Origin of the sequence: Hathewaya proteolytica DSM 3090 (genome assembly GCF_900142225.1) — a bacterium.
GTDB classification, from domain to species: Bacteria; Bacillota; Clostridia; order Clostridiales; family Clostridiaceae; genus Hathewaya; species Hathewaya proteolytica.
On record NZ_FRAD01000006.1, the window covers coordinates 57,672 to 115,342 of the forward strand.

Below are 57,671 nucleotides of genomic sequence, written 5' to 3' on the forward strand. Positions count from 1 at the left end.
ATAAGTATCTTTATTCTTGTAATAGTCTGGAATGCTATTTTCTATAAATTCTTTACTAATATGCATCCAGTAAATCTTTTGAGATTCTGCTTCAACTAATAATAGAAAACATGGTGCAACAGAAATAATGTCCACATACGCCAAAAAAGGAACAGGACAGTCAAATTTAAAATCATGGCTTTTCGGAAGTGATTTAACTTGCACATCAATGCGCCCTACAATGCCATTTTCATTTTGGACTTCTATATATCCATCTGTACTTGGCCATTTATCTAAAGATTCAAGATTAGCTATTACGCGCTTACCTGAATATTGTGCAAAAATGTATTGCGCCATTCCAATTGCTGCAGAATCCCTGAAATTATTATCGCAGTGTTTTGCGATTTTCTTTTTTAATTCGACAATATCTTTCATCATACTCCACCTAATTCCTAACAAAAACTATACTGCAAACATATCAAGCATTTTATAACTGTTGTCATTATTTTCAGCGATAAAGAGCTCCTATTAAAACTAGATAATAGCAAGCCTACACCATTTTCTGAACTTCATCTAATAATCAAAACCCGTCCCTCGCCCCAACTTCCTATTATGGCACTAGGCTACCGTTTAACGAACTGCGTGTTATTGCTATAATGCAAACATGGCCAAATCATTAAATTGGAATTTTACTCATCCTCGGAGCATATATTCTCAAACTCTTTCATAACTTCTTTTTCAATTTCGTTTAATATCTTCTCTATGTAATCTGATGCCATACTATAATCTTCTATAATTCTTTTCAGCATATAAGCTGGATGTTGCTTAAAATTAACATCAAAATCACTCATCGATGCCACATTTGGAGAATTTCTGTGTGTCATTTTATTTCGACAATCATTTGAATATCTATGATTTCCTTTCCACTTCTCTTGACATTCTGTATCATTACTTTGATTCAAGTAATTATCAATTTCCTTTGCTTGTTCCTTAAATGAATCACAATAGTTTAATTTAGGGTTAAATATTTTTTTATAAAACACATTATGCGCTTCAATCTCAATATTATAATAGAGACGATAAAATTGAGCTAACATATCCCATAAACTTGATGTTCTAAATAAAGCATTTTCTATAAAATAATAACTATACGTTTCTTCGATTGAGCTCTCTTGAAATAGGGTGAAATCTTCTTGTAATCTTTCTGAATAGGCGTATTCAATCGCTTTTGTAAAAGAGATTTTGATTTTATAATCTAGATCTCTTAATGTGCCATAAAGAGTTTTATATTGCATTAATTTACTAAAGGGAGCAGAAGCGGAATTCACACCAGAAACAATACCAAATAAATACTTTTCCACTCCAATTATTACCTTGAATCTATCTTTATCATATTGCACCCTATTAAATTTACCTAATAGATAATTAATTTCCTTATCCTTCACTTCTTCTGGCATATTAGTAACTCCTGTTCTTGTTTTATAAATTATAAAAAAGTATTTAACTTTTATTCTTTCAATAATAATTTCTTGTTTATAGAAATATTCTTTAGTTCTGCTCTAATAGTAACAACGCATTTATATCATATATTAATTATACGACAGCTTTACATCTTTTTAAAGAATAACTTTGTAAACAAGCAAATTTCAACTTCCAATTTTAAATGCTCTGCTCATGATCATCTCTCTTATGCCCCTGAGCAACTTTCTTTTCTTTTAACTTCCTCATAAGCTTACTATCTATTTTAAGTCCTGTTCCTGATGATTTAAATGGAATATTATCTTCAAATATTTTACTCATATGATGGAGCATCCTTGATGCTACAAGACAAATAGATGGATTATGAAACTTATCCATATTTTCGAGATAAAACTTTGCATATTCATTTCCTTGTTCAGCAGATAGGTTAAAACACTTTTTAGCCATTTCTTTGTCTTCTGTTACATACTTCCCCAGCAAGTATAATTTCCCCATCATATATTGTGCAAACTGGTTTCCATTGTCAGATGCTATCTCTAGAAACTTAACAGATCTTTTTATATCTTCTTTTTCAAGATTTTCTTCTCTAAGTATTAACTTAGCCTTAACATAATAAAGAAATGGATTTTCCAAGTTTAGATTTATATTATCTACGTCTTCATTAATTACATCCGTATCATATAAAAACAAATTATCTTCATCTATTTCTTCTGCTGCTATAATATCAACATCATCAAGTTCTTTAAAAGTAATAATCCTTTTGTTTAAGTTATCTGCTTCCCTAATTATCATGTTCTTTATAGACTTGAACTCTTTTTGCTCCGATAATGGTAGTGACTCAGGTAAATTATCCATGTAGCTATGAAGTACCTCATTACGCATTTCATACCATAACTTGTACGCTTTCCCAACTCTTTCATCCTTTGCAAGTTCATCTACAATCTCATCCACCATTCCTTTTAGCTGTGGCTGTAAATAACCATATTGTTTTTTTCCATTAGTGAATTTCAGACGATCGGAAAGATTTATTAACTTTTCTTCAATATTGCTATTCTGCATTGTGCCATTTTTCATCTCAGTAACTAGTTTGATTAATACTTCCCTTGATTCTTGTTTCAACTCATCTCGTCTTTTACTTTGCTCTATATAAATTTCCTCTAGTTCCTGACCAAAGATACTTTTTACAAATCCTGATTTCATTTTCTCTATACCTTTTTTAGTAAGGTATCCCTCTTTAGGATTTGTAGAGTAACAAATCATATGAACATGAGGATGATGCCCCTCATTATGAAAAGCTGCATACCACTGAAAGTTTTCAGGCTTTATTTTTAAAGATTCAGCTATCTCTATGGCATAGTAAGAAAGCATATTGTGCCAACTTTCAGCATTATCAAAACCAAGTCTTGTAGCATCCTCTCGTCTAAGTGATATAATCGGAGTCCATATGTTCCCTGTATGATTCGCTACCTCATCTGCAATCCTACTAAGTACAAGAGCATCATCTCCACCTGTAAATAAACCATGCTTTCCCATCTTTTCTACCCTTGGTCTGTTTGCAATATAATCCACATAATTTTTTCGTTTGCTGATTTTATCAACATTTTGCTTCATTGCAACCCCAATAAATTCTGATGCATTTTCTATTGTAGATTCCTTGATGTAATCTTCGTACTCAAATAGATTCTTTGTGTTTGGGAACTCCTTAATTATCTGAGCAATTAATTCTTCTTGCCTTAATGTAGAAGGAAGATTTTTATTTTCAACTTTTATCTTTTCTACTCCATCACGAGTAGCTATATAATTTACCAAGTTTTCAAGATGAGCTGATGTTCTTTTGCCTCCACCTTTTAGATAAGGGCATTTTAAAATAAGCCTTGGCATAAGTTATCACTCTCCAATTCCCTGTTGGAACTTTATCGCCTCCTCCATAGATACTTTACCTCTTGCCTTTTTCACTTGCTGTACGCACCTTCCACGAAGGTTACGAAGTTCCTCTTCACTAATTTCTAAACCTGCTGCAAGTATATTCATCATCATGCTCATCTCTACTGAAAGACGAAAAATGTTACTAGAATTTCTATTTTCTGTTTCTTTTAATGTTCCTTGCATAGCTGATATCAAAATCTTAGACAAATATCCTGTGGTATCCTCACTAACAAGGTATCCCATATAAAAGTTTAAAGCTTTATCTATAAACTCACTTCGGCTTTTACAATTGTCTCTTTCAAGTAGGTTATCCATTTTTTCTATTGTTTCAGGATAGAGCCATACTGCTGTCCGTTTCTTTACATTATTCTTTATTTCTGCCAATTTCATATCACCTCAAACATCTTATGTTTTGACTTGACCACCCAAGCGTTACACCTACAAATGCTTATCTTATGGGTTTTATTCTAATTACTGACCACCTAAATAGGCACAAACCGTATTTTTCGACCACCTGTTTTTATTCCTTTAACCCACGGCACTGCCGGGGGATGTGAATGGAAGGTGGAATCTTTTGACCACCTTCCTTTATCCTGCACCAAAATCAATAGGGGGGTTCACTTAACTTTCAAGCCCATATTCCCCAAAATCCAAGTATCACAAGGCTTAATCTGCTCTATTCATAAAATCTCTTCAAATTCGCCCACAAATCGTTTTATCTTCCCTTAAGGATAACTTGTGCCACTCTCGTCCATACAATCCCACACAGGGGCAAATATCGCCTCAAAAATGGTTTTATTCCTGTGGTGTAGATGTAGAAGTAGCTGCACCAGTATTTTTAGCTGGTTTTCTTGGTGTTTTAGCTCTACTTTCTTCTTCATTCTTTTCATCAATATATTCTCTGACATTGACTGGCACATATTTCTCGTAAAACTTTTGTAGCTGTTCTGCTAGTTCATCTTGGACATCAATCTCTTTCTTCTCCATATATTTCTTGATTGCTCTTAATTTTTCAGCCTCTAGGCTTACGCTAATCGTATCTTTTTTCATTCAAATATGCCTCCTTCATTTTATTCAATTTTAAATAAATCCAGTGCAAAAACAGAAAAGGAATAGCCACTACATACTCATGACCATTCCCTGATTTTCATCCTCTGTCTGCTCTTGAGACTCTTCAATTTCTTCTGCATTTATAGTTTCTGTTGGAACTTCTGCCTGTTCACTTTGCACTCTTTCAGTCCTTCTTCTGCCACGATTAGATGTAGCTCTTGGAGTAACTTCTGATGAACTTTCACTAATAGGTGCCGTTATTTCCGTCTGGTTTTCCTGCTCATTATCATTTCTCTCTAGATATCTTCTAGTAGCTGATGGAACATATTTCTCGTAGATACTACTAATATGTTTTTGTAATTCTCCTTCTACAGTCAGTTCCTTTTCGTTCATATAAAACCGTAATGCTTCTATCTTTTCTTTTTGAAAGGTTATCTGTAATGTTGCTTTTTCAGTTGATATACTCATCCTATAAATCCTCCTTTTCTGCCTACATTTTCATCTCCATACCTTGGGACTGTTCAAATTCCTCTATAAGTGATAGCTTATTATCCTTAGAACTATAGCGGTAAATTGCATCGGATAATACTTCATCAGGTTCTACTTGGCTCTCATTTACTTCTGAAACCATCCTTTGAATAAATTCTAAATCTATATTTTCTTCCACCATAATATCGGCTTCTTTTATTATGATTACTTCATGGAGAGAGGAGGGCAATACAATAAAATCTCCACCCAGCTTCTCTGCAATCGAAGACATTACCTCTTCATCAAACATATATGCTGCCCCTTGCATTCTTATATCATTACTTAGTACCCACATCACATTTTCTCCTGCCATTTCCTCAAATAGGTCTGCATCCTCTCCCATTAGCTCTGCGATAATATCATTCATATTTTCGAATTTAGGTGGCAATATCTTGGGCATATTCCTCACTGCTTGGTCATGAATTTCTCTTTGGTCAATACCAAAAAGCTTTAAGTGATCATTATTTAATAAAATACTTCCTGTACCTTCTTCTGATATGGATACATTCACCCGATACACAATTGCTAAATCTTCTCTTCTTTGATGAGGAATTTCTTGCAACAGCTTTTCATTTTTTTCTGCATTAATAACCATGTAATAAAGATTATCTTTTATGTTATTGTAGGTGAAGTCTTCTAAATTAAACTGTGGTGTCCTTTTTATTTCTCTTTGAAAAATCTCACCAATATTACTCATAGTCTCCTCGACTTTCATACCTTCCTGATGTAAGTTATAAAAGGAATTCAAGTAAATATTAGGACATATACTACTTTCCCCACGCAAAGTAAGTCCTGTTAATTCCTCCCCATTATTTTTTCTGACCACATTAATTTCTGGTGATACATCTTTATATTCCTCTGGTAAATAATCTTTAATTTCTCTTTTTACTGTTTCTACATATTCGTTAAATGTCATGTACATTCTCCTTTACTTTTGCTGTTCTCATTGAAACAAGCTGCTTTTTATAGTTATTTTCATTACTACGTGCTACTTGAAACTCATAATCTTGTTTTAAAAATCAAATCCTATAAACTCCATCCTTGGCTCAGCCTCTGGTTCTTCTCCTGTAAATTCTTGAATTTTACCAAATTCTTGTGTGTATCTTTCTATTTGCTCATCACTTAAGGATACAAATTCTCCATCTGTGCTATCACCTACAATAAAAAAAGGACCGGCAATAATGTCATTACCAACCCTCCGATTTAGTTCCATCCCATTTAATTTTCCTTCTTCATTACATACTAAAATACAATTATCATCTAAATAAATACATTCAAATAATCCTTCGACCTCTCCTTGAATACCTTCCAAGTCATTAAATATTTCTTTTTCATAAGGTAGTTTTTGTGGCTCAATCTTTAAGATACGAATTGTCTTTTCTATATTATCCATTCTCTCATCCTCCTACATATTCATGTTTTGACTTGGCTTTATTTCTTCTTCTAAATTACTACAATAGTCAAGATATATTGTCATATCAAAGCAGTCACCTAATACTTCAATTTCTGCGACTTCATCTCTGCTTGTTAGTTCATCTAAGAGTAAAGTTCCAATACCATTGTTTTCTTTTACAACTATTCCATAGGATTCTTCTATCTCATCAAAATATATAGCCCAACTACCATTTGAAGTATTTTCAGCAGATTCCTTAATTATTTGCTCTGCAACAATAGAAATTTGCTTATCTATATATGGCTTAATGTTTGGCATAAATGCAACATATCTTGGATAATCATATCCTTGACTATCAATTAAAATCCCATCTCCACTATCTATATTTAGTGCAAGCAGTCCATGGATTTGTCCTGTTGAATCTATATACATTTCTTCTTTTCTATCTGCAATAAAGGTTCTGTCATCTAATAGATTGTTGCTAAATTCCTCAAATTCATTTTCCTCCATTACTTCAATTCCATTAATCACACATACTTGTGCATCAAATGCTGAAATCTTTCGTTCAAATATTGCTTTTGTAGTTAGCATAAGCTCCTCCTTTTATTTTAAAATATGCGGCCTACCATATAGAACCTGTTTGTTTGAATCAAATATATCTCTGTATACCACCTGTCCTTTCGAGTATGCAGCATCTATTACTTTTCCATTTCCAGCATAGACTCCTACATGTGTAATGTTCATAAATCTGCCGTTTGGCTTGTGACTCCAAAAAACTAAATCTCCAGGAACTAAATCTTCTTTTGAAACAGTAAGATTATTATTCACACAAAATCTTCCTTGCTCCGCAGCAGTTGCTGGTATTATAATTCCAGTCTTTCTATAACTCCACATGGTCAAATAACTGCAATCCGTATAATTTCCTTGCCCTCTTTTTTCTTGTGAATAGGGATCTCCAAGCCTTGTCATAGCAAGCTTTACTATCTCTGATCCATTCTCTCCTTCTGGCAAATCATGATACAACTTTTCTAGTTCTTCTGGAGTAATGCTATGTGTCCAATCTCCCCATTCCCCAAAACCATCTCCTTCACTTGGTGCTGGAACTCCATACTGGATTCGGTAATAAATTTCATTGGCATTTGCCATATCCTCATAAGTAGTTGCCTTTCCCATAATCGTTTCAATATTTGTATAGACTTCTGGGAGAGTATCAATTGGTACTGCCACAATATATGTTTCTTCCACTTCATTTCCGTCTGCATCAATTATGATTCTTGTTCGTTCCTCATAAGTGACAAAGCAGTCAATATATTTAACTTGATCTACACCAGATGGCTGGTCAGAGGCGAAATACAGAGAATAAAAAATAGCCTTAACCCTTATAGAGTCCAGACTATCTCCATCTTCCATTTGACCATTTACTTCCTCTATTCTTTCATCAATCATTGTAAAGCTGTTACGCATATCTTCTATCTGACCTCGATATTCTTCAGGAATATTTTCTGATATAGCACCTCTATAAAAGGACAATTGGATGGCGGTGTTGTTGTGATTTGCTGTTCCTGAAAGTAATCCACAGATAATCACGATGATTAGAATAAATGGAGACAGGATTGCAGCAATAGTCCACCCTATACCTTTTCTCAGCCTTTCATCTGATAATGCTGATATAGCTGCCTTTGCAATAAGTCCTATGGTTGTAGGGTCTGCCATTTATTATCACCACCATTTCATCCCGAATAAATTTCCCTGTTCGCCCATATCTTTCATCTCATCCTCCATTTTACCTACAGTTTTATCTACTGCATTTTGTAAAACATCTATATCAAATCCTGCATCCATATAGCCATCTTCAATGGATATTTTGTAACGATCTGATGGTATTCCGAGTTCATGACCAGGTGTCATCACATAAACCATTGCTGAAACAGTCCTACCATTTAACACAATCTGCATATTTTCCTTTTCATAAAAATTAGGGTAGCCTTCATACCTATCTAGTGATTTCTCATCTTCTGGTTGGATTCCCCACAGCAAAACAGGAACATTACTGCCCTTACATGGTTCAATAGTTGCCACTGCACTATATCTCGAACCACGAAATACAAGCTCATAATCTTGAATTTCCGTTGCTCCAAGGACTCTTGCAGTAGGGCATCGATGTTTCATCTGCGATAGATTTAAATTACTCCCATAGGCGATATATAATATTTCTGGTACTGACTCATTTGATTTTTTATTTTTCATCCTGACCTCCTACTGATTCATAGACATAGTAAAAGCAGGAGTTTCTTCCCCCTGCTCATCTATTTCCATATCATTATTTTGTGTTTCTATTGTTTCTTCCCTTGAATCTAAAAGCTCAACTTCTCTCTTTTTTCTTAACCTTTCTTTCTGTGCTTCTGCTTGTTCAGGTGACTTCCATGCAATATTTCCTTCTAAATGATCAAGGAGATGTTTCCTTGCTGTTTTAAATTCATCTCCTATTAAACCAAGTCTTAATAGCCATACTCTGAATGTATATTTTTCATTTTCTGATACAGTTTTTATTGGACTTGCTGACCTTTGGTTGTAGGCTTGAGCTGTAATAGCCATACAAAATTGCAGATATGCTTTCATCTTCCCAGCATGAAGGGAACCATTAAAGGCACGAAACTCGATTGTTCCTTTTTGAAAGACAGAATGAAGATTCAGGCAATGGTATCTACTATCATGATAATGCTGATGACTGCCATCACTACCTTTGTACCATAACTTTTGAATTCCACTCTTTGTTTTTGGTTTCTGCTTATTTAACTTCTCTAAAAAATCCGTATCTATCTTTTTGCAATACCGTCTTTCCCTATCTGAATCCACCTGTAAGGCCTTGTATATCATATTTTCTTTTGCAGCTACAATATTTACAAGATTTCTTAATTGATAGGCTTCAAAAGGTGCCGCATTGATGTGAATATGGATTCCACAGGATTTATTACTAAATGCTCCAGCCTCTCTGAGCTTACGCACCATCTCCTGTATCTTTTCGATATCTTCATACTTACAAATGGGACTAACAAGTTCAACACTGTATTCTCTGTCAGCTATTTGCTTTCTATTTCCCACTTTTTTCTGACAGCTTATACTGCTATCACTTACAAATTTCCACTTTCTATTTTCATTATCTCTTACGCTATAAGTGTCATAACCACCACCTTCATGTTCAGCTATCCCACCAAGATATTCGGCAGCTACTTCAGCAGCTCTTCTTCTTGTTATGCCTGTCATCTCAATTTCGATTCCAAAGTTCTGTTCTCTTAAATCCACGGCCTCACCACCTTACCATTGCTTTTTTGCTTCGATGATGTCCTCAGCATTTTGAAATCCTGCATACCTAGAAGCAGTGACAATATATTCTGTAAGTCTTTCATTCCTCCAAGAGTCTATTAGCTGTCCTCGGCATATATCATAGAGTTCATTTATCTTTAATATAGTGCTTTCAATAATCCTAGATACTTGCGTAGATTCTTCACCAGATCGCTTTAACTTATCAATATATTCATTAAGAATATGGTCGAATTCTTCAATATGCCCTTCATCATAATGGTTATATGCTAGGAAGGGATTTTCATATTCTTCACCATTAATACAATACTTTATCTGCTCCAATAATCTTGGTCGATTCTTTGTTTCTGCCTTTAAATACTGTTCCATAAAACAAAGCAAGTCATTATCTCTGTTTGGAGTATATCTGATGCATACCCTCAAATCATCTATAATGCCTTGCTTTTGTTCTCTATAGGATTCAATTTTTTCTTGTTTCTTTACCCATTCTACACTTTCAGTAGTCACTACCTTCCACCTGCCTTTCCAAATAATTTTTCCTTATATGATGGAGCATGGACAGCTAAGTTATATCTTTCATTACCACATTTATATAAGCAGACCCCTCTCTGTGGAAATTTAATTAGATTATACTCTGATTCTTCAAGCTGTAAGGTATCCATATAAAATTGCTTATCAATATTTCCTGCATTAAATAAAAAAGCGTGTGCTGGGATAGAAAACAGCGGTTTCGTCAGCTCCTTAATGCCTTCAATATTGAAGTCCTCAAGGTTTTGGCTGCTAAGTATTACGGCTGATTCTTTCTTTCGCACTCGCTTCATAAAGTTACGGATATATTCTATTGCAGTAAGATTAGTAAGGAACAGATACAGCTCATCAATGCCAGCTGCAGTATTTCCTTCCGTTAATAGTTTATCTGACATAAAGGATAATACATTAAATAGTAATGCGTTCTTTACATTTTTACTAGCCTGTAATAATCCCTTTACACCAAATACAATAAATCGATTAGAAGTTATATTGGTATGCCCATTGAAGAATTTACTTTCTGCCCCTTGGCACATGGAATGGAGTCCAAGTAGGATTTCCTGTAATAATTCTGCTGTATAAAGTTGATATCTTTCCTTATCATATCCTTTATATTCTTCCTCTATTAATGTATAAAGGTCTGAAAGAATAGGATAATCAACAGATTCTAATCGGCTGAAACTTGTACTATCACTGATTCCCCATTTGGTGTAGAGTTTTCCTAACATAATTTCTATAACATCGATATGCCTATCATCAAAATCTTTATAGCACCTAAAGAAATCTTTTAAAAAGCTAATGTGTTGACTTAGCTTTGTCGCTTGTCTAAATGCAAGAGGAGCATCTTTGTCCTGTGGACTTCCTCCCTCATCCCAAGTCTTTGGTTCTAGTGGATTTATCATATATTCTCCACTCATTAAATCTACAAAGCATCCACCTATATTTTCTGCAAGTTCCACATACTCATGCTCTGGATCTAAACATATGACATTCTTTCCTGATTCTAAGATATTACATAATATCAGCTTTAACAAATAGCTTTTTCCTTGTCCTGAATTACCAAGAATAAGGATACAAGGATTTGTTTTATCATCATCTCGTTTATCAAAATCTACGAGAATATTAGAACCAAACTTATCTCTACCTAAATAAAATCCGTTGCTATCGGTCTTGCCTGAATAATTAAAGGGATATAGATTTGCAACTGAGGATGCTGGAAGTACTCTTTCGTATTGACTACCAAATACATTTCTTCCTGTTGGACCAACACAAAGAAAACCTTGCTGTTGCCTAAGCATAAGCCTATCTACATTTAGCTTAGAACGCACAAGCTCTGTTAATACATCGGTCTGTAGCAGTTTCAAGCTGTCATAATCACTTGCAGTAAGCTCAATATATACTGCACAGTGAAGGAGTGGTTCTCTGTTTCTATGCATGGTTGATACAAGGGTAACAACATCTTGTAAGTTGCTTTCTGCTGTTACAGTCTGTTGTAAATCATTTGTATTTGCTGTATTCATCCTGTTTTTATTGGCTGCATTATGAATAATTTTCTTTTCCTCATTGGGGGTTACTTGCCTTGTATAGATTCTAAGGGTTACCCCATCTTTTTCTCCAAGATGACGAAGGATTGCCTGTTCATTGGTGCTTGTAGGGTATTCTTTGAGTGCCCATACACATCTATAGGTGTTGCCACAGATAAAGTGGTCTGTGTTGAATTTGATTATGGATGGAGCTATCATGTCGATAAAAGTTTTGATTTTTTCATCTTCTGCACTAAGTAGTTTCTTTTTTACCATGATATTATCTTACCTCTCTTTCTTTTTCCTCATTAAAAAAAGCCTCACACGTTAATGCAAGGCAGTGATGATATATAAAATTTGTATGATTTATAGGTTTTTCTTAACAATAAAAAATTTGTGATTATCTTCTCTTCATAAATTGAAGTTTAACATTGGTTAAGTTTTTTCCATTTTCTAATCTTGGTTCTAAATGATTTAAACGGTGCTACCGTATTTATATGAACATATTTCCAAACTGGCCAATTAGCAGGGGTTGACGAAGCCCATTTTCTTCTGCCAGACTGAAAAAGTTCATCATAAGTTAAATTCTCTATTAGTTGTATAACTTCCTGTTCTGATGCTTTAAACAAATCACCTAATTCTTGTAGACTATATCCTTCATATTGTTTGTAAAAGCTCTCGTACAAGCCGCCAAGATTATTCCATTTATAGTCAGCATGTGGAGTTGCAACTGCTATTCCTTTTTGTTCTTGTTGCTCCCAATAAAGAATAAGGTTCATCCATCCCAATTGGTATGATATCATTTGTGCAGGCGTTCGATCTACTCCATCAATAAGTTTATTTGTATCTGTTTCTGGAATATCTGAAAATTCATCGATAAATAATTCTGCTCGTTTTGATATTTCTTCAATTAATTCTTGCTTGCTTTTATATTCTTGCATTATCTTACCTCTATTTATTTGATGTTTACCTAATTAATGATTCCGAAAAAATTATTTCTAAAACAGCATAGGGTATGTCCTGATTCAAATAAATCTGCAACATCCCTTTAGGCGTAATCTTATATTGCTCCAATTGTGGTTTATGCTCAATAATTGCAGCAGCCTCAATATTAATATGATCCTTGAAAGGAATAACCCTTATGAATTTATCTCCAACATAAAAACTAGGTAATTTTGCCCATAATTTTTCTTCTATCTTATAAGAGACGCTTTTAATTACAAGTTTCCTTACTTCAGAAAAAAGGGCTTGTATTTCTTTGCTGTATTTTTCAACATAACTTTGAATATCTTCATTCATATAGAATTACCTCCTTATTAAAACTCGTGTACCCAGGGCTCAAAGCCCCTGATACACTACATTTCTTGTTCGAGTACTATGAGTACTATTAATTAGATAGACGAGTTATCTATGAAATTTTTATTTGTACATATAATACCACATACAGCTCATTAAAAAAATAACTTTCTTGGTCTTATCACTCTCCAAGTACAATCCACCTCTCCCCATCATAATCCTCATACTTTTCCGTAGTCACATTCTGCTCATAGTAAACACCCAGAAGTCTTTTAATATCCGAATTATCAGCTCTTCTGGTAGTAAATCCTTGGTCTTTTAAACTCTTTTCAATCCTTGAAAGATAAGGAAATACATCCGATTCCTTTTCATTCTTAAGCCTAATAATAATTAGAAACTCACGAGCTGTAGCCATCTGCACCTGCATCCTATCAAGATTAGTACTGTCTTGCTGCAAAAGTTTACGGATAACAGGATTTTGCTCTGTATCCATTCTTCTTTTTAAATACTGCTTATTATCATCAAAGTTTTCTTTTGAATTAAGGCATAGCATTTCAATTTCAGCAATCCCCTTAAGTACTGTCATAAGTGCATAGATCCTTGCACTTACACTTGATTCAGATAGTACAGATATATTGGTTGGATGGATAATAAAATACACTAGCTCTCCATAAGGAGTCTTTAGACTATAATCTGTGATTTCATCAATACCAATCAGTTCTCTAGTAGATTGCTTTTGTCTTTCTTTTTGTTTCTGTTTTCTGCTCACTCCTATAACCTCCATTCAAATATCTGCTGTTTTAAAAGAAAAAAGACACAGGCATAGCGAATGAAATTCAGTATGCTTGTGTCTTCAAACTGTATGGTTAAAAATGTATATACTGCTGTTATTACAATAGGTGGCATGAAGTTAAGCTGTGCTAAAGCAAATACAGAAATAAGAAGTCCTATTCCAATGATGCCAATATCTTTTAATTCCCACAGCCACAGAGTTGCCTTAGCCTTTAAATTATCAGGATACATATACATTGTCTATTCCTCCATTTTTTCTTTAAATTTTCTTAAAAAATAAGCAATCCCCCGCATAATAAAATCTACACAAGGGATTGCTACACTATTGCCAAGCGCCTTATATCTCGCACTATCAGATGATTTTTCTATTTTCGTCCACCCATCGGGAAATCCTTGAAGTCTTTCGCATTCCATTGGTGTTAGTCTTCGTACAAGATTCTTAGTAGTTACAAGGTTTTCACTTCCTCCTCCATTATCTCCACCTTCAGCTCGAAGTGTTGCACAACCTTCTTTATAATTAGCAAATTCTGATTGTCCAAACATCATTTTCTCACAGTCTACAATGCATTTATCTTGACTGACATATTGGTTTCCATTGCCCTTTTCATCCCCCACACATAATGCCCCTACTGTATCTTGATAAGTCTTAGGTGGATAACAAACAGCATGAATATCACTGGTCGTAAGAGTATAACTAATATTTTCTTGAAATCCGCATCCATTTCCACCATTATGATCTTGTCTATCAATAGTATTTCCCGCAATACAATAACTGTCTGAATCAATTGGTTTTGATACTAGTGGTACATTATTTCCTCCTGTTCCATAGGTAGCTGCTATTGTTGGAGCTACCTCAAGGGGGCCATTATATCTACAGTCTTTTGCATGATTATCAAATAGAACAGATTTATTATTGCCACTTGTTTCAGCTGCTGAAGCAATAGCGGAACAAAGATCAATACATATTTCCGCACCACCTTGCTGTGTTGCCATGACTATAGGTTGATTTCCTCCCATGCTGGCTCTTAGTGTAGATGTGATATTCTCTGTTATATCCATTCGGTCTCCACCCTGATCATTTAAACATATCATGGGTTCTGTAACAAATGTCTGCATCTGCATATTTTGAGTTGCCATCAAAGCTCCTGAAATTCCATTTAAGTCTATGCCCTCATTTCGTTGATTGATATGGTATGCTTTGTATTCGGTAACCATATTGTCATTGGAATCTTCCTCTGTTCCTTCAGCTTCCCCTTGAATTTCTAAAGCTATTTTTAATTGTTTAGGTAGTTCCTTTTCTCTTGCTCTAGCTCTTCTGAGTATTCCCAAACAAGCTGTCTTGCTCAAATAATATTTTGGGTGCGGTGTGTCCTCCAAAATCTGCGACAAGAAAGATTCTTTTACGTCTTTGGGGGACACCCCAGTATTGAGCATCGAGAACTCTCCAAGCAATGGTGAATTCATATCCCAATATGCACCCAACAGATTTCCATATCCCTCCCGGAGGTCTAGGTATAGATATGCTGCTGTCTGCAATTCTTGTGGTTTCTTCAAGGACCGCATGGAAGTCTTCTCCGTTTGTACTTGAGAATGCTCCGGGGACATTTTCCCAAACGAAGTATCGAGGTCTGATAAGGTGATTTGCCTTTCCTCTTCTTGCATCTGCCCACCTCATTTCCTTTGTTATTCTTATCTGCTCCATAAATAATCCTGAACGCTCACCAGCAAACCCTGCCCTTGCACCTGCAACAGATAAGTCTTGGCATGGTGAACCACCTGTAATGATGTCGACAGGAGGCAATTCTTCCCCTTTTAATTTTGTAATGTCGCCAACATGGAGCATGTCAGGGAATCTTATTTTAGTCACCTCAATGGGAAAGGTTTCAATTTCGCTTGCCCATATAGGAATAATTCCATTATGAACAGCAGCAAGAGGAAATCCTCCAATCCCATCAAAAAGACTCCCCAAGGTAATCATCTATCCATCCTCATACAAAATATAGTCTCTTCTTCTATTTCAAAATCTAGCTTCATTATTCTCTTTATAGGAATGCCTATCCCTCTAGCAAACTCAATCTCCTCAAACATTCCTTTAGAAATATGGTCACCAAATGCCCATAGTTCATCACATTTTGACAAAAACTCTTTTCCTATATTAATTCCCAACCTTCTTTCTTCTGGATTATTATCATCTAAAATCTGAGGGTAAAGAAGATGGGGACAAAAAAAGGCATTGCCTTCGTTTAATACATATCGGCAAGCCTGTTTCGCATATTCTATATTTTTTTTATTATCTCCTGCATAAGGAGATGCAACATATATTAGTTTCATTAAATCCTCTCTTTCTATTTTTATTTTGGTACTGCTTGTATTATAGTTTTAGTTGTGTTTACAGCTGCCTGTGCTGTATAAACTGCGCTCATTACATTGGCACGAGTAGATGTATCAAGTCCAAATGCTCCAGCAATCCGTGGTACTTCTCCTGCCGATAACATCAAACCTAATCCGAGCAATGCATGATCTTTTACTACCATAAGTCCTGCAGTTAATATGGTTGCTTGAAGAAATGTAGTAAGGCACAAACCGATTATTTGCTTGCACCACTGAATAAAGCCATCAATGTAACCACGAGGAACAGAAAACATATATAAACTTCCAACTGCTATTTGTATAAGTAAAATTCCTCCCCTTTTTAGGTTTGCAAAAAATACTTTAATCACTGCATAACCCATTAAGATAATAATAAACAGAGCCATAAATGGACTTGTTATCATAGAAATTCCACCGAATATTCCTGAGCTGCCAACACTCGTAACATCTCCTATGTTATTTAACTCTCCAATAATAGATGTTGCAAGTCCATTAATTCCACTACCATACCCTGTGATACCAGCAGTTAAGCTTGCTTGTAAACTGACAGAAAGCTTATATAATTCAATAGGTACTGTATTGAAGAGACTGACTGCCATAAAACCCTTAATCGCATTTAAAGCTGCATCCTTAATGCTCCCTCTACCATATTGATACTCTATCCCTGTTTCAAAACATGACACTACAAGTCCTGTTCCATAGAGTGACCAAGCAAGGTAAGAGAAGAACAGAACAATTGACTGTACCCAGCTCATCTCAAAAAGTTCTACTCCCATATTCCCCATTTGAGCAAAGAAGTCGGCCAGAAATCCTACCAGCTGACCATAAAACCAATTTATAATTTGATCCATTACATCCCCTAAGAGAAAATCCCAGATAAATATTTTTATCACCTCTTTTCACAACAAAAAAACACATCTTCTTTATGTGATGTGTTAGATTAACGCTAAGTTTTCTACATCCCCAAAATCGTCCAAATGTATGCTGGTGCTGTTAAAGTAAATACCAAGCAGGCAAATAAAATCGCCGGAGCTGCCCATTCAAATTGTCCATGCTTCCTATAATCAAAATAAGCAGTACCCAGCTTTGCAAAGAAGAATACTGCTAAAACAAGGTCAATTGCTGGGAATACAACCTTATTCACAACGGTTTTTATCTGTTCTGATGCATCACTCCAAGTATCTTCAATTGCCCCTGCAACATCTCCTGTACCTGAAGCTAATGCTGTAGTGCTAAACATAAATATGCCAATCAGCACCATGCACATTGTTAGTGCAACTTTCTTATTTATCTTCATAAAATCCACCTTTCTTTTCTGTATTATTTAAGGATTTAAGGGTGCTATGTGCCAGTCTTGCCACAAGTTCCCCTTTATTGTTAATGTGTCTGTAAGATTCATGGAGAGCATTCCATCAGGAGTCCATGCATCTATAAGCCAAGTGTTCACTGTATAAGACCCATCTGGCATCCATATTGGGGTAAAATGTGTACGATTCTTATAAGTGGAATAATTGTTTTTCTTAAACTCAAACCTTGCATTTGAACCACCAGAAGTACGTTCTAACAATCTCCAGTAGGTTTCATAGCAAAATTCTGGGAAATAGGAAACAGCATTTTGAGCATACGTTATAGCTGAACTTTGATTAGTACTCACATTTCCAGCCACTGTTTGATTGATTCCATATCCACTTTTAAAAATACTTCCACTAGCAGTAGGATTCTTACTATCATTTTTAATACTCATATCACCTGAGAGCTTCGCTGTATATTGGTCAAGGTCAAACTCCCACCAACCATGGTCACACCAATATCCCGAGTCCTCTCCTGTACTATGCCACACCCAATATGCCCTCCACCAAGGACTCCATATACTCCAATTTGCATTTGTCTTCTCTGCTCTGTTTGGAACAGAGGAATAAGAAAAAGAGTCATTTCTATCATCAGCAACAGGATTTGGTGGTGGGTTTTTATCTAAATCAATAATCTTAACATTAATAATTGATTTCGTAGTGCTGCCCGGTCCATTCACTATTACATCTATTACCATATCTTGTTCCGTATCGGGAGTTGTCCACTTCACCCATGCAAGCTGGGAGTCGCCACTTGGGTAATATACATTCCCAACATTATAGGTTCTTCCATCAATAATAAAGCTTACACGAGTGCGTCTGTCAGGATCAGACTGTCCTCCACTAATCATAACGGAAGTGATTACCTCTGTATTTACTCTATATTCATAATCATAGGCATTTATAATTGGTGGTTCAGGTTGTTCCGCAAATCGCACGATACCAAGCCCAAGTGAGGATTTTATATCTACATTAGTAGCTGGTGTTGTAGTACTGCCACTCCATGCTGGGTATCCCAAGTCTCCTACCTCGAGAAACATAGCAAGAGGCAAGTTTTTATGAGACAAAGACACCATCTTTCTTCTAAGCAATCCACTTAATTGTTCATCATACATAGCTGCTTCCGTTGCAGTGGTAGCTATCATAACTCCTTGAAATGTGTAATATGCCATTGGTTCTAAAAGTAATTTATAATCCCCACCAATTAGAACATCAAAATCCATTCCTGTTATTGATGCAATTGATCGGATAACTTGCTCATCTGTAAAATAGCTCTTTATGGCTTCTATATTGCTACTGCCATTCGTACTCACTATTCTTGGCATTTCTTGTGCAGGATTTACAAAGGTATAGCTTTGTCCACTAGGAGAAATGGCTCTACCTCCGTTATAACTTAACTTGCTAACTTTTCCAAAATGCAGACGAACATTAGTAGGCGATTTGTTTGTTAAATCAATAGGGGTAGTTACTACAGCATGATCACTGGCACGAACCACAGTTACACGCACACCATCATAACCTGGAGACCATTTATCTGTACTTGTTCCATCTCCCATACCTCCACCACCTGAATCTATATTTCCATCTCCAACTGCAAATACAGTAATGGGCACCATTAAGCTAACTAACATCATAAATATCAAAAATATTTTAAATATATTTTTCATCTGCTCTCCTTTCTGAAAAAAAAACACTACATCTCTGCAGTGTTTTTCATTGCTATTTATATTTAATCCATATTTCCTATCTTATTTCCATTCTCATACATATCTTCAGCTGCAGTACCTTGACCTTCCCCTACATCATCAATCCAGCCAAATCCAGGTACATAAATCTTTCCATTATTAGTATCTCCACCTTGCGGTTCATCATTACTTTTCGGTGTTTCCGTAGGTTTCTCCACCTTGTCATGAGCTATAGGTTCAGGTGTTGTTTCTACTTTCTCACCATTTGGTTTCTGTGTTGGATCTGTAAGCTGTTCCTTTGTAGGCTCTTTCGGTTTTTCTACATCTCCTTGAATGGTTTGCTCAGTGCCTGTATCTATCGCACCATTATCTATCGTTTCCGTATCTGGAATCTCTATTTCTGGCACTATAATTTCATCTTCTTTTTCTTCAATTACAGGTTTTTCTACTATGATATCATTCGTTTCTACGCTTTGATTTGGCAGTACTGCATCCTCTATGGGTTCTTTTTTTAACTGATTTGTTATTAAAGCTATAAGTATTACACTGATTATTAAACCACTTGCTACAATTAGTCTTCTTTTGGTCTTATCATTTATATTGTTCATAGGTTTCTGCCTCCTTATTAATCTTAATTATCTGTTTCTTTCAAGCTACAAACTACCACAAGATTTCCTGAAAGTCTATTAAATTCTTCAAATCTTTCAAAACTTAGGTGTATAGCCTGCGCTTGTCTTTATTTTCATCTTCATACTTGGAAGAAGTCTACCTCCAAAAGATACTGGTACTTCAAGCACTATGCTGCTATCTGCCTCAAATCTTGAATCTGATCTGTCCCCTGAAGCTAAAGGAGCATTCCTTATATCTACTTCTAAATTCCATATTTTAAACTCTATTTTTCCTTCTGATGTGGTCTTAACATGATATCCACTTTTCCTAATTAATCCAAGAATTGTATCTAGTCTATCATAAATTTCTCCGTAATCAAGAGATTCTTCAAAGTCATCTGCCATAGGCTGATATCCTCCTGAATACCCTTCACGAACTCCATGATATACATCATCATAATTGTCATTAACAGTAGAAATCACTGCATCTTGAACAGCATCACGCACACCTTGTGCTATGATCATGAGCCTAAAATATTCTGATACTCCTGTAAAAATCATTACAAGGCACAAAGTCACTGCAACAATAAGTGGAAAGGAACTACCTTTTTTATCGGTTAATATTCTTTTTATTTTATGCAAGATTTCACCTACTTCCAATATACTTCTGATTTCCCAGCGGCATCAGCTCTTAAGGTAACAGGAAAGGAATCAAATCCTCCAAACAGACCTATATTTGTTTCAAGGGTAACGGTAACACTTATCTCTTCATTTAGCTGAATTCTTCCCGACTTTGACCATTTAACTGTTGGTGTAATACCTGTTTTCTCTCGAAGTAAAAGTTCCCTGTTAGAAGTTTCAGATCCTACCCTTCCTGAAATTTCTGCTTCCCTTACAAGCTCTGTAGCAAAGGTATCTACGTGTTGTTTTATGATATAAGCTGGAAATACTCTCACTGCGAGGGCAATAACAAGCATGGCGCAAAGCACAAGAATTGCAACATCTATATATCCTTCACCTTGCTTTGATTTTAAGATTTTTAACACATAGACACCTCCTAGAACATTCCACTAAGGGAATGTATAATTTCATATACAATGATGGCCATATAGGTCATCAAGAAACACATAAGCATTACAAAGGAAAACACTCGAATCTTAGGTGGTATCTTCATTGCCTGTGCCTTTAACCTTTGAAGCTCAAGTTGTTTCATATCATGGGAGAGCATTTGAAAATACATGGACCCATCATCTCCACGAAGAACACCAATTAACCCTCTCGTTATATCCGATAGCATCGGTGAATTAATCCTTGCCTCAAACCTTGTAAGTGCTGCCTCATAGGAAGAGGAGCGCATATCTGCTGTTAAGATATCTAGCTCATCGGCAAATTCCTCTCCTGCATTTTTTTTATAGTTTTCTATCATAGATAAAACATCCCTACTTGCCTTTAACTCCTGAGTAATGGTTGCTACAAATCTTGGCAGTTCTACTTCAATTTTTTCTTTCTTTATCTTTAATATCTCATCTGCTTTACGAATTTCTTTAAAATATATGATAATGCTTAAAAACATAAGTATCGGTGCAATGAGTGGAAGTATCATAAGGCAAGGGATAATTAGAATTGCAATTATTCCCGACTTTAATATTGCTGATGAAATAAACTCTTCAGGAGTAAAATTCATTCCAGCAGCATTTAATGTATTTTTCATTCTGCTTTTTTTATACTCATCCATTGGAATATACTTAGCAAGCTTCACTGCCCATCCCATAAGAAGTGCATCTACAGTTTTGGCTTTTTCTTTTCCCTGTTTACCAGCAGATAACATAGCCTTTTGTGTTGCAATGTTTGGCAGTTTCAGCAAATCAGCAGAAATTAGAAACAGTCCAATGGCAAGCAGTATACCAAATGTAAAGATTAAAATTGTCATATTCGGCTACCTCCTATACTCAATTGGCCTAGTTAATTTGATTACAAAAGCTGTAGATATAAAAATAGCCATAGCACAAATAGAAAGAATAATCTGTCCTAAAGCTGAATGCATTAAAGTGTGGTACCAGTCCTTGTTTAGAAAATACAAAAGAGGTATATTTCCAATGACCAATATGACCATAGTAATAAATTCTTTTCTTGGTTCAAAGACCATATTTTCAAGTTCTCCATTTACTACACGCATATCCGATAGCTTACTTACAATGGGTGTTAAGGTTGTCTTTAAGCTTCTATCAAGCTGACAAGCGATTAAAGCATCACACCATTCACGAAACACAGCATTATCAATCTGTCCTTTCATAGCTTGCAAAGCTCCTATAATATCTGGGTTTATCAGCTTTATCCTCGAAACGAAACCTTTGAATACAGACAGTACTGGTGGGTTTAGGTAGTTAATATTTTCTTCGACTGCTGTAAGGATATCCTCATTTCTTAAATAAGCGGTTGTTATAATACTCAGTGCTGTTTCTAACTCTGCAGCAATATCCCTTTTAAAGTAACTTTGAGTAAGCCTTATATACCAAAATGGCAGAAACATGAAGCCTACTGCCATCACTGGTAATAAGAAAAAGTTACCCAGCATAATAGCAATAGATCCTCCTATTGCAAACAATAACAAGGATAAGGCACAAAGCATTGGAAATTTCTTCTCTCTCCCTGTAACTTTTAATATCTCTTGTACTTCCATGATTTCACGTCTTAAGAAAGATACTTTCTTTCGATTTGTAGTCTCATTAATCTCATCCTTTATGCTCCTTGGCTTACTTATCAGCTTTTTAAATATGTTTTCCGTGAACTCCATTGGTGAGATTCCAAATATAATAAAAAAACCTGTAATCATTCCGATACAGGCAATCAACAAGATGGTACTCATATAATTTCCACCTCCTTTGTTTTCAGTTTTTCTATGATGTCAATTGGCATTCCATTTTCCAAGAATCTTTTACTAAGGCTATCTGAAATGCTATTAATCTGCTCATGGTAACCATTAATGATAAATTTCCCATCCTCCATACGATTTTCAGTAATCACATATTGATATAATGGACGGTAATTCCTTGTGCCATCTGGAAGGATCTCGCATTCCATTATCTCCATCATCTTTCTTTCCTTATTTTCAAGCTGTTTACAAAACACGACAATAGGATAAGCCTCTGTTACATATCCCATTAGGGTTTCATCTGACATATCTACTGCTCGTTTACAAAGTGATACCATTCTACGATAGGTTGCCTCACAGGAGTTTGAATGAATGGTGGTAAGAACAGCTACCCCTGTTCTTGCTGCTTCCTGTGCTGCATTGGCCTCTGCTCCACGCATTTCTCCTACTACAATAATATCTGGATTAAAACGCAAAGACATATCAAGCAAGGTAATCTGATCTACTCTATGCCTTTCATTCTCACTATCACGTGTTATGGTATGAATAACAGAATTAGTTACTCTTCCTTCTTTTTCACGAACCAAGGCAAGTTCACGGGATCCATTTTCAATGGTAAAGATTCGCTTATTATCAGGAATTGTTGTTAGTAACCATCCAGCAATTGTTGTTTTACCAGAGCTGGTTGCTCCTGCCACACAGACAGAAATACCATAGCGAATACATTCTGATAAAAATTCAAGCATAGGATTTGTTGCTGTACCACCATCTACAAAATCCTCTTTTTTCATACTTTGAGGATTTACAATACGAATAGAGGCTGAAATACCAACATCTTCATCCACTAAGGGAGTTTTAAGCACTGCAATACGAATGTTCTTTGTAAGATGACCAAGGACAGCTGGACTAGCATTATCAAGTACCATACCTGAAACATGGAGCATTCTCCTTATTACATTAATTGCATGTTCAGGAGAGTCAAAATGTTCTTTAAGCTTTTCATTCCTTCCATCTGAATACTGAACTTCGATATCCTTCCAAGAGTTAATGTCTATTTCTTCAATACCTTCTCCATAAATATATTTTGTTAAAAAGCCATACTCAGCCATCTCCGTATAAAGTACATCAATTAACTCATTACCACTCATACCTTTTACTGAGATTCTGCTGTCCTGAACGTATTTAGAGATATATCTTTTCATCTGTTCTTTAGAATCTTTCATCGTTCCATCAGTAATAAGAACAGAATAATTGCTTGAAATATATTCTTGAACGTCCTTTAGAACAGTAGAAAAGTCTTTACCCTCTGTTTCAGGGGTAAAAAACAGGGAGTGAGTTCTATTTTCAGAACCTAACTCCCTTTGGCTTTCATGGACTTCTTGTGATTCTTGTATCTCTTCTACTTTCTCTTCAATTTCTCTAGTTTCCAGCATTTTAATTGCTCTATCAGAAACACTTAATATTGCTTTTCCCTCTGAAATGTTTCCACTGGCTGCATTTTCATCTGTAGATGACACGTTTTGTTGCTCTTTTTCCTTTAGAAACACAGAACTATTTCTTTTCTTTCCTAACACCCAAACACCTCCCTTGCTATCTTTTCAATTTCTTTGCGAAATGCCTTGCTGTCCTTCATGGATAATTCATCGAATAGATTTCCAGCTAGGTATTGTTCCTCAAGCTCCTGTGAATGTGGAAGCTTAAAGGCTACACTCCCAAGTGCTTGACTCATATGATCTACCCCTTGCTGTGGTTTTAGATTGGAAGCTATTTTATACTGTTTATCTGAATCCCACTTCCCATCACGAAGAAGAGGCAATTGACTTGATAAATAACTGATACTTTTTAAATCACAATTGGCAAGTCTTAATACGGAATCGGACTCCATCAGTGCAACAGCAGATAAAACATCATTTGCAATATAACTGCCACAATCTATAATAATAAATGGCGCGATTTCACGAAGGCTATCAATTAGCTCTCTTGCTTGTACTTCTGAATAGGGTGGATAGGTATATTCGTTTTCTCCCTTTAACATACCAAGGATTGTAAGATATGACAGCTTTTTATGAGTAATCATATTGTGTTTTACCAGAGGCTCCGTTACATGGGTTGCAGCAAGGATACTTCCTAATGATTTTTCACATTCCAGTTCTTGTGGAGGACAGATACAAGGTAACATTGGAGCAGTCATATCACACAATACCAGCACTACATTCTTTTTCTTATCTGCAAGATATTTTGCAATTTTTGTAGCTACTGTTGTCTTTCCACTTCCGGGACTTCCCCAAACAGCTAAAACTCCACTATGCAAGATTTCTTCCTGGGGCTTTTCTTCCTTTAGATTGTGAGTAAAAATACTGTTCTTCTTAAAGTTTAACATCTTTACTCTACCTCACTTCCTGTTTCTTCTACTCCTTCAGATGATGTGTTTGAATTATCTATTGTCTCTTCTGCTATGTCTTCTTCAGATACCTCTTCCGTTTGTTCTTCTGGTTCTGGATAATAGAGAGCCTCTATAATTTCCACTTGCATATCAATAAACTTCTTTGTATTCTCTGGACTTCCTCTATAAACCAGTGATAAGTGAGATTTAGAATCCGCCTCTAATTCTGCTAGAATATTACCTTGCTCTGGAGTTATTAGAAGCGTTACCGTTGATGGAAGTTCTCTTTCATCTTCTATTCCTTGTTCATTTGTATTAGCATCATATCCTGATGGGGCTGTTACAGAAATCACTTCTACATATTTAAGCTCTGCTGGGATAACTGTTGCCCCTTGCTTTTTATAATCAGGTGCAATAACAGATACAATATCTCCACTTTGTAGCTTTCCTGAAAGACCATTGGCAAAGGTCTTAATAGTAATGGACATTGCTTGTTTACTTCCATCTAGATTATATAAATAGGCATTTTCAGCTGCTGGTATCTCTGATAATTTTGTATTTAAGATATAATCCCCAATTCCTAAATCTGAAACTGCATACTTACCGATCACTGTTTCTTTAGTACGAATTACATTCTCAGGCAGATTAAATCCACCTACTTCTACTACTTGGACCATATCCTTTGTAATTTCATCACCTGATTTTATCTCCTTTGTCACACGGACAATTTCTGTCTTTTGACTGATCCCTTTATTAAATAATGGTGTAATACCAAAACATATAAGGAGTGACAATACGATACAAATCACTCCAACTACTGTTCTATTCTTTAAAAAACTCATAGTATATTCCCTCCTAATTTATAAAATACATGATTAAAAAACCTATCCCTAAAAAGGGAGCAAGTGGCATAGATAGATCCTTTGCCACTTGCTTTTTTCTAATGATTGATGAAATTCTTATCATTATATAAAGTACTACCAACAAGGTAAGTCCTATTATTAATCCATAGATTCCTTTCCAAAATCCAAGGACGAAACCTGCGGAGGCAGTTAATTTTATATCTCCACCTCCAATACCATTTTCTCTCAGTATTGCTGCTATAAGAAAAGGTAAAGCGACAAATATTCCAGGTAGATTTTGAAAACTAAATTTTAGAAATCCTGTTAATACAAGGAGTACACAGACCGTGTCTGGAATTTCTCTTCTTTTAATATCCGTATAAGATGTTGCCAAAAGCAGAGAAGAAAAAAGCACCCCTTGTAGGATGCTTCTAGCCTGCATAGTTAAACATTGCTTTGATTCGCTCTTCTAATGTCGGCATTACTACTTCACCGAATAATGCATACAGACCTGCAAGGAGCAATGCTCCTAAAACCACGGCAACAAGGATTTTTACAGCTGTATCAATATATCCTTCTCCACGGTTATTGTTAATTGCTACCTTTACTGCAATAGCCTTTCTTGTTATAAATTCATTTGCTTTTCTTAAGATATTTTTCATCCTGTTTTCCTCCATTATTTTTTAATTTTCTTGGTTTATAATTTTTAAATACTCATATTCATATCTTGTGTCTGACTCTTTCCTTCAAAATCAATTTCTTTAAATCCAAAACGATCTACATAGTAAAACTCACTGCCATTGCCATCATATAGCTCAACTACATCTGACATTGACAGTGAGTGTCCAGTAAATCCACGAGGATGATTTAGATTAAACTTTGAATAGATAGATTCTAAATCATTTGTTTCTATTTCTCCTTCATATACAAGCTCATAGTTATTTTTATCTGGCTCTCCAAAGTTTTCTTTAAGTTCTTCATATCCTATAAACTTACATTCAGGACTTATATCAGCTCTTAGCTGCCAGATACGACAGTCCTTAAGAGGTATTGATATTTCATTATTAATAAGGAGTACACCTTCTTTTGAAAGTCTTTCAAATACACCCTCTGTCCATTTCGCTCTAAGCTTACGGTTACTAAGCCACTGGCTGAATTCTTCATTTTGAAATATAGGATCTACTATTGCAGTATCATCTTCTACATACCCTGAAGGATTTCCATAATAAAATATACAGCCATTTTTTAGTTCAATTCCTGTCATGATTAACCTCCCATCATTTAATCTCCATAGACAATATCCTCCATCATAATCCTTTCTTCTAATTCTCTAATGCAGATACCTGACATCTCAAAGATATCAATAACAAACTTTGGTACATCGGCTATGTCATAGTCATAATCTGCCTGCATCACTATGATTTCACCACTGTCTTCTTCTGTACAAGCACAAAGTTTTGCATCCTTTGGAATACCAGCTTCTTCAAGGAGATAATCAGGAACGATAATCTCATCATATTCTTCAAATCTATCGCAGTAGGAGCAATCATGACATCTTCCACAAATCCCTGCTAGGTGAACAATTAACTCTTCTGAGAGATTTTTAAGTCCTTCAGCTACCTTTATAAGCTCCATTGCATTCATTGTTGTTTTCATGGCAACAATAGCATTCTCTAAAGTGTTAAATTCAATTTCATCACAACCTGTAAGGTCTGCTGCATTAAGTATTTCATCTGATAAACTAATATTGTTGTCTAAACATTCTTTAATCATTTTCATTATAAATTCCTCCTTGTTTTCCTAGTCCATTTTTCATTTCAAATAAATTAATTTGTGATGGAGAATTTATCTCCCTTTCGTGCATATCATAATTTGCCACCAGTATTTCAGGAAACTTGGCACCATTATCATAGCGCTGTTTAATATTATTGATACGGGTGTAGCTTTCAATCTGGATGTTTGGTGCATCGTATAGCTCTCTAATAAAAGAACAGTCATTGTAGGAAAGCAAGAACTTTCCCTCAATGCCCATCAGGGTATCTCGGAGTCTTATATGATCTTCTTTCTTAAATCCATCTTCCCCAACATTTTTATAATACTTTTCTGTTTCAAAATACGGTGGATCTGCATAGAAAAAGCTGACAGGGCGGTCATACTGCCTTATCAGCTTTTCAAAATCTTTATTTTCAACCACTACTTTGCTAAGTCTTCTATGTGCCTGCTCAATTAAAGGAAAGTTACTCCACATATCATGGGGTTGACTCCCGTAGCTAGTAAGTCCAGATGCATAGCTATAGCGAATCAATTGATAAAAATATGAGGCTCTTATTACATCACTTTTAGGACTGTCTCTTGCAAGTGCCTCCTTTACTATGTTGAAATCCTCACGGGAGTTTAACACAAAATATAGTGCATCTATTAACTCGTTTGGTTTCTCCCTTACACAGCGATAGAGATTGGTTAAGAGTCCATTAAAATCGTTATATACTTCAAAATCATTGCCCGGTGGCTTATGAAATAGTACCCAGCCTCCGCCTCCAAACACTTCTATATATCGTTCATAATATAAGGGAAAGAGAGATACTATTAATTCTCTTAAAGATTTCTTGCCACCTATCCAGCTCATAAAACTATTAATACTTCATCACCTCTCTCTTACCTCTTTATCAAGGACTAATCTTAATTGTCCGTTTGTATCTGGAAAATGCTCTAAAGCTTTGGCTAGTCCTCTCTTTGCTTTCGCAATTTCTCTAATTCGACTTGTCATCTGTCCAATACTTGCAAGTAGTTCCTTTCTGTCTGAAGCATAAAAATATCCTTCATCACCACTGCATATGGGGTTGCCATCATTTCTTAATTGATTGACTAGTTTCCTAACAGTTCTTGAACTGATACAGAATCTACTTTGCAGATATGCACTGGGAACTGCCTTAGAGATTCCTGTATGATACTCTTTTATATAAATTAAAAAATCATGTTCCACCTCCTCGCCTCCTTTCTCATTCCATGTTTCATAACACTGTGGATATGATTGTTTTTGGGCAACAAAAAAGGCCGACTGCTATGCTGTAATTTACAGCAAACAATCGGCCTTATCTGTCTTTAGATATTAAAAAAACACGGATATCTTCCGTGCTAGCTTAGTACACCAAGTTCTCTTTTATTTTATAAACTTATTCCTCCCATACCTTGTGATTGCTCTTTGGACGGCTCATCTGACTCTTTCATCTCTTCTTCCTGTGGACGAGATAGCACTTTGAAATTATCTTCCCCAGGAATAAGACCAAGACCTCTGCCATTATCCCATTTCATGTGTATAGTTCCAATATCATCTACCCCTATTACTGTTCCCTTTACACCTTTTTCAACACCTTGCACATCATCCATTGCCTGAATTAATTCAATTCTTGTGCCTACAGGATAGCTGTTCTTAATTCTTTCTACTTGATTTCTATTATTCAAATTTCATACCTCCCATTTTTTGATTTTCTTCTATACCCATTTCCTCAGCTGTCTTAATAAACCAGTTATCACTATTCCAAAAGCTAACATAAATATCTCCCATATCTGTACTAATTTCTCTCTGCTCAAACCCCTCTGACCAGCCATCTGATGCCTGTCCAGTTATAATATCTTTGATCTTTTCAAGTTCCTTTGGAGTCAATTCATCATTTAAAGTAAGAACAGCTACCCCCATTAACTCTCCTTCAATAAGTTCAACAGTAAATACATACTTTGAAACTTTTGCATTGACACTATCGTGGTCATCATAATATCTCATCAGACCTCTTTGTTCTTCTTCTGGAAGTTTATCACCTTCTATTGCCTTCAGGATTATATCTAGATACTTGGTTGCTTCAGCATTTGAAATTTCCTGTGGTTCATTTGCATATTCTTTATAACCATATTCATTTTCTATATCATAGGTAGTTATTTCAAGAGGCATATACAGTTTTAATATTTTTTGTTCTTCTTGTTCAGAAAATACCAATCCAAGATTTTCAAATAATAAATTTGCAAGCTTTTGATTGTATCCATGGTAAGTGATATATCCTTTCTCTGAAAATGCTCCATCTTCCTGTGCCATTTTCTCTCTGCCGTATCTTTTAAAATCAATGTATTCTTCAAGATTAGAATCATATTCAAAATGTCCTGAGTCACAAATCATATATCTTCCATAGCTTTCTACGCTATGAATACCATCAAATAATTCAAATTCATACATAGAATCTGCTAGTGCAAAGATTTCATCAACAGTACGAGGTTTCACATAGTCAATAAGTTTTTCAAAATATTCTATATCGTGGCTGCCTATTTCTTTAAAGTACTCTGCTAATTTATTTAAGGTATCTATCTTAATTAATGGTGTTGCATCAGTAGAAATAATATCTAATACTTCTTTAGAGAAATTGTCATCTATAATTGTAACTTCACATTCATGTAAGTAAGGTGTTTCTAATCTCATAAGTGCCTTTTCAATTTCAACATCAGAACAAGGAAGATAGATAAATTCATTTGCACCTTTTGCAGTCAGCTGTATTGTTGCTACAGTTTCTTTCCAATGATATAGGGGAAACTGCTTTCCATTATATATTTGCTCTTGTTCATTGATATTTTTATATAAGACTCCATAAGGAGTAATTCTAAAATTAGGATTGTTTTTTATTATCTCCATTGCAAAGGTTTCACCATCAAGTTCATCTAATTCTTTTACTGCTACTGCTTGCTTTTCTGATAGATATAAATCTTTTCCTATAGTTTCTAGATTATTAAAGTCACTTACAAGGCTATAGCAATGAGTATTAAAGCTTAGATTGATTAACTCTGCTATTGCTTTAGGATTTTCTGCAAAGGCTGAAGCAAAAAATACTTTTCTTTCCTTTGTATCGAAACTATCCATCCTCTTAAATAAGAAATTTAATTCATCGATATTACACTCTTTACCTTTTAAAACTTCATTCATATCTGAATCATAGACCACTCCATCAATATAACAGTTGGGAGCAGTTGAAAGTTCAAGCTCCAGCTGATTATATACATTGGATATTTCATTTTCCTCATAAGGAAAATTAAACATAATTGACTCATCTTCTTTTCTGTCGATTCTTTTTAATCTAATTAGCATATCTCTCCTCCATCCTATTTTTCAATTGAAAATACATCTGCACCATATTTTGCAATTAACGATGCGTTGATTATTATCTTAAATGCAGTATCATCAATAAGTTCTTTATCTGCTATCTCACTGATTCTTATATATTCTTTTCCTGTCGATATAGTTTTTGCTGTTTGGTAAAGGGCATAGCCTTCTGTACTGATTTGTCTAAGATGTATATTTGAAAAATCAAAGCCATTTAAGCAGACTGCATGCTCCGAGATATTCCATAATACTTCATCAGCGGTTAGGAGAAATATTACTGCAAGATGGCTTGGTGATCCATCCTCTATATCAATATCTTGTTTCTGAATTAAATGAAAGAATCTTTCCTTATGGTTATGATTTAAAAATAGTTGACCTGTAAATTTGCTGCTAAGTAATTTCAATCTGTTTTTAAGAACATAATTTTTTATTCTTCCAAAGCAATCTTTTATCAGATCTGAATATTTAATTTCATCTGCCTCTATTTTTTCTTTGAAACAAAAACAATCATTAGGATTACTTCTGCTTTCAACCTTTGCTATACACCTATTACAAATATACATCCCTCCTTCACAATTAAAATGATTATTAATGACTATTCCACCTCTTCTTTGAGGAAAATTAGGTGCCAGCATCATCAGCTGCTCTATCCCTCCTAGTGATGTACCATACATAAAATATCTTGACATTGTTCTCAGTCCTTTCTTTCTATTAGTTTTTGAAATAAAAAAGAGGCGAAGCCTATCGATCATAAGTTGACCGAAGACTTCGCCTCTTTGGGTTTCTATATTTAGTTTTATATTTATATAAAATAAAAGCACCAAGACTATTATCCTAGTGCGTTTATAGTTTTCTATTTTGTTGTTTGAATAAAGGGACTCTCATTTGCAGTTTTTAATACTTTTTGCTTAGATGTCTATAAATAATAATTCCAACTATATACTGAAATACTGTCAGTCCACTTAGATATATAACAATCATTTCACTATTATCTATTATTTCTAAACTTCCAAGTATAGAAAACACAACTACTGAAATAGATAGGACAATTAATCCTAAGATATAAGCATATCTACCTGACTTATCTCTTAATTTTTCCTTTCTTTCATCTTTCAATTCAATATCTTCATTTTGTGTTTTTTCCTTATATTTATCTTTATTTTCTGGTCTTGTCCAATAGTAATATTTCCACAATACAACTGAGCCAAAAAGGATCCCAGTAGTTGCAAATCCACTTAATATGCTATTTAGTTTTGTTTCAAATAACAATATAAAAACTAGACATAATATACCAATTATCAAATATCCCAATCCAATTATAAAATTATTCTTCTTCATTCTTATTTCCCCCTTCATAGATAAAAACGTCTTCAATTGCTTTTTCAAAATAATCAGAGATAACAAAGGCTAATTCTAGCGACGGATTATATTTTCCTGTCTCAATAGAGCTAACAGTTTGTCTTGAAACAAGAATCGCTTTAGCGAATTCTTCTTGGCTCAATCCCTTCTCCTTACGTAGCATTTCTACTTTGTTTTTCAAGCAACAACACCCTCCTTTTATTTTGACAAGTTTCCTTTACATATAATGTACCACGTATTTATACCCTTGTCAAGGTTCCTTTACAATATTGTGGTAAGAAAAGCCTAAACACATCTATCATAAGATTGAAAAAGACTTGCATTTTTGTGTTTATGTATTTAGTTTTAATTTTGTATAAAACAAAAGCACCAAGATATTTACACCTTGATGCTCTAAAAACCTTTATCTCTATTTAGATAATGTCATAATAAAATATTTATGTTTTTTATAGCTTATATTTTCTGTGCAACTATTAAAAACCTATGTTCAGTCCCTTGAATAACACCATCTGTCTCTAGCTTTTTTTGGAATTTACATAGATTTTCAAAACAAGTATCGACTGAAAATCCAGGAAATTCCCACTCAATTATTTTTGCGAAATATACCAACGCACCTACATCATAAAAATAGATTGGGGTAAATACTTCTTCCGATCTTAGTATTTCAAAACCATATTTCTTCAACTCAGTAACACTATTATTCAATGTATGGTTTGGAAATTGCGGTTGGAAATTATCTATTAGTATACTTGATAAATCACAATCATTTTTACCGCCAACTTGTTGCGTAATAAAAAAACCATCTTTTTTTAATAAGCGACTCACTTCATAAGCATCAAACGATTCATGACGGTTAATTATTATATCAAAGCAATTATTCTCATAGGGCAATTTATCATCTTCATATACTTGTCTGACCGTTATACCAAGTGGTTCAAGGTTTTCTACACATATTTTTACATTTGGTGGATAAGCCTCAGTAACAGAAGTCAAGGCATATGGATGTTCAAGCGTTAGCACAAATTCTCCACCTCCAGTTCCCATATCCAAAATCTTATCAGTCTCTTTAAGAAATGATAAAACAATTGAACGATAATCCCAAGGTAAATCCTCACTATCCCATCTATCAGTAATATATGAAAAATCCCATCCCTTGAACGCATGTGTTTCTTCAGATTTCCACTTACTTTTTAACTCTTTTAAATTCATTATAACTACTCCTTTTATTTAGTATAAGCCGATAAACGGTGCAGTTAACTGATAACAAATTTATTTATCCTCGGCACAATCTGCTATCAGATTATACTAACTGCCCCGAGCAATTAATTCGTTTTATTCTCAAGACGAGTTCACCCCTTTCAAAGATTATTTTAATTTTCCCCGAATCGGAAAAACATTTTTTATGTTATTCAACCTTCATTTACCTATTTTTATTCTGTCATCACTCAAATTATCCAATGTCATCTATAAATCACACCAAAAATGGAGGTCAAAAAACGGTGTTTTTTTGCTCTTTTTTTGCTCCAAAACCGTCCTCAAACCACTATATGTTGTGGTCGATAGGTCTTATTTCCCCTCCGAACCACAATACGTCATCAGAATTATACTCTCAACGTGCCCAGTCATAGGAAACATATCTACTGCTTCTGCTTTTTCTGCTTTATAGCCTTTGTTTTTGAAGGTTTTTAGATCCCTTGCTAGGGTTTCTGGGTTGCATGAGATGTAGACTACGGTTTTGGGGCTTAGTTTTGCCACGGCGTTTATGAATTCTTCTGTGCTGCCGCTGCGTGGTGGATCCATCATGACTACGTGGACGGTTTCACCTTTACTTGCCATGTTCATCATGAATTCTGTGGCATCAGCGTTGTAAAAGCGAGTGTTTTTGATGTCATTTATCTTTGCATTGGTGATGGCATCTTTTACTGCATCTGGGTTTAGCTCTACTCCTATGACCTGCTTTGCTGTTTTTGCTGCTATAAGCCCTATGGTGCCCGTGCCACAGTATGCATCTATTACGGTTTCTCGGCCTGTTAGGTTGGCAAATTCTATGGCTTTATTGTAGAGTATTTCCGTTTGCACTGGGTTTACTTGATAGAAAGATTTTGGTGATATTCTAAAGGTTCTGCCACACAATGAATCGGTGATGTAGCCTTTTCCGTATAAGACTTCTTCTCTATCGCCTAACACCATGCTAGTCTTTTTGTTGTTCACATTGGCAACTATGGTGGTGATGGATGGATGTAGCTTTAATAGCTCTTTTATGAAGTTCTTCTTTGATGGAAATACTATGCTGGATATGACTAGTACAACCATGATTTCTCCTGTGTGGAAACCTTTCCTTATGAGGACATGACGCAAAAATCCATCTTTTGTATCCTCATTGTAGGGTTTCATTTTGAAGGATTTCATCATTTTCCTTATGGATACAATAATTTCATCTGCCTCTTTGTCTTCTATGCAACAGGAATCCACAGGCACCACCTTATGGGTTCCCTCTTCATATACTCCTGATATTATGTTGTTAAATTTGTCTTCAGTAAACACGGCGTGGACTTTATTTCTATAGTTAAATGGTGATTCCATGCCTATGATTGACTCCACTGTAAATAAGCCATTTAACAGTTTTGAAACATTATCATGCTTCATCTTTAATTGCTCTTCATAGGGCATATCTAGAAGCTGACATCCACCACAGCGATGTGAAACCTTGCAAAGCTTACTAGGGTTGCTTGGGTTAATATCTTTAGGATTAGTTGTCCTCATATTTTTCATTGGCTTAATTGGTTTTATTGCTTTCATTGGTTCTTTGGACGAAGATTTATTATCCGCTTTAGTATGTTTATTCTCTTTGGACCAGTATTCACTATCTGATTTTTTATATTTACCTGTATTTCTTGAGTTTTTTCTGTTACTGTTAGGATTTTTTTTGCTACTATTCAATTTTTACCTCACTCCAATTGTCTTAATTCTATGTTATACTATTTGCAATTTATATTTTTGATATTTGTGGGGCTCATTCTATATGTACAAGCATGTTACAATACTGTGATACAAAAACAGACCAGCGGTTTTAACTGATCTGTTTTTCATACGTTATTTAAAACAACGTCTATATAGTCTTGTTCTGATGGTGAAATTGCGTTCATGCATTAATCTTGGTGTAAAAGTTCTATTGGAACTTACCGCAGCAGTTTTTGTATTTTTTGCCGCTACCACATGGACATGCATCATTTCTGCCCACAGCTTTTTCTTTCCTGATTGGTTCTTGCTTTGCATCATCATCGCCATGGGAAGTGTTGGTTACTGTGGCCACTCTCTGTCTTTCCATGTTTTCATGGACAGTTACATGGAATAAATACTTTATAGTATCTACTTTTATGTTCCAAACCATTTCAGAGAACATTTCATTTCCTTCAAATTGATACTCCTGCACTGGGTCCTGCTGTCTGTAAGCACGAAGTCCCATACCTTGTTTTAAGTGGTCCATGTTGTCGATATGGTCCATCCATTTTGTATCAACCATTCTTAAAAGTATGATTCTCTCGATTTCCTTAATGTTGTCTGGGTCCCCTAGGTCTTTTTGCTTTTCTTCGTATAGTTCCATGGCAATTTCGTATAGCTCTTTTTTGATTTCCTCAGAGCCTAGAGCCGAAACGTCTGCTACTGCAATTTTGCCCTTTGGTAGGAATATGTCCTCAAGGTAGGCTATAAGTTTGTGCAATCCATCTTCGTAGTTGTCATCGTCTCCACTAGCAACGTGTGAATCTACAGCTTTGTCTATTATATCCTTTATCATGCTCTTTATCTGTTCAGTTAAGTCCTGACCTTCAAGAACTTCATTTCTCTGCTTGTAGATTATTAATCTTTGTTGGTTCATAACGTCATCATACTGAAGTACATTCTTTCTAGTATCGAAGTTATTGCCCTCTACTTTTTTCTGAGCACTTTCTATGGTATTGGAGATCATCTTGCTTTCAATAGCATCATCTCCAAGGCCAAGCTTTCCTACTACAGTTTGAAGCTTCTCTGAACCGAAGATTCTCATTAAATCATCCTCAAGGGATATGTAGAATCTTGATTCTCCAAGGTCTCCTTGACGTCCTGAACGTCCTCTAAGCTGGTTGTCTATACGCCTTGATTCATGTCTCTCTGTTCCTATTACTTTAAGGCCGCCTAATTCCTGCACCTCTGGGGAAAGTTTAATGTCTGTACCACGTCCTGCCATGTTGGTAGCTATGGTAACCATGCCTTTTTCTCCAGCATGTGATATGATATCTGCTTCCTTTTCATGGTATTTAGCATTCAATACCTGGTGGGGAATGCCCTTTTTCTTTAACAATTTAGACAATATCTCTGATTTTTCTATACTTACTGTACCCACAAGAACTGGAATGCCTTTCTCATGAGTCTCTTTAATTTCTTCAACGATGGCTTTGTACTTTGCATCTACAGTTCTATAAACAAGATCTGGAAAATCTTTTCTTTGAACTGGCTTGTTGGTAGGTATTTCTATTACGTCTAAACCGTATATTTCTCGGAATTCAAGTTCCTCAGTTTTAGCCGTACCGGTCATACCAGCAAGTTTCTTGTACATTCTGAACAAATTCTGGAAGGTAATAGTGGCAAGGGTTTTTGATTCCTTTTTTACTTCAACGCCTTCCTTTGCCTCGATGGCTTGGTGAAGACCGTCACTGTATCTTCTTCCTTCCATCATTCTTCCTGTGAATTCATCAACGATGACGATTTCGCCCTCTTTTACCATATAGTCTATATCTTTTTTCATATTGTAGTTTGCTTTTAGAGCTTGAACTATATGATGTTGAATTGTCATGTTGTCTGGGTCTGAGAAGTTTTCTAATCTAAAATATGATTCTGCCTTTTTTATTCCACTCTCTGTAAGTATAACAGAGCTAACTTTTTCGTCTAACTCATAATCTTCAGACGACAGATTTTTCACGAAGAAATCCGCTACTCTGTACAGTTCTGTAGACTTATCGCCTTCACCTGATATTATAAGAGGGGTTCTCGCTTCGTCTATAAGAACTGAGTCCACCTCGTCTACGATACAGTAGTTTAATCCTCTCTGTACCTTTTCTTCTTGGTAAATCACCATGTTGTCTTTTAAGTAGTCAAATCCAAATTCGTTGTTTGTACCGTAAGTTACGTCACAAGCGTAAGCATTTTTTCTTTCATCTGGTGTTAGACCGTGAAGAATAACTCCAACTGTAAGACCAAGGAATCTGTGTATCTCTCCCATCCACTCACTATCTCTTTTTGCAAGATAATCGTTTACTGTGATTACATGGACACCGTTTCCAGTCAATGCGTTTAAGTACGTTGGAAGGGTTGCAACCAATGTTTTTCCTTCACCAGTTTTCATTTCTGCAATTCTACCTTGGTGGAGTACGATACCACCTATTAGCTGAACTCTAAAGTGTTTCATGTTAAGTACTCTAGCGCCAGCTTCTCTTACTACTGCAAATGCTTCTGGCAATATATCATCAAGGGTTTCACCCTTTGCCAGTCTTTCTCTAAACTCATCAGTTTTTGCTTTTAGTTCTTCATCACTCAATGCTTGCATTTTCTCATCTAGTGCTTCAATTTTTTCAACTAAAGGCATTATTTTTTTTACCTGATGTTCACTATAAGAACCAAAAATTTTCTCAAAGAGCTTCATATTTTAACCCTCACATTTCTTCTATAACTTATATAAATTCTGTTTAAATAAGTGCAATTCATTTTAGTTTCACAAAATCAATGAAATCAGCCTATAATGGTTTATTATAACATTGAATAACCCAGTATTCAACGTTATAAATAAAGTTTTGCCTATAAACTGTGTTTTTAACGAAAGTAGCCCTAAAAAATATGGGACATTAGGAAATTTTCTTCCTAATGTCCCATATAAAATTAAAAAAGGAGATTGTTACTATTCTAAATCCGGTTCTATCAAACCGTAATGTCCGTCTTTTCTCTTATATACTACATTTACTTCTGAAGAATCTGCGTCCATGTATACAAAGAAGTTATGTCCTAATAATTCCATCTGCAACACTGCTTCTTCTGCCATCATAGGCTTCATTGCAAATCTCTTAGTTCTAACTATTTTAGATTCCTCTTCTCCTTGAGACGAGTATTCTGGTATTGCTCCAAAATCCAGGAATTCTGAGTGAAGCTTTCTCTGTAGTTTCGTCTTCTGTTTTCTTATCTGACGTTCAAGTTTATCGATAATCAAATCAATGGATTTGTACATATCATCGTTTGCTTCTTCTGATCTCAACATTCCACCACTAAATGGTATGGTAACTTCTACTTTGTGTATTCCCTTTTGGACTTCCATGGCTACAGTAGCAGCAACTTCTTCTTTAAAATATTTGTCCAGTTTACACAATTTTTTATCAACTGCTTCTCTTAGGCCTTCAGTTATTTCGATATTTTTACCAACTAATTTTATTTTCATAATACTTGCCTCCTCTTTATTAAGAGTAATATTTGTATTAAATATTTAAATATATTATAATAGCAATTTAATATATAAACAAGAGCAATTTTCTAAATTCATTTAATTTTAGGCATAATCACGTAAAGTTATGTTAAATTTACTCTGTTAATTGTATATTTGATGTTAAGTGCGGTAGATGCAAAGACTCACGCTATGTGATATAATATAATATTGTGGGGATGTGAATACTCAAGTTTTAGTATAGATGAATTTTTCTCTTTTTAAGAGGATTTTGCTATGGCTATAGCGATTACTTCTTTTGCTCCGCTGTCTAAAAGTGTATTGGCACAATTCCATAGAGTGGCTCCAGTGGTGATTACGTCATCCACTACAAGAATGGTTTTACCCTTTATCTCTTTTTCCCTGCCACAGAATTTAAAAGAACCCACCATGTTTTTATTTCTTTCAACAAAGTCTAGACCAATTTGATCTTTTGTTTCCTTTACTTTTGTCATCAGGCTTGAAAGCGGTTTTCTCAAATAACTGCATGTGTATTTTGCTAATACCTTACTTTGATTGTAGCCCCTTTTCTTTTTTCTCTTATTTGTGGACGGAACAAAGGTCACCATATCTACATGGATTTTTTCTTTTTCTATTTTCTTATACATTATTTCTCCAAAGTACTGTGCTACAATGAAGTCGCCTCTGTACTTCAAGTTTCCAATAAGATAGGATACTTCCTTGGAATACACTTCACAAATCAAACATTTAAGTTTGAGATGGCTGAATTCCTCTTTTTTTACCTTTAAGGTGATGACGTCGTCTAAGTGGCGTATCTTTCTCTCACACCAGGAACACACCAGCCCTTGGCTGTTCATGTATTTATCGCAGACAATACACTTTTGCTCTCGAAAAAAAACCAGACTCTCTAGCTGATCCTTTACATAACTTAAGACGCCCAAAACTTTTCCCTTCCTTCAGAAAATATAGCTACTATTTAAGTTATATCCCTTTTGAAGAAATTTATTCACGCAAAATAATTTAACTTTTAACATTATTATTTAAAATTCTTTTTTAGTATTCCTATGGCCTTGCCTATTATGCTTATTTGGTTTTCGTTTACTTGAATAGGCTCATAAGAAGGGTTTTCTGAAACTAATAAAATGGAATTTCCCATTCTCATAAATTTTTTTAGTGTGGCATTGCCATCTAGGTTTACAGCCACCATATCCCCATTTTCGGCAGTGTTGCTTTGAGATATTACAACGTAATCTCCGCTGTTTATATCTGCCCCAGTCATGCTATCACCCTTTACTTTTATCATAAACACCATTTCATTAATGTTGTACCAAGAAGAAGGCAAGAAAACTTCTCCCTCCACATTTTCATTTATATATATAGGTTGTCCAGCAGCTATATCGTTGAATATCTTCAGTGCCCTAAGTTCGCTAGGTTCAATCTCGCAATCTAGCCCACCATCATTTACGAAAACACTGCTGTATTCCATGGATTCCGTGGATATGATGAAGTGTTTTTTATGCTTTAAATCCACATATTTATAAGATGTCAGGGAGTTTTGCATCATATCATTTGTAAATGGTGGTATATCGTCAATCAGTTGTAATTCATTATTTATTATTCTTATGCTAAATCCGTCTGTTACTATACCATAAGAGCAATTTTTATCACAACTCATATATGATTTTAGCTGCCTAAGTCCATCTTCAACGCCGCTAGCAAGTTTTTTGCACTCTACAAAAATGTATGGAACCCTACCAGATGATGTGTGCTTATTTACACATATATCCACGTACCCTTGGCTAGAAAAACAATTTACCTTGTATTCTAATTCCATGGATTCCAGAGGGAAATTATAGCTATTTACAAGCTGGGCAACTAACCATTGCCTTACTTTTTCTTCTGCACTGTACATATCATTTATCTTATCTTTAAACATATAGTCCTCTACGGATATGTTTCTAAAACACTTGAAATTGCATTTGCTATTCATCTTTAAATAATCTGGGTTTATGTCCCAAATAAATTTAGAGGGCTCCCCATTAGATGTTATATACAACCTATCTGTAGCTCTGGTCATGCCAACGTACATTAGCTTTCTTTCCTTTGACTCATGGGCTTGTTCATCATCCATGGCACAAGCTTTCATAGGTATGACTTTATTATTAATGCAAATTGCAAATACCACTTTTGATTCTAACCCTTTTATGGAGTGAATGGTTTGAAATCTCACAGCGTTCTCTTTAAAGTCGATTTCCTTGTTGTTGGCAATAAGGTGAGTAGGAACATTGTTAGTCTTAAGGCAAGCTTCTGCTTCTAAAAGTATATTCTTGGTTCTAGCAATAATAGTTATGTCATTGTAATTATAATTTTCGGCACATAGTGACTTTATCTCCTTGAATATATATTGCATTTCTTCACCCAAGGATGAAAATCCAGAGTAAATAGGATACATACCTTGTTTATCCAAAAGGGACGGCTTTACAAAATCTTCATCATCTATTATGTCTCTATCTTGTTCAATGAGACTATATGCCGCTTGGGAGATTTGCGTTGTGGTTCTGTAGTTTTTTGCCAGAACATTGCTCTTTCCCGTCATATCAAATCCAACACTGGCAAAACTTCTGCCTGAGCCTATCCAAGAATTAGGGTAAATGCTTTGTGCGTTATCTGCCACAAAAAGCACGCTGGAATAATCATTTTCGTTGTAAAGATGACTTATAAACTCCAGTTGTATTCTGCTTAGGTCTTGGCTTTCATCCACTATTATATGGGTGTATTTTTGCTTTACCTCTGTTTTTATTTCGTCCAATGCCATCTGTGATATATCCTGAAAATCCACAAATCCATCTTTGGCCATAAAGTCTTGATATCTCTGCATAACTGTGAATATTGCTTCTCTAACATCGGAGTTTTTCAATAATTTCTGCGGTCCATCATTATTTCTGCTGGTTCTTCCTTTTCTTTGACAGTTCTGATATTCTTCAATTTCTCTGTAGTTGCATGCTTTAATCCACTCGATTTCATCTACAAAAAAGCTCAAGTTGTTGCTACTTTGGAGAATTTTTACCTGAGGAAAGGATTTTTTCACCAGGTTAATGGAGTCTAAAATATATTTTTGTTTCAATTTATTGTCTGACAAAACATTAAGATTTAACTTATTTTTCACAGTGAACCTTTTGTAATACTCGTATATCAAAGAATCTACAGTGCAAATTTTAACCTTATTTTTGTCCATGCCAAACACAGTGCTATTTCCATCCTCCCACTGCTTTAGAGCCATATCGAAGAGATATTCGATGTACTTATTAAGGGTTTTGTTGTAAGTCAACATAAGCACCTTGTCATTGTCTTGGCAGATATAATTTCCAAGAAGATATGGTATTCTATTTATAGCTACTGTGGTTTTTCCTGAGCCTGCTACACCCTTTATTAGTGAATGTCCTGCAGGTTTACCGTATATTAATTTCCTTTGTTCAACATTTAATTGCATGAAACCCACCCATTTCCTATTATTATGAATACATTATAGCATTATTATTGATACATTTTCAATTATTCTTAATATTAATGTATATTCATAATGCTTCTTATTCTCCAACACAATGCCGAATACCTCTCAAAGGTCCTATCGTTTGATATCATGTAGCTAAGAGCCTTATCGCTGCCTACCATTACAAGCAATTTTTTTGCTCGAGTTACTCCTGTGTAGATAAGATTTTTGTTCATCAGCATAGGAGGGCCCATGAACATAGGAATCACAACCACGGGAAATTCACTTCCTTGGCTTTTGTGAATGGTGATTGCATAGGCGAGAACCAATTCGTCCAAGTTTCCATTGTCGTATTTTACAAGCTTATCTTCTTCAAACCTTACAACTAAGTTCTTCATAGAATCTATGTGGTCTACGTAACCTATGTCCCCATTGTATATTCCTTTTCCTGTGTTTCCATTGGTGTCGCTCCACTCTAAGGAGTAATTGTTTTTTATCTGCATTACTTTGTCTCCAACCCTAAAGTGTATATCCCCATAAATTTTTTCCATGGTGGGATTGTCATTGTGGTTTAATATTTCTTGCAATTTAATATTTAAGTTATCTACCCCCAAAGTACCTCTTTTGGTTGGCGATAGAACCTGAATATCCTTCAGTTTATCCCACTTTCCATTGAAACTAGGCAACCTATCACTGACCAGTTGCAGTAATGTGTTTAGAATTCTTTCTTGATCTTCTCCCTTTATGAAGTAAAAATCTCCTTCTTTTTTATTTAGTATAGGCATATCCCCTTCGTTTATTAAATGGGCATTTACCACAATCATACTTTCATTTCCCTGTCTGAAGATCTTTGTAAGCCTTACCACCTTAGCACACTGGCTTTCAATTAAATCCTTTAACACGTTTCCAGGGCCAACAGAAGGCAATTGATCCACATCCCCAACCATTATAAGCCTAGTGCCTGGGGACACTGCCTTTAAAAGATAATTCATAAGCATTATATCTATCATGGAGGCTTCGTCCACTATTATTACATCAAACTCCAAGGGATCGTCCTCATTTTTCATGAAAAACATTTTACCGCTGTCCTCTTCACCGTAACCAAGCTCTAATAATCGGTGAATGGTCTTTGCCTCTCGTGAGGTAGTCTCCTGCATCCTCTTTGCTGCCCGCCCTGTAGGAGCCGCCATGCCAACCTTAAAGCCCTTGTTTTCAAAAATATCCGCAATGCAATTTATTATGGTAGTCTTTCCCGTTCCAGGTCCCCCAGTAATTATCTCCATTCCACTGCTACAAGCACCCTTAATGGCTTCCTTTTGAGTTTTATCAAGCTTAATATTATTTTCCATCTCATAATTCTTTATTTCTTTTTCAGCATCAATATTGAGTTTTGAGTAGTCATTTGCCATAATGGATATGATTTTTTTCGTCACGGACAACTCAGCGTAATAATAAGGTATTGTAAAAACGCACTCTTGCTCATTGATGTTCTCTACCTTAATTCTGCCCTCCATAGTGGCTTTAAAAATATTCTCCTCTACCACCTGCTTGCTTACATTTAATTTTTTCATGGCATTTTCTATTAGTTTTTCCATGGGAATGTATGTGTTTCCCATGGCACAAAATTCATTCACCACATAGCTAATGCCCGTAGACACCCTAAATGGTGATTCCTTATCTATGCCAAGATTCAGTGCAATTTTATCCGCCGTTTTAAATCCCACTCCATCTATATCATCTACCAGCTTATATGGGTTATTTTTTATTATTTCAATGCCGTCAAGCCCATACATATTGTATACCTTCACGCATTGATTGGCTGTCATGCCATAAGGTTGAAGAAAGATCATCACATTTCGAACTTCTCTCTGTTTTGCATAGGATTCGTATATAAGCTTAATTTTTTTGCTGCCAATACCCTCTATTTCATTTAACCTATCCAGATTGTAGTCCAGTATATCCAAGGTTTCCTCCCCAAAGTGCTCCACAATCTTTTTTGCGGTAACAGGGCCTATACCGTTTATGATCCCTGAGGATAGATACTTTTCAATGCCTAGTAGCGTATCTGGCTTCAATTCCTCACAAGCTTCTACTTTAAGCTGTTTTCCAAACCTTTGATGGACAATCATCTTACCCGTAAGCTTCACTCGTTGTCCTTCAGATATATACGGTATAGTCCCCACAAAGGTTTCTATTTGGGAATTGTCTAGACGCAGTTTTGCAATGACATAACCATTCTCTTCATTTTTAAATATGATGCTCTCCACATTTCCTATTATCTCTTCCATAAATACATCTCCTAAAATATAAGCTCTTTTTTCTCTCACTTTTAAAACTTGTAGTATTTTGTATCACCTTGTCTTTTTAAGTCTAATTGTGTATGTTATTGTATTTTATTGTCACATAATGTCGATTTATTCTAATAAAAAATCCTACTTTTCTTAAAAACTTCATGTATAATTAAATTTTCATTACGTTCAAGACAAAAATCATATCATTCACAACATAATCGACATTTTGCATATTCTGTATGTTATAATTTATTTGTCTAGTTTTTACATTAGGGGGAATAATTTTGAGCAATTTGTTTTCTATTAAAGATATAAAAAATGCACCTATAAACAATAGTAACGATTACAATTTTGTGTATCAAATGTCAGAAGATATTCTAAAAAGCTCATCTGTAAACAGATTATTTTATTATATATGTAAATTTTTGAGTTGCAATTTAAATTGTAATACGAGCCAAGGATATATCTGTATAAACAACACTCTATACCTTGTAAGTGACTACAACTATGACATAAATCAGTTTAAGCTAATCGATTACATTCCTTGTAGTATTGTAAACAGCGAGTTACATATATGCAAAGATTATCTTATAAGAAATTTTAGAAAGTCTAAAGATGTTTTATACGGCGAGAACACCGTTCTTCAAAGGTACCGCTCCTTAAAAAATAAGACCTTTGTTCCACTGTATTGTGATGATTTCTTTTATGGTTTTATACTGATGAATGGCAAAATACCTTTTGCTCATAAAGATGATTTTACCATCAATTCTCTTAAACTTCTTTATCTTCAGGCTTGTGTTACTTTAAAGCATCTGTGCAACGATGACGTTAATCTATATTTTAATCTACCTCTTAACATTTGTCATCCGTTTTTCATTACAAAGTTGGATGAACTGGAACGTTTTACTTGTCTTGTGTCCATAGACGGCACCATATTGAATTGTTCTACAGGCTGTATGGATGTATTAAAGTTTAACACGTACAATTTAATTAATTCTTCAATATATAATTATATACATCCAGACTATAAAAGCAAATTTTCAACTATGTGCAAGGCTTTGTTAAGGGAAAAGAAAAGTTTTACGGTTGAAATCATGATGCATACAAAATACTATATATATATTCCTGTAAAGGCCACTTTAAAGTGTTCCTTTGATGAAGACAATAATATAAATGGCATATTTGTAGTGGTATCAAAGCTAGATTATAGTGACGAGCAAATCCAAAGAGAGCTTGCCCCTCTTGACAGTGGGCGCATAGATACTAAGGCCAATGAGCTCTTTACCTCATCTACACAAGGGTTATTCATTCTTAAAGACTCAAATTTCGCTTACATAAATGACATCGGTATAAGCTATCTATCATCAAAAAATATCATACGTTGGGAAAATAATAATTTCGACTCTTACTTTGAACTAATAACTGTAAATGACACCGATGAACCAAGTGAGTTTGTAAACTGCAACAACGACTGTCAGTTCCATAGCCTACAAAAACTTGTGGAATCGAAGTACGAAAACAATGTACAGAGATTTACCACAAAAGTAAAGCGTAAATCAGATGGTTTCATACTAGACCTTACCTTTTATTTGTCGCCTTTATCCGAGACTATCATTGAGGGAACCATAGTTACTTTCATAAAATGCAATAATCTCAACAACAATATTGATGAACTGAAAAAGAATATCGAAGAAACAAATAAGATGCTGAATTCAGCTCTTATGAGCGAAAAGATGAGATGTGATTTCTTTGCAAATCTTTCTCACGATCTTCGCACCCCTGTAAATGTAATATATTCTGCACTTCAACTTCTAGATGTAGAACTGCCAAAGTATATAAACAACTTGCAGAATACTCCTGTGATTAAGCGCACAAAAACCATGCGTCAAAATTGTTATAGGCTAATAAAGCTTATAAACAATATAGTAGACAGTACGAAAATTGAAAGTGGATACCTTCATCTTTGTGTTGCCTACTATGATATAGTGTATTTAGTGGAAAACATCACAAATTCTATCACCGAATATACGGAAAACAAACATATTAATCTCATATTCGACACTGATATAGAAGAAAAATCTACCTACTGTGACATAGAGAAAATTGAGAGAATAATGCTGAACCTATTGTCAAATGCCATTAAGTTCACACCAGAAAACGGTTCTATATTGGTGAATATGAGCGATAAAGGTTCTTATATGCTTATTTCAGTCCAGGACACTGGCATAGGTATACCGCCAAAGAAATTAAAATGTATCTTCGACAGGTTTACACAAGTAGATTGCTGCAGAGCTGCTGAGAAACAAGGCAGTGGAATTGGACTTAACCTTGTAAAGTCTCTTGTAGAGATGCATAAGGGAGAAATATGGGTTGAGAGCTATGAAGGACAACACACCACATTCTATATAAAACTCCCTTATTGCAACAGTCCCCAAGCCCTAGGAGATAATGTTATTGTACAAAGTACTGTAATAGAAAAAGACAACACTCAAAGCATACAAATCGAATTGTCAGATCTTTATTTTTAATTCTAGAAAATTTAAAAAAATAAATAAAACACGGTATTTGTGAATATTATCTCACACCTACCGTGTTTTTTAGTGCTAATTGCTTTTTTTATTTGGATCCCGTGGTTTTTTATCTTCGTATATATACTCTAACATAGATTTCTTTGTAGCCTTTAAATCGCATACGCAATAATAAACTCTCTTTTCCTTTTCCAATCTGTCAATCTCCTCGTAATCAATATGCCATGATTCTGGAAACTGCTGCTGTTCGATTTTTCCAAGGTCCATGCTCATTACATCCATGCCAAGGCCTATAATTTCTGTAGCATCCAAAGAAGTTTCAATTTGAGGCAAAAATTCGTTTATTAAACTTAGCATTTTTCCCTTTCCCATGGATGCAATCTTTCTCATCATCTTTTCTAATACAACTCTCTGCCTCTCAGATCTCTTATAGTCTCCACCATTTGCATATCTTATTCTGCAATATGCAACACATTGAAGTCCGTTAAGGTGTTGCTTTCCTGTTTTATACATATACTGAGGTTTTATTCCTTCATACTCCGCAGTACTTCTTATATGTTCATTTAAGTTCTCAATTTCATCTTTTGTGAGTTCAATATCAAGTCCACCTATGGAGTCTATTATCTTTCTAAGTGCATAAAAATTTACTGCTGCATAATCTTCAATAGTAAGACCGAAATTATGGTTTATAGTGCTTACAGCAAGTTCTGGTCCCTTTTCCTTGCTCTCTAGTAGTCCAAAATGGTATGCATGGTTGATTTTATCCATTCCTTTTCTTCCTGGAATTTCTACATATGTATCTCTAATAATTGAAGATAGTTTTATCTCATTTCTTCCCTTGTCAATGGTTACAACCATAATTGCATCTGATCTAGGATCGTCAGCATCATTTACATACCTACTGTCTAAACCAAAAAGCGCTATGTTGTACACATCAATATCTTTATTTTTGTACTCCTGTGCTACAGTTTTATTCTGTTCTGGTACAAGAGGGTTTATTTTTTTCTTATCTGCCCTGCTAGCCATAAACAGCACTACACCAGCTACAATGAACATACACAAAATTGTTATACTAAGTAAAATAAGGAACGCCTTTAATATTCTTCTTTTCTTTTTCTTCTTTTTTCTAATTACTGCTGCTCGTTCTCTTCTATTCATAATAAACGACTCCTTTAAAAATCCCACACATAATCCAAATTAATTATATACCTTTTTATAGAGTATAATTAATTTTAAACAATTTTGTAAACACTTCTGTTTACCCTGTGCTTAGTTTAACTATTAAAGCTAGGTACAACCTAGCTTTCAGTTAAAAGTTATCCCATTTTAAATGAACTCTTTAGAGATACAATTCTGTTGAACACAAGCCTATCATCTGTGGTATCCTTTGTGTCCACTACAAAATATCCCTGCCTTACGAACTGAAACTTATCACCCTTTGAAGCCTGTTTCACGAAAGGTTCTACAAATCCAGTGCTTACCTTTAGAGAATCTGGATTTATTTCATCTAAAAAGTTATCTGATTTATTTTCTCCCTCAAGGATCAATGGTTCATACAATCTTAATTCAGTAGGTACCGCTGTACTAGCTTCCACCCAGTGAATAGTAGATTTAACTTTTCGCCCTGTAAATCCACTTCCGCTTTTTGTCTCTGGGTCGTAGGTACAGTGAACTTCAGTTACGTTTCCATTTTCATCCTTTACAAAGTCAGTGCACTTTACAAAATAAGCTCCCTTTAATCTCACTTCATTGCCTGGGAACAATCTAAAATACTTTTTCACAGGCTCCTCCATGAAATCATCTCTTTCAATGTAAAGTTCCCTTGAAAATGGGACTTGTCTTTCTCCCATATCAGGATTATCTGAGTTATTTTCTATGGTTATCATTTCAGTTTCATTTTCCGGATAATTGGTTATTACAAGTTTTACAGGATCCATGATTCCCATGACCCTTGCTGCTTTTCCTTTAAGGTCTTCCCTTATGAAATGCTCTAACATCTGACTATCTACAGTACTAGACGCCTTTGCAACACCAATCTCTCTGCAAAAATTTCTTATGGCCTCTGGAGTGTAGCCCCTTCTTCTAAGACCAGCTATGGTAGGCATGCGAGGATCATCCCATCCGTCTACTATCTTTTCATCCACAAGTAATTTAAGTTTTCTCTTGCTCATCACTGTATTTGTGATATTTAACCTTGCAAACTCAATCTGTCTTGGAGTGTGTTCCATCTCGCACTCTCTTACAATCCAATCGTAAAGAGGTCTATGATCTTCAAACTCTAAAGTACAGATAGAATGAGTTATGCCCTCTATGGCATCCTCTAGTGGATGGGCGAAATCGTACATTGGGTATATGCACCACTGACTTCCAGTGTTGTGGTGTTCTGCATGAGCTATTCTATATAAAATAGGATCTCTAAAGTTTATATTTGGTGATGCCATATCTATTTTAGCGCGAAGAACTTTTTCTCCATCTTTGAATTCACCATTTTTCATTCTTTCAAATAAATCAAGGTTTTCCTCTACAGTTCTATTTCTGTATGGACTTTCCTTGCCCGGCTCAGTCAAAGTGCCTCTATACTGCCTTATCTCTTCCCCACTCAAATCACATACATAGGCTTCACCCTTTTTTATTAAAAGCACAGCCTTCTCATACATAGTTTTAAAGTATTCAGAAGCAAAGTATAGATTATTCCACTCATAGCCTAACCATTTTACATCTTCTTTAATAGATTCAACATATTCTGTATCTTCTTTTGTAGGGTTAGTGTCATCAAAACGAAGGTTAGTTTTACCCTTAAATTCCTGTGCTAGGCCAAAATTAAGAACTATGGATTTAGCGTGGCCTATATGAAGGTATCCATTAGGCTCCGGTGGAAATCTAGTTATTATTTCACCATGCTTTCCACTAGCTAAGTCTTCTTTTATTATGTTTTTTATAAAATTAGATGTCTCATTTATTTCATCCATGGTATTCCCTCACTTTATCAGTTTTAACTACTACAAACTATTATTTTATACCCTCTCGCAGGTACCTGTCAAATTTTTCTCTCCACATCCTGTACACATATTTATTTCTTTTTTCTGCCCTTTCAAAGAAAATATCTAAATTGTCACTACTGTTGAGACCTTTCATTAAATGTCTAGGATAATCCACATACTTGCTGTAGTTATTCTTTGGATCTATGATTCTAAGTTCATTGTTTTCGCAAACATATATATCCTTGCACCGTATATCCAGCCTTGTAAATCTAAGCCTTTTAAACTCCCACAAAAGCTCTAGCAAAGCATCAGCTATTTCAATGCTTAACTTGTTATCTTTGAGATATTTGTCTAAACGCTTACCATGCACCATTTCCCTCACAATATAATGATTACCTGCCTTATACACCTTAGGGAAATACTTACTCCCCTGTGTTCTCTTTAAAATATAGTATTCCTTTCTGCACAAGGACTCATCATTAAAAATTTTTATGATACGATTATTTTTCAAAGAATAAACTATGCCATTGTGTCCTACGCCTAAATATGTTCCTCTTCTCAAATACTTCTCTATATCCTTGTCATATGGTACAGAAAAATTTCTTAATACCGCCATAACAACCTCACATATTATTATTCTATTATATAGTATGATTGTTATGGGGATAATGTTTTAATTTTTATTCACCTTGTTTATCATTGCTTTTTTAATTTGTTCTTTTTAAATCTTTTTATAACAAAGTTTATTATGCCAGCTAAAATGTATATACAAAAAATTATAAGCATAGCTGTACTGTAGTTATACCTTACAATATCTACATTTCCAAAAAGGTATCCTAAAAAGCTCACAGCGACAATCCATATAAGGCTACTAGCAACATTGTAAAGGGAAAACTTAAAAAAGTTCATCTTTGACAAACCCGCGAGAAATGGGCTAAAAGTCCTCACCACTGGCACAAACTTCGATAAAATCAACATTTTTCCACCCTTTGAGTCGTAGAATTCTTTTGTTTTACTTATATACCCATCCTTGATTATCTTCTTAAAAAAACTCCAATTTAAAAGCTTGTTTCCAAGAGTCATGCTAATACCATAATTTATCAGACCACCTAAAGTGGAAGCTATGGTCAGTGCTGCCACCAATATAAATATATTAATTTCTCCAACACAAGCCAAGGATCCCGCTATAAAAAGCAGTGAATTTCCCGGAAGAAAAGGAGTCACAATAAATGCTGATTCCATAAAAACAATAACAAACATAATAATGTATATTTTGTATCCAAGTAACCCCACCAATATGGCAAGGTATTTATCTAAATACTTCATAACTTCCATAATATCTTCTATAAAATCCATCTTAATACCTTTCTCAAAAAAAGCAGTTCATCTTAAATGAACTGCTGATTTAGTCTAGTTCTCAGAGTAATCACTGTAGCCGTCTTTTTCATCTTCTACAATTGTCTTTTTTTCTTCCTGACAGTTGTATTCTTCGCTGTCATATCCAAAACATTCGTTGTTATGGCACTCCTTGCTATCACACTGAATTTTGTACATATGTTCATCCTGTGTGTCCTCTTCGTGCTCAACTACATTCTGTCTTTCAGATACTTTTTTCTTAATTTCACGAGTTACAACAGCTGCAATTGCTCCTACTCCAGCTAGTATTGCTCCACCTACTAAAAACTTGCTCTTTTTACTCATAAAATCACCCCTGCATCGTTATTTTATATTATTCATTATACCTATAATTATACCTCATTTTTCACTATATTAATACATTCATTGCAGTAATTTAATTAGTTTTTATCTTTTATATCATTTTTTACTGTGTCCTTCTTTTGTTCCTCTTCACTTTTAGAGTATCGTATTACTTCCGGCTCCATATATTCAGCTCTTCCTCTTTTAAGAGATTTGTTGATATAAAGTCGTATGACAGCCATTATTGGCACAGCAAGCACCATACCAATCATGCCGTATATTCCACCCCCAACTGTCACCGCAAATATAACACAAAGAGGACTCATGCCAACCTTTCCACCAATAAGCTTTGGATCTAAATACCAAGCATCGAACTGCTGTACAAAAAACAAAAAAATCACGGTAAATACAGCTTTAGCGGGACTGAAGAATACATTTATAAGGAAGCACACCACCATGCCGATAAAAGGCCCAAAATAAGGGATCATATTGGTTATGGCAACGATTACCGCAATTAATATAGAGTACTCGCTTTTTAAGATGGTAAGACCTACAAATGCTATAAGGCCAATAATCATGGAGTCTATAGCCTTAATGCCGATATAAGTCCCAATCATTTTGTTTAGGTTACTTCCAACTTCTATTATCATCCTACCTTTTTTCATTTTAAATATTTTTACAATAAATCTTTTTGCCATATATATTAACTGTTCTTTATCGCAAACAATATATATAGAAACTAAAAAACCAAATACCCACTTTATAAAAGACTTTGTAAACAAAACAAGACTATTTATAATAGAATTGGCAAGCCCCTGAGCAATTTCACTTACCTTTCCTATAATGGCGTTAGTATCGAAATTAATATCCAGTGATGTAATAATCTTTTGAATTTTAGGATTTGCTCCGATATCGTTTACCCATCCCTCTGCTGTTTCCGCAAACTCCGGTATATGCTTTACAAAATCTACAGCACTATTGGCAATCTTAGGCACAAGGTAAACCATGAAAATCCCCAAAATTGATACTATAAAAATATATGTAATTGCTACACTAAGTGTTCTTTTCAGCTTGCATTTTTTCTCAAAAAATTTCATAACCGGATTTATAATGTATGCAATTATCACCGCATATATAAAAGGTGCTATAATAGAAAATATTTCTCCTATAATGCTAAACCATGAATCATAATTGTCAATGACTCTTATAAAAATCACAGAGCAAATTATAACGATGAATAAAGCTATAGAGCTTAGTAAAACCACTTCTGTGTACTTATTATCCTTAAATTTATTTAGAAACATATCCACTCATCTCACTTTATTTAATTTGCAATTATTTATCACTTATTATAGCATAAAGTTATTTCCTTTACTATGAACTTCCATATAAAAATATTGTAAAGGCAGGAGAAAGAACTTCTCCTGCCTTCACATAAATTGGTTCTTCTCCATAACCTCAGATTTTTTTGCTACAAATACTCCTGCTACAAAAAAGAATGTGGAGAATAACATAAGAACAAGAATATTACACCATGGCATACTTGTCCCCCTATTTTTTACATAAACTCTTTTAAGCTTTTTCTCTCATGTCCATCACGTCCTACGACACTTTCACTAGTAACCATGGAATTTAATATTGCTTCCTCAACAGATTCCCCCACAGCTCTAAATGCCTCGTCGATTTTATCCTCATTATACATTGTTAGTTTCACAACTTCATTTTTTTCATAATGATTTATTCTATTTGCAGTGGTAAAACCAATAACAATATCTCCACTGCCATTGTGAATGTATGATCCAGTTCTTGCAAGTCCCACTGTAGCTCTTTTGCACAAGCGTTTTAATTGTCTCTCACTAAATGGTGCATCTGTTGCCAGTATAATAATGATAGAGCCCTTATCTGGCATCTTGTCTTCATTGATTCTTTCAAGAATTTCCTTACCTTTTTTATTACCATCTATAATAAAATCATTAATATGTCCCGTATTGCTCATTACAAGAGCTCCCATAGTATAATCTTCATGGTCACCGAATTTCCTTGAGGCAGTTCCTATGCCACCCTTTAATTTATAACAAGACATGCCAGAGCCAGCACCTACATTGCCTTCTTCGAATTCCGTATTTGCATTTTCAATGGCCATGGCAACATGTTCTTCTTTTACACATAAGCTTCTTATATCATTTAAAAAGCCATCATTGCACTCACAAATAATTGGATTTACTGTGCCTGTAGTCTTTCCTATATCTTCATTTTCATTTAACATATATTTTACAAGACCTGTATAGCATGTGCCAACACTTAGGGTGTTAGTGAGAATTATAGGAGTTTCCAAATTTCCTAACTCCTCTAATTGTACAAGACCTGTAGTTTTTCCAAAGCCATTTATAACACAAGAAGATGCCATAACCTTTTCTCTAAATATATTACCTTCATGAGGCAAAATTGCAGTAACACCTGTCATAATATTTTCATTTTTAATAGTAACGTGACCTACTTTTACACCTTCTACATCGGTTATAGAATTTAATTTTCCAGTTTTCATGCATCCAACATTGATGCCATAATCTCTTATCCTCTTTTGGTTCTTCATCTCCAACCTCCACATTATATGTATAATTATATGTAGTTTAATTATATCACACTTTACAATGTTAACCCTTTTGTAATCTATTTATAGCCAAAAAAGGGCTTACAGGGGTTGAAAAAAACAGCAACAAGTGATATATATTATATAATAATAAGTTAATTTGGGGGCATATTTTTAATGAGGACACGGACAAAAAGAAAGAAGAACATTTATATAGTTTCTACAATATTCGTAATAGCTATACTGGCAGCGGTATATGCTTACTTCGTGGGGTATTTCAACAATCATTTCTATTTTTCTACCATCATCAATGGAGTTGATGCATCGGGAAAAACCGTAGATGAAGTCAATAGAGATATTGAAAAAATATCAAGCAGCTACACTCTTAACATAAAGGGAAGAGACGGTATAAGTGATACTATTTCATCACAAGATATTAACCTTAAGTATAATCACAGCAATGAAATAAAAAACTTGAACACCTCTCAGAACCCCTTTAATATTTTTAAAGGTATCTTCTTAAAAAAGCAATATACAGTAGCTTTGAACACCTCTTACGATGATAGTTTACTAAAACAACGCATTGATAACTTAATTTTTTTTCACAGTGACAAAATCATTGATCCGGTTAATGCTAGTATAAAACTAAATAACAATAATTTTGAAGTTGTACCTGAAGTCATGGGAAATAAGGTCAATAAAGATAAATTGACTAAAGCAATAATAACTTCTATATCTAATAATTCAACAAGTTTAAATTTAGACCAAGCTAATTCCTACGAAAATCCAAAGTATACTTCAAAGTCCAAAGAGGTTACAGATGCAAAAAATACAATAGACAAGTATATGCAATCTTCCATAACCTATGATCTAAGAGGACATAAAGAAGTCATAGATTCCTCTGTAATTGGAGAATTTATTGCTATAGATGAAGAGCTAAATGTGTCACTAAATGAGGGCAAAATTAAAGCATATATAGACAAGCTTGCCTATAATTATAATACCATTGGCATCTCTAGAAACTTCATCACCTCGACAGGACAAGACAAGCGAATTCATGGTGGAAACTATGGATGGGCTATAAACAGAAGTGAAGAACGCAAGGCAATAGTACAAGCAATAAAAGAAGGCAAAACACTTAACAGAAAACCTGTTTATGCTCAAACTACTCCTTTTCTCGATGCCAACGAAATAGGAAATTCTTACGTAGAAATAGACATCACAAATCAGCAGATGTGGGTGTACAAAAATGGCAACATGATAGCTACTGGGCACGTAGTTACTGGCAACGAAAATACAAAGACCATAACTCCTGAAGGAATCTATAGGGTAACGTACAAACAAAAAGATACCGTATTAAAAGGCGAAAATTATGCGGCACCTGTTACATTCTGGGTTCCATTCAATGGTGGCATTGGTATACACGATGCTTCTTGGAGAAAAGAGTTTGGTGGACAAATATATAAAAACGGCGGTTCTCATGGCTGTGTAAATTCTCCTTATGAACTGGCACAAGCGGTTTATGAAAATGTACAAGCTGGCACTCCTGTTGTATGCTATAAATAGATTACCAGTTTTAAAGAAGTTAAAATAGGCTGTAAGTCCTTTGACTTACAGCCTATTTTTCTTTTGCTACAACTATTTATCGTGAGCAATAGCATGCCTACTATTACATCTATTTTTCCTTTAACTTTATATGAACATCATCCAATTGCGTAGTTTCTACAAAAGAAGGTGCTCCCATCATAAGATCCTGTGCATTTTTATTCATTGGGAATGGTATGATTTCACGAATGCTTTCATCACCGCTGAGCATCATTACAATACGATCTATGCCAGGAGCTATACCTGCATGTGGTGGCGCTCCATAGCAAAATGCATTAAATAATGCTGGGAATTTTTCTTTTACAGCGCATTCATCAAGTCCAACTATTTGGAAAGCCTTCACCATGATTTCAGGATCGTGATTTCTCACTGCTCCTGAAGATAGTTCTATGCCATTGCACACAAGATCATACTGATATGCACACATTTCTAGTGGTTCCATAGTTTCCAATGCTTCCATACCACCTTGAGGCATAGAGAATGGATTGTGACAGAACTCTAACTTGTTAGACTCCTCTCCTATTTCGTACATAGGAAAATCCACAATCCAACAGAATTCATATTTTTCAGCATCTAAGCATTGTTCTAATTTATGTCCAAAACTCTTCAAAATTACCCCTGCTGCCTTCTGTACTTCTCGCCTTTTCTGTGCTGCAGTGATTGCTATAAAATCTCCGCTCTTTAGATTCAGTGCTTCTATGATCTCTTCCTTATTACTTTGAAGAAACTTTGATATACCTCCAGTAAATTCATTGTTTTCATTTACTTTAAACCAGTACATGTCCTTTGAAGATTGGACCTTTATTTCTTCGCAGACCTTATCTATAAATTTTCTAGATTCCTTAAAGTCACTTATCACCACTGCTTTTACAATACAATCTTGGAACTTGTCGAAGCCACAATTTCCCATACACTTTGTTGCATCCTGAACTTCTAGATTAATTCTAAGATCTGGCTTATCAGAACCATAGCGTTCCATGGCCTCATTATACGATATCCTTTTAAACGGCGCAGCAGATGCTGTTTTATACTTTCCGAATTTTTCAAAGACAGGCGGTAAAACTTCTTCTATCACATTAAATACATCTTCTTGAGATGCAAAAGCCATTTCCATATCTAGCTGATAAAATTCCCCTGGTGAGCGATCAGCGCGAGCATCTTCATCTCTAAAACATGGTGCGATTTGAAAATATCTATCAAACCCTGAAGTCATAAGAAGTTGTTTAAACTGCTGTGGTGCCTGTGGCAATGCATAAAACTTACCTGGATACTTTCTTGATGGCACAAGATAATCCCTAGCCCCTTCTGGAGAAGATGCTGTAAGAATAGGCGTAGTTATCTCCAGAAATCCTCTTTCAGTCATGCTGTTTCGTATTTCAGATATAACCTTAGATCTTATAACTATCTTTTCCTTTACTTCAGGATTTCGAAGATCAAGATATCTATACTTAAGCCTTGCATTCTCATCCGCTTCTTTTGAGTGATTGATCTCAAAAGGCAGTTCATTGTACCTACATTTTCCCAATACGGAAATTTCACTTGGTAGAACCTCTATATCTCCAGTGGACATTTCTTCATTCTTACTAGAACGCTCTCTCACTT

The 57,671-nt window shown here is 34.9% G+C and carries 58 protein-coding genes and 1 pseudogene (2 of these 59 cut by a window edge); 2 read left to right on the plus strand and 57 right to left on the minus strand.

The window, feature by feature from the left end; genetic code table 11:
• The 49 genes and pseudogenes from BUA73_RS04025 to recD2 all read right to left on the minus strand — a co-directional run.
• Positions 1 to 417 carry the 5' end (the start) of a DUF4365 domain-containing protein gene (locus tag BUA73_RS04025; RefSeq protein WP_084672038.1) on the minus strand. It extends 1,455 nt beyond the left edge of the window, so 417 of the gene's 1,872 nt are visible here — the first part of the coding sequence; it begins with the start codon at positions 415 to 417; its stop codon lies off the left edge, out of view.
• A gap of 251 nt (positions 418 to 668) precedes the next feature.
• Positions 669 to 1,436: a Cthe_2314 family HEPN domain-containing protein gene (locus BUA73_RS04030; protein ID WP_072902639.1), complete on the minus strand. Its 768-nt coding sequence runs from the start codon at positions 1,434 to 1,436 to the stop codon at positions 669 to 671.
• A gap of 202 nt (positions 1,437 to 1,638) precedes the next feature.
• Positions 1,639 to 3,339, minus strand: coding sequence for a MobP3 family relaxase (mobP3, locus tag BUA73_RS04035; RefSeq protein WP_072902641.1), 1,701 nt, complete (start codon positions 3,337 to 3,339; stop codon positions 1,639 to 1,641).
• Positions 3,340 to 3,345: 6 nt separating this feature from the next.
• Positions 3,346 to 3,768, minus strand: coding sequence for a hypothetical protein (locus tag BUA73_RS04040; RefSeq protein ID WP_479723826.1), 423 nt, complete (start codon positions 3,766 to 3,768; stop codon positions 3,346 to 3,348).
• Between the two features lie 411 nt (positions 3,769 to 4,179).
• Positions 4,180 to 4,434, minus strand: a complete 255-nt coding sequence (locus tag BUA73_RS04045; protein ID WP_072902643.1) for a DUF6103 family protein — start codon at positions 4,432 to 4,434, stop codon at positions 4,180 to 4,182.
• 69 nt (positions 4,435 to 4,503) lie between these two features.
• Positions 4,504 to 4,902, minus strand: coding sequence for a DUF6103 family protein (locus BUA73_RS04050; RefSeq protein WP_084672039.1), 399 nt, complete (start codon positions 4,900 to 4,902; stop codon positions 4,504 to 4,506).
• A gap of 22 nt (positions 4,903 to 4,924) precedes the next feature.
• Positions 4,925 to 5,878: a DUF5688 family protein gene (locus BUA73_RS04055; RefSeq protein WP_072902645.1), complete on the minus strand. Its 954-nt coding sequence runs from the start codon at positions 5,876 to 5,878 to the stop codon at positions 4,925 to 4,927.
• A gap of 96 nt (positions 5,879 to 5,974) precedes the next feature.
• A complete protein-coding gene (locus BUA73_RS04060) occupies positions 5,975 to 6,355 on the minus strand; it encodes a DUF3846 domain-containing protein (protein ID WP_178139219.1) in 381 nt (126 codons plus the stop codon).
• Between the two features lie 12 nt (positions 6,356 to 6,367).
• Positions 6,368 to 6,946, minus strand: coding sequence for a DUF6329 domain-containing protein (locus BUA73_RS04065; protein ID WP_072902647.1), 579 nt, complete (start codon positions 6,944 to 6,946; stop codon positions 6,368 to 6,370).
• 12 nt (positions 6,947 to 6,958) lie between these two features.
• Positions 6,959 to 8,068 carry a C40 family peptidase gene (locus BUA73_RS04070; RefSeq protein WP_072902649.1) on the minus strand — a complete coding sequence of 370 codons (1,110 nt, stop codon included), beginning with the start codon at positions 8,066 to 8,068 and terminating at the stop codon, positions 6,959 to 6,961.
• Between the two features lie 6 nt (positions 8,069 to 8,074).
• Positions 8,075 to 8,602, minus strand: a complete 528-nt coding sequence (locus BUA73_RS04075) for a gamma-glutamylcyclotransferase family protein (protein ID WP_072902651.1) — start codon at positions 8,600 to 8,602, stop codon at positions 8,075 to 8,077.
• 9 nt (positions 8,603 to 8,611) lie between these two features.
• Positions 8,612 to 9,658, minus strand: a complete 1,047-nt coding sequence (locus BUA73_RS04080) for an amidoligase family protein (protein ID WP_072902653.1) — start codon at positions 9,656 to 9,658, stop codon at positions 8,612 to 8,614.
• A 12-nt stretch (positions 9,659 to 9,670) separates the two neighbouring features.
• Positions 9,671 to 10,183 carry a hypothetical protein gene (locus BUA73_RS04085; protein ID WP_072902655.1) on the minus strand — a complete coding sequence of 171 codons (513 nt, stop codon included), beginning with the start codon at positions 10,181 to 10,183 and terminating at the stop codon, positions 9,671 to 9,673.
• Complete coding sequence (locus BUA73_RS04090) at positions 10,183 to 12,003, minus strand: VirB4 family type IV secretion system protein (RefSeq protein ID WP_072902658.1); 1,821 nt, start codon at positions 12,001 to 12,003, stop codon at positions 10,183 to 10,185. Before BUA73_RS04090 ends, BUA73_RS04085 begins: the two co-directional genes overlap by 1 nt.
• A gap of 149 nt (positions 12,004 to 12,152) precedes the next feature.
• Positions 12,153 to 12,668, minus strand: coding sequence for a ClbS/DfsB family four-helix bundle protein (locus BUA73_RS04095; RefSeq protein ID WP_072902660.1), 516 nt, complete (start codon positions 12,666 to 12,668; stop codon positions 12,153 to 12,155).
• Positions 12,669 to 12,693: 25 nt separating this feature from the next.
• The gene (locus BUA73_RS04100) at positions 12,694 to 13,026 is read right to left on the minus strand and encodes a DUF1801 domain-containing protein (RefSeq protein WP_072902663.1); all 333 of its coding nucleotides are present in this window, start codon (positions 13,024 to 13,026) and stop codon (positions 12,694 to 12,696) included.
• A gap of 178 nt (positions 13,027 to 13,204) precedes the next feature.
• A complete protein-coding gene (locus BUA73_RS04105; RefSeq protein WP_072902666.1) occupies positions 13,205 to 13,807 on the minus strand; it encodes a hypothetical protein in 603 nt (200 codons plus the stop codon).
• Entirely contained in the window at positions 13,795 to 14,052 is a 258-nt protein-coding gene (locus tag BUA73_RS04110) for a hypothetical protein (protein WP_072902668.1), read from the minus strand. Before BUA73_RS04110 ends, BUA73_RS04105 begins: the two co-directional genes overlap by 13 nt.
• Positions 14,053 to 14,055: 3 nt before the next feature.
• A pseudogene (locus BUA73_RS14305) lies at positions 14,056 to 15,793 on the minus strand (DNA cytosine methyltransferase).
• The gene (locus tag BUA73_RS04125) at positions 15,790 to 16,146 is read right to left on the minus strand and encodes a DUF7768 domain-containing protein (RefSeq protein ID WP_093426670.1); all 357 of its coding nucleotides are present in this window, start codon (positions 16,144 to 16,146) and stop codon (positions 15,790 to 15,792) included. The pseudogene BUA73_RS14305 and the gene BUA73_RS04125 overlap by 4 nt, the downstream one beginning before the upstream one ends.
• A 20-nt stretch (positions 16,147 to 16,166) precedes the next feature.
• Positions 16,167 to 17,069, minus strand: a complete 903-nt coding sequence (locus BUA73_RS04130; protein ID WP_072902856.1) for a conjugal transfer protein TrbL family protein — start codon at positions 17,067 to 17,069, stop codon at positions 16,167 to 16,169.
• A 71-nt stretch (positions 17,070 to 17,140) separates the two neighbouring features.
• A complete protein-coding gene (locus BUA73_RS04135) occupies positions 17,141 to 17,482 on the minus strand; it encodes a DUF3852 domain-containing protein (protein ID WP_072902682.1) in 342 nt (113 codons plus the stop codon).
• Between the two features lie 27 nt (positions 17,483 to 17,509).
• Complete coding sequence (locus BUA73_RS04140; RefSeq protein WP_072902684.1) at positions 17,510 to 19,201, minus strand: DUF8193 domain-containing protein; 1,692 nt, start codon at positions 19,199 to 19,201, stop codon at positions 17,510 to 17,512.
• 62 nt (positions 19,202 to 19,263) lie between these two features.
• Positions 19,264 to 19,827: a DUF6550 family protein gene (locus tag BUA73_RS04145; RefSeq protein ID WP_072902687.1), complete on the minus strand. Its 564-nt coding sequence runs from the start codon at positions 19,825 to 19,827 to the stop codon at positions 19,264 to 19,266.
• Between the two features lie 96 nt (positions 19,828 to 19,923).
• A complete protein-coding gene (locus BUA73_RS04150) occupies positions 19,924 to 20,469 on the minus strand; it encodes a hypothetical protein (RefSeq protein ID WP_072902857.1) in 546 nt (181 codons plus the stop codon).
• Between the two features lie 8 nt (positions 20,470 to 20,477).
• Positions 20,478 to 20,873, minus strand: coding sequence for a DUF4320 family protein (locus BUA73_RS04155; RefSeq protein ID WP_072902689.1), 396 nt, complete (start codon positions 20,871 to 20,873; stop codon positions 20,478 to 20,480).
• Between the two features lie 11 nt (positions 20,874 to 20,884).
• Positions 20,885 to 21,757, minus strand: a complete 873-nt coding sequence (locus BUA73_RS04160; RefSeq protein WP_072902692.1) for a secretion protein F — start codon at positions 21,755 to 21,757, stop codon at positions 20,885 to 20,887.
• 6 nt (positions 21,758 to 21,763) lie between these two features.
• Positions 21,764 to 22,693: a type II secretion system F family protein gene (locus BUA73_RS04165; RefSeq protein ID WP_072902694.1), complete on the minus strand. Its 930-nt coding sequence runs from the start codon at positions 22,691 to 22,693 to the stop codon at positions 21,764 to 21,766.
• On the minus strand, positions 22,690 to 24,273 hold the full coding sequence (locus tag BUA73_RS04170) for a CpaF/VirB11 family protein (RefSeq protein WP_072902697.1): 1,584 nt from the start codon (positions 24,271 to 24,273) through the stop codon (positions 22,690 to 22,692). Before BUA73_RS04170 ends, BUA73_RS04165 begins: the two co-directional genes overlap by 4 nt.
• Positions 24,267 to 25,079: an AAA family ATPase gene (locus BUA73_RS04175; RefSeq protein ID WP_072902700.1), complete on the minus strand. Its 813-nt coding sequence runs from the start codon at positions 25,077 to 25,079 to the stop codon at positions 24,267 to 24,269. Before BUA73_RS04175 ends, BUA73_RS04170 begins: the two co-directional genes overlap by 7 nt.
• A 2-nt stretch (positions 25,080 to 25,081) precedes the next feature.
• Entirely contained in the window at positions 25,082 to 25,924 is an 843-nt protein-coding gene (cpaB, locus tag BUA73_RS04180) for a Flp pilus assembly protein CpaB (RefSeq protein WP_072902703.1), read from the minus strand.
• Between the two features lie 13 nt (positions 25,925 to 25,937).
• Entirely contained in the window at positions 25,938 to 26,366 is a 429-nt protein-coding gene (locus tag BUA73_RS04185; protein ID WP_072902705.1) for a prepilin peptidase, read from the minus strand.
• Positions 26,356 to 26,586, minus strand: a complete 231-nt coding sequence (locus tag BUA73_RS04190; protein WP_072902707.1) for a DUF6133 family protein — start codon at positions 26,584 to 26,586, stop codon at positions 26,356 to 26,358. Before BUA73_RS04190 ends, BUA73_RS04185 begins: the two co-directional genes overlap by 11 nt.
• Positions 26,587 to 26,630: 44 nt before the next feature.
• Complete coding sequence (locus BUA73_RS04195) at positions 26,631 to 27,188, minus strand: YodL domain-containing protein (protein ID WP_072902710.1); 558 nt, start codon at positions 27,186 to 27,188, stop codon at positions 26,631 to 26,633.
• 17 nt (positions 27,189 to 27,205) lie between these two features.
• Positions 27,206 to 27,703, minus strand: a complete 498-nt coding sequence (locus tag BUA73_RS04200) for a cytochrome P450 family protein (protein WP_084672041.1) — start codon at positions 27,701 to 27,703, stop codon at positions 27,206 to 27,208.
• A complete protein-coding gene (locus tag BUA73_RS04205) occupies positions 27,690 to 28,550 on the minus strand; it encodes a DNA adenine methylase (protein ID WP_072902713.1) in 861 nt (286 codons plus the stop codon). Before BUA73_RS04205 ends, BUA73_RS04200 begins: the two co-directional genes overlap by 14 nt.
• An 18-nt stretch (positions 28,551 to 28,568) precedes the next feature.
• Positions 28,569 to 28,907: a hypothetical protein gene (locus BUA73_RS04210; RefSeq protein WP_072902715.1), complete on the minus strand. Its 339-nt coding sequence runs from the start codon at positions 28,905 to 28,907 to the stop codon at positions 28,569 to 28,571.
• Positions 28,908 to 29,089: 182 nt separating this feature from the next.
• Entirely contained in the window at positions 29,090 to 29,386 is a 297-nt protein-coding gene (locus BUA73_RS04215) for a DUF4314 domain-containing protein (RefSeq protein ID WP_072902717.1), read from the minus strand.
• A complete protein-coding gene (locus BUA73_RS04220; protein WP_072902720.1) occupies positions 29,379 to 31,049 on the minus strand; it encodes an antirestriction protein ArdA in 1,671 nt (556 codons plus the stop codon). The genes BUA73_RS04215 and BUA73_RS04220 overlap by 8 nt, the downstream gene beginning before the upstream one ends.
• Positions 31,050 to 31,063: 14 nt before the next feature.
• On the minus strand, positions 31,064 to 31,702 hold the full coding sequence (locus BUA73_RS04225; RefSeq protein ID WP_242942326.1) for a hypothetical protein: 639 nt from the start codon (positions 31,700 to 31,702) through the stop codon (positions 31,064 to 31,066).
• A gap of 256 nt (positions 31,703 to 31,958) precedes the next feature.
• Positions 31,959 to 32,402 (minus strand): DUF2178 domain-containing protein, encoded by a 444-nt coding sequence (locus BUA73_RS04230; protein ID WP_072902722.1) that lies wholly within the window; start codon positions 32,400 to 32,402, stop codon positions 31,959 to 31,961.
• Positions 32,389 to 32,604: a helix-turn-helix transcriptional regulator gene (locus BUA73_RS04235; protein ID WP_072902724.1), complete on the minus strand. Its 216-nt coding sequence runs from the start codon at positions 32,602 to 32,604 to the stop codon at positions 32,389 to 32,391. Before BUA73_RS04235 ends, BUA73_RS04230 begins: the two co-directional genes overlap by 14 nt.
• A gap of 272 nt (positions 32,605 to 32,876) precedes the next feature.
• Positions 32,877 to 33,632, minus strand: coding sequence for a class I SAM-dependent methyltransferase (locus BUA73_RS04240; RefSeq protein WP_072902726.1), 756 nt, complete (start codon positions 33,630 to 33,632; stop codon positions 32,877 to 32,879).
• A gap of 357 nt (positions 33,633 to 33,989) precedes the next feature.
• Entirely contained in the window at positions 33,990 to 35,363 is a 1,374-nt protein-coding gene (rlmD, locus tag BUA73_RS04245; protein ID WP_242942327.1) for a 23S rRNA (uracil(1939)-C(5))-methyltransferase RlmD, read from the minus strand.
• 229 nt (positions 35,364 to 35,592) lie between these two features.
• The gene (secA, locus tag BUA73_RS04250; protein WP_072902728.1) at positions 35,593 to 38,100 is read right to left on the minus strand and encodes a preprotein translocase subunit SecA; all 2,508 of its coding nucleotides are present in this window, start codon (positions 38,098 to 38,100) and stop codon (positions 35,593 to 35,595) included.
• A gap of 252 nt (positions 38,101 to 38,352) precedes the next feature.
• Positions 38,353 to 38,883, minus strand: coding sequence for a ribosome hibernation-promoting factor, HPF/YfiA family (gene hpf, locus BUA73_RS04255; protein WP_072902730.1), 531 nt, complete (start codon positions 38,881 to 38,883; stop codon positions 38,353 to 38,355).
• A 263-nt stretch (positions 38,884 to 39,146) separates the two neighbouring features.
• Positions 39,147 to 39,827 (minus strand): ComF family protein, encoded by a 681-nt coding sequence (locus BUA73_RS04260; protein ID WP_072902732.1) that lies wholly within the window; start codon positions 39,825 to 39,827, stop codon positions 39,147 to 39,149.
• 95 nt (positions 39,828 to 39,922) lie between these two features.
• Positions 39,923 to 42,376 carry a S24 family peptidase gene (locus BUA73_RS04265; protein WP_072902734.1) on the minus strand — a complete coding sequence of 818 codons (2,454 nt, stop codon included), beginning with the start codon at positions 42,374 to 42,376 and terminating at the stop codon, positions 39,923 to 39,925.
• A gap of 74 nt (positions 42,377 to 42,450) precedes the next feature.
• Positions 42,451 to 44,664, minus strand: coding sequence for an SF1B family DNA helicase RecD2 (gene recD2 / locus BUA73_RS04270; protein ID WP_072902737.1), 2,214 nt, complete (start codon positions 44,662 to 44,664; stop codon positions 42,451 to 42,453).
• A 287-nt stretch (positions 44,665 to 44,951) separates the two neighbouring features.
• Between recD2 and BUA73_RS04275 the strand changes: the two genes are divergently transcribed.
• Entirely contained in the window at positions 44,952 to 47,195 is a 2,244-nt protein-coding gene (locus BUA73_RS04275) for a sensor histidine kinase (protein ID WP_072902740.1), read from the plus strand.
• A gap of 75 nt (positions 47,196 to 47,270) precedes the next feature.
• On the opposite strand, the gene BUA73_RS04280 is transcribed toward BUA73_RS04275, so the two are convergent.
• From BUA73_RS04280 to BUA73_RS04310, 7 genes are all read right to left on the minus strand, one after another.
• A complete protein-coding gene (locus tag BUA73_RS04280) occupies positions 47,271 to 48,353 on the minus strand; it encodes an LCP family protein (RefSeq protein WP_084672043.1) in 1,083 nt (360 codons plus the stop codon).
• 158 nt (positions 48,354 to 48,511) lie between these two features.
• On the minus strand, positions 48,512 to 50,164 hold the full coding sequence (locus tag BUA73_RS04285; RefSeq protein WP_072902742.1) for a glutamine--tRNA ligase/YqeY domain fusion protein: 1,653 nt from the start codon (positions 50,162 to 50,164) through the stop codon (positions 48,512 to 48,514).
• A gap of 40 nt (positions 50,165 to 50,204) precedes the next feature.
• Positions 50,205 to 50,792, minus strand: a complete 588-nt coding sequence (locus BUA73_RS04290; protein WP_072902744.1) for a hypothetical protein — start codon at positions 50,790 to 50,792, stop codon at positions 50,205 to 50,207.
• Between the two features lie 80 nt (positions 50,793 to 50,872).
• A complete protein-coding gene (locus BUA73_RS04295; protein WP_072902746.1) occupies positions 50,873 to 51,532 on the minus strand; it encodes a VTT domain-containing protein in 660 nt (219 codons plus the stop codon).
• 54 nt (positions 51,533 to 51,586) lie between these two features.
• Entirely contained in the window at positions 51,587 to 51,877 is a 291-nt protein-coding gene (locus tag BUA73_RS04300; RefSeq protein WP_072902748.1) for a hypothetical protein, read from the minus strand.
• Between the two features lie 95 nt (positions 51,878 to 51,972).
• A complete protein-coding gene (locus tag BUA73_RS04305) occupies positions 51,973 to 53,178 on the minus strand; it encodes an AI-2E family transporter (protein WP_084672045.1) in 1,206 nt (401 codons plus the stop codon).
• Positions 53,179 to 53,432: 254 nt separating this feature from the next.
• Positions 53,433 to 54,467, minus strand: coding sequence for a DmpA family aminopeptidase (locus BUA73_RS04310; RefSeq protein ID WP_072902751.1), 1,035 nt, complete (start codon positions 54,465 to 54,467; stop codon positions 53,433 to 53,435).
• Between the two features lie 174 nt (positions 54,468 to 54,641).
• Between BUA73_RS04310 and BUA73_RS04315 the strand changes: the two genes are divergently transcribed.
• Positions 54,642 to 56,030, plus strand: a complete 1,389-nt coding sequence (locus tag BUA73_RS04315; RefSeq protein WP_072902753.1) for a L,D-transpeptidase family protein — start codon at positions 54,642 to 54,644, stop codon at positions 56,028 to 56,030.
• A 109-nt stretch (positions 56,031 to 56,139) separates the two neighbouring features.
• On the opposite strand, the gene aspS is transcribed toward BUA73_RS04315, so the two are convergent.
• A protein-coding gene (gene aspS / locus BUA73_RS04320) for an aspartate--tRNA ligase (protein ID WP_072902756.1) crosses the window boundary here: on the minus strand, positions 56,140 to 57,671 show its 3' portion. The gene runs 226 nt beyond the window's last position; the window shows 1,532 of its 1,758 coding nt (coding positions 227–1,758); the start codon falls outside the window, past its right edge; it ends in the stop codon at positions 56,140 to 56,142.

Coding starts and splice junctions, on each gene's coding strand:
- BUA73_RS04125 (WP_093426670.1), bottom strand. CDS start 16,146: ATGAAACTAATATATGTTGCATCTCCTTATGCAGGAGATAATAAAAAA.
- BUA73_RS04300 (WP_072902748.1), bottom strand. CDS start 51,877: ATGAGTAAAAAGAGCAAGTTTTTAGTAGGTGGAGCAATACTAGCTGGA.
- BUA73_RS04135 (WP_072902682.1), bottom strand. CDS start 17,482: ATGAAGATAAATAAGAAAGTTGCACTAACAATGTGCATGGTGCTGATT.
- BUA73_RS04285 (WP_072902742.1), bottom strand. CDS start 50,164: ATGGATGAAATAAATGAGACATCTAATTTTATAAAAAACATAATAAAA.
- secA (WP_072902728.1), bottom strand. CDS start 38,100: ATGAAGCTCTTTGAGAAAATTTTTGGTTCTTATAGTGAACATCAGGTA.
- BUA73_RS04045 (WP_072902643.1), bottom strand. CDS start 4,434: ATGAAAAAAGATACGATTAGCGTAAGCCTAGAGGCTGAAAAATTAAGA.
- BUA73_RS04060 (WP_178139219.1), bottom strand. CDS start 6,355: ATGGATAATATAGAAAAGACAATTCGTATCTTAAAGATTGAGCCACAA.
- BUA73_RS04280 (WP_084672043.1), bottom strand. CDS start 48,353: ATGAATAGAAGAGAACGAGCAGCAGTAATTAGAAAAAAGAAGAAAAAG.
- BUA73_RS04090 (WP_072902658.1), bottom strand. CDS start 12,003: ATGGTAAAAAAGAAACTACTTAGTGCAGAAGATGAAAAAATCAAAACT.
- BUA73_RS04310 (WP_072902751.1), bottom strand. CDS start 54,467: ATGAAGAACCAAAAGAGGATAAGAGATTATGGCATCAATGTTGGATGC.
- BUA73_RS04200 (WP_084672041.1), bottom strand. CDS start 27,703: ATGAAAATGATTAAAGAATGTTTAGACAACAATATTAGTTTATCAGAT.
- mobP3 (WP_072902641.1), bottom strand. CDS start 3,339: ATGCCAAGGCTTATTTTAAAATGCCCTTATCTAAAAGGTGGAGGCAAA.
- BUA73_RS04075 (WP_072902651.1), bottom strand. CDS start 8,602: ATGAAAAATAAAAAATCAAATGAGTCAGTACCAGAAATATTATATATC.
- BUA73_RS04160 (WP_072902692.1), bottom strand. CDS start 21,757: ATGACAATTTTAATCTTTACATTTGGTATACTGCTTGCCATTGGACTG.
- BUA73_RS04225 (WP_242942326.1), bottom strand. CDS start 31,702: ATGATGCTGGCACCTAATTTTCCTCAAAGAAGAGGTGGAATAGTCATT.
- BUA73_RS04305 (WP_084672045.1), bottom strand. CDS start 53,178: ATGTTTCTAAATAAATTTAAGGATAATAAGTACACAGAAGTGGTTTTA.
- BUA73_RS04185 (WP_072902705.1), bottom strand. CDS start 26,366: ATGCAGGCTAGAAGCATCCTACAAGGGGTGCTTTTTTCTTCTCTGCTT.
- BUA73_RS04100 (WP_072902663.1), bottom strand. CDS start 13,026: ATGAATGAAGATATTCAAAGTTATGTTGAAAAATACAGCAAAGAAATA.
- BUA73_RS04055 (WP_072902645.1), bottom strand. CDS start 5,878: ATGACATTTAACGAATATGTAGAAACAGTAAAAAGAGAAATTAAAGAT.
- recD2 (WP_072902737.1), bottom strand. CDS start 44,664: ATGGAAGAGATAATAGGAAATGTGGAGAGCATCATATTTAAAAATGAA.
- BUA73_RS04190 (WP_072902707.1), bottom strand. CDS start 26,586: ATGAAAAATATCTTAAGAAAAGCAAATGAATTTATAACAAGAAAGGCT.
- BUA73_RS04030 (WP_072902639.1), bottom strand. CDS start 1,436: ATGCCAGAAGAAGTGAAGGATAAGGAAATTAATTATCTATTAGGTAAA.
- BUA73_RS04175 (WP_072902700.1), bottom strand. CDS start 25,079: ATGTTAAACTTTAAGAAGAACAGTATTTTTACTCACAATCTAAAGGAA.
- BUA73_RS04070 (WP_072902649.1), bottom strand. CDS start 8,068: ATGGCAGACCCTACAACCATAGGACTTATTGCAAAGGCAGCTATATCA.
- BUA73_RS04145 (WP_072902687.1), bottom strand. CDS start 19,827: ATGAACAATATAAATGATAAGACCAAAAGAAGACTAATTGTAGCAAGT.
- BUA73_RS04050 (WP_084672039.1), bottom strand. CDS start 4,902: ATGAGTATATCAACTGAAAAAGCAACATTACAGATAACCTTTCAAAAA.
- BUA73_RS04195 (WP_072902710.1), bottom strand. CDS start 27,188: ATGACAGGAATTGAACTAAAAAATGGCTGTATATTTTATTATGGAAAT.
- BUA73_RS04240 (WP_072902726.1), bottom strand. CDS start 33,632: ATGAATTTAAAAGAGTTAAAAAGTAAGTGGAAATCTGAAGAAACACAT.
- BUA73_RS04065 (WP_072902647.1), bottom strand. CDS start 6,946: ATGCTAACTACAAAAGCAATATTTGAACGAAAGATTTCAGCATTTGAT.
- BUA73_RS04265 (WP_072902734.1), bottom strand. CDS start 42,376: ATGCAATTAAATGTTGAACAAAGGAAATTAATATACGGTAAACCTGCA.
- BUA73_RS04110 (WP_072902668.1), bottom strand. CDS start 14,052: ATGTATATGTATCCTGATAATTTAAAGGCTAAGGCAACTCTGTGGCTG.
- BUA73_RS04140 (WP_072902684.1), bottom strand. CDS start 19,201: ATGAAAAATATATTTAAAATATTTTTGATATTTATGATGTTAGTTAGC.
- BUA73_RS04165 (WP_072902694.1), bottom strand. CDS start 22,693: ATGAGTACCATCTTGTTGATTGCCTGTATCGGAATGATTACAGGTTTT.
- BUA73_RS04205 (WP_072902713.1), bottom strand. CDS start 28,550: ATGAGCTGGATAGGTGGCAAGAAATCTTTAAGAGAATTAATAGTATCT.
- BUA73_RS04295 (WP_072902746.1), bottom strand. CDS start 51,532: ATGGATTTTATAGAAGATATTATGGAAGTTATGAAGTATTTAGATAAA.
- BUA73_RS04220 (WP_072902720.1), bottom strand. CDS start 31,049: ATGCTAATTAGATTAAAAAGAATCGACAGAAAAGAAGATGAGTCAATT.
- BUA73_RS04230 (WP_072902722.1), bottom strand. CDS start 32,402: ATGAAGAAGAATAATTTTATAATTGGATTGGGATATTTGATAATTGGT.
- BUA73_RS04095 (WP_072902660.1), bottom strand. CDS start 12,668: ATGCAAGAATATAAAAGCAAGCAAGAATTAATTGAAGAAATATCAAAA.
- BUA73_RS04290 (WP_072902744.1), bottom strand. CDS start 50,792: ATGGCGGTATTAAGAAATTTTTCTGTACCATATGACAAGGATATAGAG.
- hpf (WP_072902730.1), bottom strand. CDS start 38,883: ATGAAAATAAAATTAGTTGGTAAAAATATCGAAATAACTGAAGGCCTA.
- BUA73_RS04105 (WP_072902666.1), bottom strand. CDS start 13,807: ATGGAGGTTATAGGAGTGAGCAGAAAACAGAAACAAAAAGAAAGACAA.
- cpaB (WP_072902703.1), bottom strand. CDS start 25,924: ATGAGTTTTTTAAAGAATAGAACAGTAGTTGGAGTGATTTGTATCGTA.
- BUA73_RS04315 (WP_072902753.1), top strand. CDS start 54,642: ATGAGGACACGGACAAAAAGAAAGAAGAACATTTATATAGTTTCTACA.